Origin of the sequence: Nonomuraea helvata, assembly GCF_039535785.1 — a bacterium.
Classification (GTDB): domain Bacteria; phylum Actinomycetota; class Actinomycetes; order Streptosporangiales; family Streptosporangiaceae; genus Nonomuraea; species Nonomuraea helvata.
Genome location: NZ_BAAAXV010000002.1, coordinates 565,310 through 607,286, shown reverse-complemented (window position 1 = coordinate 607,286; position 41,977 = coordinate 565,310). Strand labels below are relative to the sequence as shown.

The following is a 41,977-nucleotide window of genomic DNA, read 5'->3' as shown; positions in this document are numbered from 1 at the left end:
GGGGACGGCCACCGCCACCAGGTCAGCCACGGACTCGAAGCCCACGGCCTCGAGCATGCGCTGCTGCTCGGCTTCCGACGGGCGATGTGCCTGGACGAGAAACGGCGGAGCTGACAGGTCGGTCATGGAAAGTGCCTCCCGAGGCTATGGAGACCGGCGCCAGGGCGCGGGCGAGTGCCGGATCTCCCCCTCTGTCAGCGCGGCGGGACCGCGACCTGAGAGCTTCACCCCGGTAACGGGGCTTGCACGTCGGTGAGACGCGCCTGGCGGGTGCGCCTGCTTTCCAGAGTTGCCTCGCCCGAGCGGTACGGGGTGCCTGAGAGATTCCGGGGAGGGTTGCTCCTTCGGCGCCCGGGGACCCATGGATCCCAGGGACTCTCCCGCACGGGGTCGTCAGCCTTGCTGTCCTAGGTTACAACCCTATCCGTTACGGGCGAATTTCCACGAACAGAGCAATCAGAACTTTCCCGGTATGTTCCCCGGGCCCACCACAAGCGGCGGCGGGCCACTCAGGCACGGGGCGTGTGATCAGCCCATGCGCCGGGCGCGGCGGCGGCGGGCGAGTTCGTCAGCGGGGTGGTCGGCCGGGACGCTGTCCTCGACCGCTGCCCGTTCCCCCGGCAGCTCCGCGAGGAGCCCTCGACCTCGCGCCAGACCCGGCCGAGCGCGATGCCGAACACGCCCTGGCCGCCCTGGAGCAGGTCGATCACCTCGTCGGCCGAGGTGCACTCGTAGACGCTGACGCCGTCGCTCATCAGCGTGATCTGCGCGAGGTCGGCCACCCCGCGGTCACGCAGGTGCTGCACGGCCGTGCGGATCTGCTGGAGCGAGACCCCGGTGTCGAGGAGCCGCTTGACGACTTTGAGCACCAGGATGTCGCGGAAGCTGTAGAGCCGCTGGGAGCCAGAGCCCTGCGCGGCTCTTATCGTGGGCTCCACGAGGCCCGTGCGCGCCCAGTAGTCGAGCTGCCTGTAGGTGATGCCGGCCGCGGCGCAGGCCGTCGGCCCGCGGTATCCGATGTCTGCCGGCAGCGCCGTCGGCTGCTCGTCGAAGAGCAGACCCTGCTCCCCGGCACGCTGCCGCGCACTCTCGCGCCGTACCGGATCTTCCTGGCCGGCCGTCTTTCCCTCGCCGCTGCTGACCGCCACGCGGACCTCCGGCTTTCTCTCATCCCGTGGTCTGATCTGGGGGTTCGTAAAGGGCGACCACGGGTTTCACTTGCACCGTAGGACCGTGACCATGCTCAGTCAACGATCCGGCTCGGCGCGTCGTGAAGCGTAAATGCACCGAAATACCTACCCCGCCCTGCCGAAGTCTTCGGGCGTGATCGTGTCAAGGAACTCCCTGAACTTCTCCACCTCGTCTTCCTGGTCGTCGGGATGATGACACCGGCCTCCTGGACGACCTCCTCGCTGGCGAAGATGCGCGCTCCGGTGCGCAGGGCGAGCGCGATCGAGTCGGACGGCCGCGCGCTCACCTCCACGCCGTTGGAGAACACCAGGTCGGCGAAGAAGATGCCGTCGCGCAGGGCGACGATGTTGACCGCTCGCAGGCCTACACCCAGAGCGCTCAGCACGTCTCGGAAGAGGTCGTGGGTGAGCGGCCGCGGCGGGGGGCTCCTCCGCTTGGGCCAGGGCGATGGCTGTCGCCTCGGTCATGCCAATCCATATAGGAAGGAACCGCTCCCCGTGTGCCTCCTTGAGCAAGACGATCGGCTGATTTGTGGGCATTTCTACGCGAACGCCCACGACCTCCATCTGCAACACGGGCTGCTCCGTATTCCTGACCGGTCACCCGGCACAGCTATTTGGCTCGTCGCTTCTGCTGACTGGCTACTGCAATTCAACGTAACACCCGGCGGGCCTGAAGTGCTCCTCCACCTCCCGGCCCGAAGCCCCCTCAGCGCCCCAGGACGGAGCGGATCCCCGACCGCACAAGGGATGCGTGCAAATCGAGCAGCAGGGAGGATGTTCGGGGCGGACGGGTACGTCGACTTGGCGTGTCCCGGCAGCCAGACTCCGGTGAGTCGGCCGAGAGGGTCGTAGGTCAGGTCGGTGCGCTTCTGGTTGACGTCGATGGTGGCCGTCGGGACGCCCCACGCGGGCTCCACCTCGGTCTTGGTGACGTGGCCCGCCGCGTTGGTGACCTCGGTGCCGGTGACCGGGCCGGTCGCCGGGGTGTACGTGGTGGTGGTCTTGCCGCCCGAGGCGTCGGTGACGACCTGCGGCCTGCCGTACACGTCGAAGGTGGTGGTGCCGACGGTGACGTACCGCGGGCCGCCGCTCCATGAGCCGAGCTTCTCGGTCTTGGTGACGTCGCCCCTGGTGGGCGCGGCGCCGTAGGCCTGATTGTCGTAGTACTTGCGCACGTCGGAGGCCACGTCGTCCGGCCGGGCGGGCGTGACCGCGCAGGACCTGGTGACCGTCTCGACACGCGAGACGTACGAGATCATCCACTTGGCGGCGTTGCGGGCGTACTCGGTGCGGGTGCACTGGTCGTCGCTCGCGGTCGACTCGTCGCCCAGGTCGTTGACCTGTGTGGGCAGGCCGTCGGCGTTGTAGTCGGTGTCGGTCGTGGTGTACCGCCAGCCGCCGGAGGCCAGCGCGGTGCGGCTGCGCACCTTGTCGACCTCGACGAGGTGGGCGGTGGTCGTGCCCCAGGAACGGACCCGCTTGGCGGTCTGCTTGGTCCAGTAGCCGGTGATGGCGCCGCTCATGGCGGCTCCGCCGGGCCCGTCGTAGTGGATCTCCTCCAGGACGCGTCCCTGCAGGGGCTCGGCGTCGGGCACCGGCGGGCCTTCGGAGGCGGTGACCTGGACGTCCTTCGTGCCGCCGCCGGACTTCTCGTCGCCGTCCATGCCGCGGAAGTAGGTGTACTCCGACTGCGAGCGCTGCTCGGGGGCCTCACCGTGGACGACCCGCACCTTGCCGTAGCCGCGCCACTGCGACCAGGTCTTGTACTTCTCCTTGGTCAGCCCGTCGTCGTCATCGTGGTGCCAGGCGCCGCCGCCGAGGTACTCGTAGCCGGTCACCTCGTCGGGCGCGCCGCCCGTGCGGTCTATGGCGCGCACCTGCGTGACCACGTACTTGTGGAACCAGTCGAGCTTGGGCGACGTGGCGCCCTCGGGTGACCAGTACTGCGGGTAACAGCGGCGGGTGTTCGAGTCCGGCTCGGGGGTGTCGCCGGCCTTGCAGTCCGGGTCGGAGTAGGCGATCGACAGGGAGCCGCCCGTCTCGTTGTCGATGGCGGAGACGCGCCACTTGGTGAGCGGCGGGCGCCCTTCCAGGGCGTCGACCCGGTTGGGCTTCTGGATGCCCGCGAAGCGCACGGACGGCAGCTCCGCCGTGGCGCCGACCTTGCCGGAGTGCTGGATGCCCTCGAGCCAGACCGTCGCCGCGGTGCCGTCGCCGGGATCGCGCATCTTCTGCTGGAGCGTCCAGGTGTCGACGTCCTTGTACGTGCTGCCCGACACCAGAACCTGGGTGGTCACGGCGGCGAGCCGCTTGCGCGTCCAGAAGGTCGGCGAGTACTTGTCGATGCACTTCTCGCCGGAGTCGCAGTTCTGGTCGTAGGGGACATCGGGCCAGTACTTCGCGTTGTCCTTGGTGAACTTGCTCTCGGCGCAGTCGAAGCTCGAGGTCGGGTCGCAGCGCTCCTTGCTGTCGAACACGACCCGCGCGGGCGCGGAGGAGGAGAAGATCGCCTCCGAGCGCTGGCCGTAGTCGATGCGCTTGAGGTAGCCGCCCCGGTCGTACACCGTCGGAGTGCCGTTCGGCACGCCGTCGGTCAGGGTGGTGACGTCGCGGCGGTAGTAGTTGGTCTCCTTGCCGTACCAGAACGTGCTGACCGTGCCGTGCGGGTCCACGACGTAGTCGAGGTTCCACCGCCAGGCCTGCTGGCACCAGGAGTCGGAGAAGGTGTCCTTGTGGCAGGGCTCACCGGAGTCGTTGCCGAAGACCGGGACGGTCCACGTGGAGTTGGTCTCCGCCTTGCCGCTGCTCCAGCCGGGCAGGTGGTTCTGCCCGAAGTAGTACTGCGTGCCGTCGGGGGTGGTGATCCGCCAGTACTCGCCGTCGTTGTCGCCGTTGTCGGCGCCGGAGAGCTTCTCGACCTTGGTGCCGTCGTCCTCCTTGGGCTGCCACGTGCCGGTCGCGTCGTCGAGGACCAGCTCGGTGGCCTGGCCGTTGAGTGACATGGTGGCGTTGCTGTAGCGCCAGCACTGGTCGTTGCGCTTGGGCTTCACGTCGTCGTCGGCGCACTGCTTGTAGCGGCGCTCGATGAAGCCGGGCCAGTAGTCGAAGCCCTCGCCGATCCAGGAGGCCTGGTTGTTGGTGGCGACGGTGCGGCCGTCGACGTTGCCCGAGGAGTAGACGAAACCGATGTTGGGGGTCGGCCCGCCCGGGGTCGGCGGCAGCCGCAGGGGGTACGACCAGGAGAACGCGCCGCTCTGGTTGCTCACGTTCCAGGTGGCGGACGGCGACAGGGAGGTCGCCTCGTAGGAGCCCGCCGAGCCCGACGGCGCCGCCTCGGCCGCCAGGGTGGTCGCGCCGGCGGCGGCGAGGTCGATGTCGGCGGTCAGCCGGCCGGCCTTGACGTCGTTGCCGGTGGGCAGCGGGGTCCGGGTCTGGCATTGCGGCAGGTCGGGCGTGGTGGCCGCGCACGCCGGGAGCTGGACCAGGCGCAGGCGGGACGCCCAGTCGCCGCCGTAGGCGTACCGGAAGCCCGAATAGTCCACCTCGACCGCCGCGCGGCGCGCGGAGCCGCCCGACGTGCCCTGGGGGGTCAGCTGGATACCGAGCCCGGTGATGCGCGACCGGTCGGCCGTTCGGGCGTCCAGCACCCGGACCTGGACGTCCGGCACCACCGCCGCGGAGGACGGCTTCCGGGGGGTGGCCGCCTTGTCCGAGGCGGACGACGGCGGGCCGACCCAGACGGGCAGGTCTCCCGCCCGTGCCTTCGCCGCCCGCCCCGCGACGGACCTGTCGCCGGTGGAGCCGGTCCCGGCCGTACGCGCCATCGCCGTACCCGGCTGCGGCCAGGTCACGGCGGGGGCGCCCTTGAGGTCGAACTTCGCCCCCGGATCAGACGGGGCGGGACGGGCCCTGCTCGGGTGACCGGGCACCGGGTGCTGAGCCTGAGCCTTGTGCCATGCGGGGTCGCCGGCGGCCTGCGCCTCCGGCAGCCGGACGGCCAGCGTGGCGGGCACCACGACCGCCAGCAGTCCGGCGACCCGAACCCAGCCTCGCCATGAAGCGAGCACGACTTACCTCCGGGATGAACGTCGGTGAAGGGGGGGTGGGAGCGGGCCGTGGTCAGCCGTCCAGCGCCTGGCCCATGGCGAGGTTGAGGATCTGACGGTCGGTGAGGGTTCCGGTGTAGGTCCGGACGTCGTCCACGTCGCCGGTGAAGTAGTCGACGACCTCGCCCTTGTACTTAGCGCGGCCGATCTCGAGCGGGCCGCCGGCGTGCCAGGCCGTCGCGAAGGGCCGCGTGTCGGCGAGCTGGCCGTTGACGTACAGCCGGAGCTCCTTGGCGACCTCGTCGTACACACCGGCCAGGTGCGTCCAAGAGTTCAGCGACATGCAGTCGACCACGTCGACCGACTTGGTCTGCGTCATCACCTCGGTGCCGGCGTCCTCGCTCGGCGTGGCGAACGACCAGTGGTAGACCTTCTGCCCGTTGTCGAGGAACCAGCGGTAGCCGAGGTAGAAGCCGCTGAACTTGTCGCCGTCCTGGCTGACCATGGTCATGTTCTGGCCCGGCACGGTGCAGCTGTCGTCGCCCGTCAGGCGCACCCAGGCCGACACCGTGTAGCTGTGGTCGGTCCGCACCGGCGCCGAGGCGGTGGAGGCGTAGGCGGTGGTGCCGTTGAGGGTCAGGACGTTCGAGCCGTCGAAGCCGTCGTCCGACCAGCCGGCGTTCCCCTTGAGGGTCGCGGTCCTGCCGTAGCCGGAGGAGTCCGCCGCGGCGGTGCCGGTTCCCTCGTCGAACGCCCAGCGCCCGAACTGGGCCGGGGGCTGCTTCGCCATGGCGGCGATCTCGTTGCCGAGCGCCGGGTCGTTCACGGTACGGGAGTCGTCGGACAGGATCCGGTCCCAGACCCTCACCTCGTCGATGTCACCGGCGAAGTTCTCCTGGAACGTCCCGTTCGCCTTGACGCGCCCGATCTGCAGCGGGCCGGTGGCGTCCCAGGGCGTGTAGGTGTAGGCGGCGGGGGTGGACTGGCGGATGCCGTTCACGTAGAGGCGGAGCTGCCTGGCCGGGGCGTCGTACACGCCGACCAGGTGGGTCCAGACGCCGACCTGCGGCTCGGCGTCGCTGAAGGCTCGGGCGATCGCGGGGTTGTCCTTGTCGGCGTCGTACTTGTTGAAGATCCAGCGCTTGTAGCCCCAGGAGTAGTACAGCTGGAAGCCGGCACCCCTGTTCCCGACCTGGCTCACCACCGTGGAGTTCTTCGAGTTGTCCGTGAGGCGCACCCACGCGGAGACCGACATGCCCCGGTCGGTGTGCACCACGGGGTCGCTGGTGGCGCCGTAGGCGGTGGAGCCGTCGAGGCCCAGCGCGCCGTTCACCCGGCCGCCGGTCCAGCCGGTGGCGCCGGCGAGCGTCACCGGGTGCGGGTTCGCGGCCGCGTCGGCGGCGGTGGTGCCGGACGTCTCGTCCAGGTGCCACTGCCCGATCGCGTCCGTACCGGCCTTGACGTAGAAGCTGTAGACGGCGGGGGTCTTGCCCACGTTGCCGGCCTTGTCCACCGGATAGACGTACAGCGTGTTCAGCCAGTCGTGACGCGGCGCGACCTGCACGGTCACCGAGGTCTGCCCCGCGGGGACGCTCACCTGGGTCGCGGCCGTGGCCAGCGCGGGAGAGTCGAGCGCATACCTGAAGCGCGTCACATCGCTCTCGCCGTCACCGGGGGCGAAGGTGAACGAGCCGGTCCGGCCGACGCCGCCCTTCCAGTCGTCCGGGGTGCCCGCCGGATAGTCGGCCGAGGTGACCTTGGGGAGCTTCGCCGGGTCCACCGTGTCGACCGTGAACTCGCACCACGCGCTCCACGCGCTGGCGTCGGTGCCGTCGAAGGCGCGCACCCTGTAGGAGTAGGACTCGCCGGTGGCCAGACCGGACAGCGTGATCTCGTGGTCGGTCGCCGTGGCCGTGTACTTGTAGGCGGTCTTGCCACCTCCAGGCAGCGAGGAGGTGATGTTCTCCCACGCGCCGGTGGCGGCGTTGTAGTGGTTCATCACGAACTCGGCGCGTACGCCGTCGTTCGCCTTGTCCGGGTCGTAGATCTTCGCCTTCAGCTTGATCGGGTTCTCGGCGTCCCCGGCGTTCACGGACGGACGGCCGGCACCCGTGGCGCAGGGCGTGCCCGGGTACGTGCCGACTCCGGACGGCGCGGCGGGCGGGGTGTTGTAGTCCACCACGAGCTTGGGCGAGCTGCTGAACCCCTTCCAGCCGTACCGGCTCTTGGCGTCGTCGTTGTAGTCACGCAATCCGAAGGTGGTGTTCGACCAGCCGCTCTTGGCGGCCTTGACGATCGCGCTGGTGACGTCGAACTCGATGCCCTTGTCAGGACAGGAGGAGCCGTGCCCGGCGTCGGAGGCGACGCTGTCCAGGTGGTCGGCCCAGGACGGCTGGTGGTTCCAGGTCGTGGACTTGGAGATCCCCCCGGTCAGCCACAGCTGCACGGCCTGGGGGTCGGAGGTGCACCCATACGAGTACGTCTGCGTGATGCGGAACGTCGCCTTCAGGATGTGCTTGCCGTTGACGTTGTCGGAGTCCATGCGGAAGAACGACCGCTTGACGCCCGAGGCCCCGGTGGTTTCGTAGTAGTAGCCGGCCTCCGGCCTGTGGGTGGAATCCCAGTTCGACGTGGTGGGCCAGGACTTGTCGATGTACGTCCAGTGCAGCTTCGATCCCGACCACTCCGGGTCGATGTAGACGGGGTAGACCGTGTCGGCGCCGGTCAGCAGCTTGTCGTCGGGGGTGAGCGCGATCCGGTCCCGCGCCACGTCGACGCCCACGACGGCCTGCCTGGCCTCGCGTCGCGGCTCGGCGACCGGCGACGATGGCCCGGGATTCGTTCCCGAGGAGTCCCACATGCGGGGCGGGGGCGCGTGGAAGGCCTCCGCCCCTGCCCCGGTCACGGCGCTCAGGCCGCCGTCCGCCGTCTTGCGTACCGCCAGCCCTTTCGCGCTCATGCCGAAGGCGAACTTCCCCAGTGCGGGGTTGGAGGCGGCCTCCTTGTTCTTGACCACCAGCACCTCGGAGAAGCCGAGCACCGACGCGGTCACCTTCAGATCCACACCAGGGAGCACCTCGCCGTACGTCGCGGTGCTCCCCTCGAGCACCGGCTTCGGCAGGCTTCCCGGCCAGCTCATCTCGACCGAGCGGCCGCCCTCCGCCAGGCGGGCCAGCGGGGCCGTCCCGCCGCCCGAGAACGTCAGCTCCAGCGGGGTGGCCGCGGTCTTCACACTTCCGTCGGGAGCGAAGGCCAGGGTGGGGTCCACGTCGGCCCAGCCGCCGTTCCTGCGCACCCGCTCGGGCAGCGCCGAGGTCTCCGAGGTGAACGAGCCGTCGGGGTTGGCGAACACCTGGCGGTTCTCCGAGCGCAGGGCGAGCACCTCCACCCGTTGCTTGCCGCGGTGGGCCTGGTCCAGCGCCTCCCGCTCCGTCTGCGCCGGTGGATCGTCCGTGACCGCCGCAGCCGCGGGGTCCCCGTCTGTGAGGACACCACCGGCCACGAGCAGACCGGCCAGTAACGACAAGACCGCGGCGAGGGCTGGCCCGCGGGGGGAACGGCGCATCAAGCCTCCAGAGCATCTGCGTGAACGCGTATCCACGGAGTACTCGCCGGTTTGCGCCGCGCACGCGAAGACGCCTTGCCGCCCCCGCCCATGCACGGCACGTCCCCACGAGTGCCGGTGATCCCGAAACGGCACCATTTTCGGCGTGAGCACGACGATGGGGCCATATCTTTGCGTCTAAATGCAAATGCCCTGGTAGCGACCCTGATGCGGGTACCGGACCACGGCTACGTCTCCGGCATCGTGCTAGTACGCGGCGAACCCGCACCGCGCCCTGGCCGGGACGCCGCGCAGGCGGAGCAGGGCACAGCTCAGCGTGGCGAAGTGGCGGCAGGTGCCCACCACCCGCAGGTGCGCGGGGCGCGGCGTGGTGAGGGGCGCCGGGTCGAGCCGGGTCAGCGCCTCGATGATGGCGCTCGTGGGACGCAGGTTCTGCTCCGCCATGCGCTCCTCGGGCAGCGCGGCGGCACCATGGGGATGGAGGACGAGCCCGCTCACGACGCGGCAGATCTCCACGGATCGGACGGCAGGGTGGCGGCCAGGGCTCATTGACCGGCGGCCAGTGTGGTGAAGAGACCTGGGAGGGCGTAATCGATGGCCATGCCAGGGACTTTAGGCCGCGCCACCGACAAGGCCACTGTGCCGTGGCGTCGAGTTGACGATCTTTCCTGCAATCCCTACTGTTTATATGGGTATTCGGGGTGTGGTGCCATGGGATGGCAGGGCGGTTGGGGGAGGTGGTCGGGATGGGTGCTGTCGCGATCGTCGGAGCGGGCCCCACGGGGACATCGCTCGTGGAGCGGATCTGCGCCAACGCCTCCGAGCTGCTCGGAGGCCAGGTGCTGGACGTGCACGTGGTGGACCCGTACCCGCACGGCGCCGGCCGGGTCTGGCGGGCGGACCAGCCCGAGCTGCTGTGGGCCAACTCCATGGCCGGTGACATCACGGTCTTCACCGACCCGTCGGTGCGCTGCGAGGGGCCGGTCCGGCCGGGGCCGTCGCTGGCCGAGTGGCTCGGCTGCGAGCCCGGGTTCTTCGCGCCCCGCCCGGCCCTGAGCCGCTACCTGTCCTTCGCCCTCGAACGCGCCGTGCGTGCCGCACCCCGCACCGTACGGGTGCACCTGCACCGCGACACGGCGGTCGGCCTGGCCGACCTGCGCGGGGGTCAGCGGGTGGAGCTGTCCGGCGGGCGGGCGCTGGAGGTGGACGCGGTGGTGCTCGCGCAGGGTCATCACGGCGTGCTGCCCTCGCCGCAGGAGGACGCGGAGGCGGCGTTCGCCGACCGGCACGGCCTGGCGTACCTTCCCGCCGGGTACGCCGCCGACCTCGACCCGGGCGTGATCCCGGCGGGGGAGCCGGTGCTCGCGCGCGGCGCCGGGCTGGCGTTCGTCGACCTGATGGTGCTGCTCACGTCGGGCCGCGGCGGGCGGTTCGCCCGGCATGACGGGGAGCTCCACTACGTGGCGAGCGGGGCGGAGCCGCGGCTGTACGTGGGGTCGCGCAGGGGAGTGCCGTACCACGCCAAGACCGGTTACCGGCTGGCGGCCCCGCCGCCCGGCCTGCCCAGGTTCGTCACCCCGGACGCCCCTCCCGGGGATCTGCGGCGGGCGGTGGCCAAGGAGCTCGCGTACGCGTACTACTTCGAGCTGTTCACCGCGCATCCCTCACGCACCCGGATCGGGTGGGACCAGTTCGAGCCCGCCTTCGCGCGGGCCGAGTGGGGCGGCAAGGAGATGCGCGCGCTGGTCACCAGGTCCGTCCCCAGGTTCGCCGACCGGCTGCACCTGGAGCGGCTGGAGCGGCCCCTGCACGGGATGCGGTTCGGCGACCTGGCGGGGCTGGGGCGGTGGATGTCCGGCTATCTGGCGGCCGACCTGGAACGGCGGGCCGACCCGGCGCACAGCGCGGACCTGGCGATGATCCACGGACTGTCCGCGCTGCGCGGCGTGCTGCCCGAGGACCCCTGGTTCCAGGGGCTGTACAACTACTTCGCCAGCGGCCCGCCCGCGCCCCGGCTGGAGGAGCTACGGGCGCTGGCGCGGGCGGGCGTGGCCACGTTCCTGGGGGCGGGGACGCGGGTCGTGCGGGACGATCGGGCAGGGGTGTGGCGGGCGGTCAGCGCGACCGTGCCGGGTGCGGTCGAGGCGCGGGCCCTGGTGGAGGCCCGGCTGCCGGATCCGGCCGTGGCCCGCAGCACCGACCCGCTGGTCGCCGGGCTCTACGTCCGGGGCGAGTGCCGCGAGTCAGGGGGCCTGCTCGACGTGCACCTCCCGAGCCGCCGCCTGGTGAACCGGGCCGGCGCCGCTCATCCCCGCCGCTTCGCCCTCGGCCCGTGGACCGTGGGCGGCCCCGGCACCGCGGGCTTCGCGCGGCCCGGCGCCGACGCCCCGCTCTTCCGCCAGACGGACGCCCTGGCCAGAACCCTTCTCGGCCAGACCGCCGGCGCCCGCCTCCGCCCCGCCGCCTGAGACCCCGCACCCCGGCTGTCCTCGGCGTCCCGGCGGCCGGGACGCTAGGCCACCACCTGGAGAACGATCTTGCCCTGGATGTGCTCCTGCTCGGCCCGTTCGTGGGCCTCGGCGGCCTCTCGCAGCGGGAAGACGGAGTCGATCCCCACCCGGAGGCGGCCTTCCTCCATCTGCCTGGCCAGCTCCGCCATGTGGGCCCCGTCCGAGCGCACCTGGCCCCCACGCTTGACGATGCCCCGCTTCGCCAGCTCCTCGTCCCCGAAGTTCACCAGGAAGCACGGGCTGTACACGCCGCCGTCCCTGATCGCAGGCAGCAACCGGTACGCCTGCTGCCTGCCGACCGTGTCGAGCAGGTAGTCCACGTCCCGTACCACCTCCGCGGCCGCCACCTGCGTGTAGTCGATGAACTCAGCCACCCCCAGCTCCTTGAGGAACGCCTCATGGCGCCCGGAGGCGACGCCGATGACGTGACAGCCGACGCCCTTGGCGAGCTGCACGGCGAAGTGGCCGACGCCGCCGGCCGCGCCGTTCACGAGCACCCGGCTGCCCGGCTCGAGCCCGATGTAGTCGAAGAGGAACTGGTACGCGGTGAGCCCCGCCATCGGCACGCCCGCCGCGTGCACGTGATCGACGGACGCCGGCTTCCTGGCGAGATCGCCGACCGGAGCGGTCGTGTACTCGGCGTACGCCCTCGCCTCCATGCTCGGGAAGCGGAGCAGGCCGAAGACCTCGTCCCCCACCTGCCATTCGGTGACGCCCGGCCCCAGCGCGGCCACGACGCCCGACACGTCGGTCCCCGGCGTGTACGGCAGGGGCAGCGTGGGACGCAGGTCCTCGGGGAGGCCGGCGAAGCCCCTGCGGGCGTACCAGTCGACCGGGTTCATCCCGGCGGCGTGGACCCGGATCAGGACCTCGCCGGGTCCCGGCTCAGGACGGGGCACCTCCTCGTACGTGAGGACTTCCGGACCGCCGGGCGCGTGGATGCGGACGGCATGCATGACAGCGGGCATGGTTTCTCCCTACGGGAACGGCTCCGATATGATTCGGAGCACTGTTCCGGATATTAACCGGAACAGTGCTCCACTTGTCAACGGAAAGGACCGTGCATGACGGGAGAATCGCCGAAGGAGCAGCGGGCCGACGCGCGGCGCAACCGGGAGCGCATCCTCGCCGTGGCCAGGGGCGTCGTCCATGAGCAGGGGACCGAGGCCTCGCTGCGGGACATCGCCCGCCGCGCCGAGGTCGGGCTCGGGACGCTCTACCGGCACTTCCCCACGCGGGAGGCGCTGCTGGAGGCGCTGCTGCGGCAGGGGTTCGACCGGCTGGCCGGGCGGGCGGAGGCGCTGGGGGAGAGCGGCGAGCCGTACGAGGCGCTGGTGGAGTTCCTGCGCGAGCTCATCGGGGGCGCGGGCGCCTACCGGGGGCTGGCCGGTTCGATGATGGCCACGATCAGCGACGAGCAGTCGCCGCTGCACGCGTCCTGCATGGCGATGCGCTCGGCGGCGGGCCGCCTCCTGGAGCGCGCGCAGGCGGAGGGGCGCATCCGCGAGGACATCGACGGGACGGACCTGTTCGCGCTGGCCAACGCCCTGAGCTGGATCACCGACCAGGCCCCGTCTCTCGGCTCGCGGCGCGACCACCTCTTCGGGCTCGTCATGGACGGCCTCACACGCGACCCGGAATGAGGGCCGTCCTCAAAGGGCGGCGTCGACCTCGTCGGCCCCGGGAGGAGGCCGACGTCAAGGTGGCCGGTCAGCGGGCGACGTGGCCGATGCGGAAGAAGCCGTCCGGGTCGTAGGCCCGCTTGACGTCGCGCAGCCGCCGGTAGTCCGGCGCCGTGAACGCGGACGCCGTCCTGGACGGGTCGGCCAGGAAGTTCAGGAACGTGCCCCCGTTCGCGTATGGGCGGAGCGCCTCGGGCAGCCCCGGCACCGGCGTGTCCACGATGACCGACAGCCGGGTGGCGCGGTGGCTGACGGGCCCGGCGTCCGGACCCGGGCGGCCCATCGCGCCGCCCCAGTGGCGGATCTCCACGGTCTGCGCCACCTCGGCCGCCCGCACCAGGGCGCCGATCACCTCGTCCGGCACGGTCTCGAACATGTCCATGTGCCGGTTGGGCGTCCCGCCCATGGACGTGGCCGCGTACGTGCTGGGGCGCGTCTCGTCCAGCAGCGCCGGCCCCGCCGCCTGCCACAGCGGCGCCAGCAACCGCCTGGCCTCCGCCGCGTCGCCCGCGTGCACCACCTTGACCATGACCACGTGCCTGCCCCGGACCGGCTCGGGCGCGTCGTCGGGCATCCGCTTGAGCACGACCGCCGTGCTGATCTCGTCAGGGGCCTGCTCGATCCAGCTCCGGTACGCGCTCAGCGTCTCGCCGGCCGCCTCGATCGGGAAGTACGCGAACCCGGAGTAGACCTTCTCCACCGGGTGGAGGCGGAACTCCAGCGAGGTGACCACGCCGAACCCGCCGCCGCCCCCGCGCACCGCCCAGAACAGCTCCGGGTGGCTGTCGGCGCTCGCCACGACGTGCCGGCCGTCTGCCAGCAGCACCTCGGCCCGCACCACGCTGTCGGCCGCGAACCCGTGCTTGCGCGCCAGCCACCCGAGCCCGCCGCCGAGCGTGTAACCGGTGACGCCGACCGACGGCGACGACCCGGACAGCGGCGCCAGCCCGAACGGCGCGGCGGCGGCGATCACGTCACCCCACAGCGCGCCCGGCCCCACACGGGCGACCCGCCGCTCCGGGTCCACCAGCACCGACGCCATGCGGGAGGTCCTGACGAGGACGCCGCCGTCGCACGCGGCGTGCGTGCCGTGCCCGGTCGCCTGCACCGCCAACGGCACCCCGTGCTGCCGCGCCGCCAGCAGGGCGGTCCGCAGATCCCGCACGCCGTGCGCCTCGGCCACCACGGCCGGGCGGGAGTCCACCCGCGGGTTGAGCGAGCGGCGAAGCTCGTCGTATCCGGCCTCGCCCGGCAGGTGCACAACCCCGGCGAACCCGGGAAGCGCGATCTCGTCCTGGACGATGTACGGCTGGCTCATCTTCTCGGCCCTTCTCTCCGGTGATCTGTGACCACAGTGCCGGCGGGCGCTTACGGCGCCGTTCCCGTCGCCTTACCGCCGCCCTTAAGTCCTCAGGATCCTGGCAGCGGGGTCCGACAGAATCCGCCGGCCGTCGCCTTCTCCGCTACGCCACCGGTCGTACGCCACCGAGGGCTGTTATCCGCCTGTCGTACGATCGGAGCATGATCGTGGATGGGCGGCCCGCCTCACCTGACGCCCCACCGCACGCGCGGATGGCCCGCGCGGCAGTCGCGGGTCTCCTGCCGATGGCGGTTTTCATCGCGACCTATCTGGTGGCGCCGGTGCTGGATGCCGTCATCGGCCTGGGCGAGCCGGCGATGATGAGCATGCTGGTCGTGCTGCCGGGCGCCGTGTCCTGGGCGTCGCTGCATCTCTTCCGGGTGCGCCCCGCCTGGCCTGTCGCGATCATAGGGGCGCTGTTCGTGGCGGCGCTGTTGCGGCCCGCGTACGTGGTCGCGGTCCTGCTCTCCGAAAGCCTCTCCCTGTTCGCCTGGGGCGTTTTCCTGCTGGTCGGGGTCATCGCGTATTCGGCTGCGGCGCTGGTCGCCTCGGCCCGGAGCTGGGCGGTGCGGGCGGCGGTGCCGCTGGTGCTGCTCGCCGTGGTCTATTGGCTCACCTGACGACGACCTTCCTGGGCCGACCTCGAGCAGGCCCGCGACGACCTCGTCACGTGACGGGCACGATCTCGGCGCGGGTCAGGACGCCGTCCTCGATGGTGAGCAGGCCCAGCGTGCCGTGCGGCTGGCGGCGGCGGTCGGTGGGGGAGCCGGGGTTGAAGACGCGCAGGCCGTCCGCGCCCTCCTCGTCGAGCGGGATGTGGGAGTGGCCGAAGACGACCAGGTCGGCCTGCGGGAAGCGGCGCCGCATGCGGGCCAGCCGGCCCTTGGCCGGGCCGCTGTCGTGGATCATGCCGATCCGCAGCCCCTCGAGGGTCACCTCCAGGGTCTCGGGCGCGACCACGTCCGGCCCGTCGTTGTTCCCCTTCACGACGTGAACCGGCGCGAACGCGGCCAGCTCGTCCAGCACGGACGCGACGCAGACGTCACCCGCGTGCAGGATGACGTCCGCGTCCCGCAGGTGCTCGGCGACCCGGGGCGGGCACGAACGCCACCGCCTGGGCGCATGCGTGTCCGACAGCGCGACGACTCTCACACCGTCCCCCTGCCCACTCCCCACCCGCCCGCAACGCCCCTCGGCCCGGTCAGGCGCCGTCCGCGTACAGCTTCTCCAGCCAGGCCTCCCACAGCGGCCCTTCGTCCGCCCCGTCGAACAGCACGTGCGCGGCGATCATGGGTCCGTTGAACCCCTGGAGGAAGCGGTAGAGGGCGTTGTCGGCGCGGATCCCGAGCGTCTGGGAGTTGCGGAAGTACACGACTCCCTCGGCCGGGCCGACCCGCACCCGGTCGCCGGGGGACGGGGGCCCGCCCAGGGCGGCATACAGGGTCTCCCAGGCGCGCGGCCAGTCGTGGACCATCGGCCCGAACGCCGTGACCGGCCGCGCGGTCCGCCCCGCGAAGTGGGAGAGGTATTCGACCAGCGTCGCGAAGAACATCTCCAGGCCGCGCGACATGGCCTCGAACTCGTCCTGCCAGTCGTCCCCAGGCAGGAACCCGCTGGTCACCATGCGCACGAGCGTGCTGCTCCGCCCCCGGCCCTCGACGAGGAACTCGTAGGCGACGAACCGCCCGTCGTCCGCCTTGTCACTGCTGTGGGCGAAGCGCTGGAGCGGTTCGGCGGCGGTCACCGTGGACGGGGGCATCTCGCCGCCGCCGAAAGCGGTGCGTACGACGCCGTCCGCCACGGCGCTGCGCCCCACCAGCCACGCGTCGATGCCCGGACCCGTCGAGATGGCCTCCCACACCTCCTCGGGCGTCGCCTCGACCAGGGCCTCATGGGGCAGTTCGAACGAGTGGCCCAACGCTCAGCGCTCCTTCTTCACGGCGGGATGCACGGCGACGATCAGCCGGTGATCGCGCCCGCCCTCGGCGGATTCGTCGTGATATTTGCTGACCAGCTCCGTCACGCACTGCGCAAGCTCCTCCGCGAAGGCGGCCCGGTCGGCCGCCGACGCGAAGCGCACCTCACCGTCGATGGCGAACGTCGCCACCCGCTTCTGCGCCTTGGCGGCCCCCGTTATCAGCGTGCCGACATCGCGTACGAGCTGCGCGGCCAGCGCCAGCAGCCAGCGCGCCGACAGCCGGTCGGGCGACCTGCCCGGATCGGGCTGGACAGCGGCCAGCGCGGCCGGCGAGATGACGAAGGACGCCGCGGTGGCCTGCATCACGCGCTCGGTGACGTTGCCCTTCCTGCGCTCCTCGACCAGCTCGACCAGGCCGTGCCGTTCCAGTGTGCGCAGATGGTAGTTGACCTTCTGCCTGGCCAGCCCGACCTTGGCCGCCAGCGACGTGGCCGAGCCCGGCTCGACCAGGGCGGCCAGCAGCTTCGACCGCATGGGGTCGAGTGAGGCCTCGGCCGCCGCCGCATCTTCGATCACCGCGACTTCGTGCATGGTGAAACGATGGCACCGACAAAAAAGCTTGTCAAGGCGCGAAGTGTCCCTGGCCCGGAAGGCAGACGTGCGGGGGCAAAACCGGTGGGGCGCCGGGCGGGGGCCGTTCTAAGCTCGCCTCGTGCAGGAACCGGACATCAATGCCATCGCCGCCCGCCTCACCGAGGTTCCCGGCGTGGTGGCCGTCGTGCTCGGCGGCAGCCGGGCACGCGGCACGCACCGCCCCGACTCCGACATCGACCTGGGCCTCTACTACCGGGGCCCGCTCGCCGTGGCCGGCCTGCGGGCGCTGGCGCGCGAGGTGACGGGCGAGCCGACCGAGGTGACCGAGCCGGGCGGCTGGGGGCCGTGGGTGGACGGCGGCGGCTGGCTCACCGTGGAGGGATGGCGGGTGGACTGGATCTACCGCGACCTCGACCGCGTCCGCCGCATCTGGGGCGACTGCCGCGAGGGCCGCTACGAGATCGGCTCCCAGCCTGGACATCCGCTCGGGTTCTACTCCCACGCATACGCCGGCGAGGTCGCCCTGTGCAAGATCCTCTCTGATCCCACCGGCGGGCTGTCGGCGCTGCGGGACGAGGTGTCGAAGGAGTACCCGCCGCCGCTGCGGGAGGCCCTCGTCCGGGGGCTGTGGGAGGCCGACTTCGCCCTGACCATCGCCCGGTACGGCGCCTCCGGCCAGGATCCGGTGTATGCGGCCGGGGCCGTTTTCCGTGCGATCGGCGTCGTCTGCCACGCCCTGCACGCCGCCGACGGCGCCTGGCTGATCAACGAGAAGGGCATGGTCGCCTCGGCCGCCAGGCTCCCGTCCGCGCCCGCCGGCTTCGCGGAACGCGCCCAGGCGCTGCTGGCCGCCGTCGGAAGCACCCAGGAGGAGATCGGGCGCACCATCGACGAGGCCGTGCGCCTGGTGGCGGACGTACGTGCCGCCTGCGGCCGCTGAAACCCCCCGGTCACTCCGTCGCCGGGGGATGGCGGAAGGCCGCCTGCACGCCCGCCTGGAAGCGGGTGTGGGCGCCGAGCCTGCTCGTCAGGTCCGCGATGCGGCGCTCCGCCGTGCGGTGGCTGATGCCGAGCTGGCGGGCGATGGCCTCGTCGGTGAGACCGGCGAGCAGCAGGGCGATCAGCCGCTCGTCGTCCTGGCCGGGCCGGCGGGCGCGGGACGGCGACGACGCGCCGGGCGCCGGCGGCTGCAGGCCCAGGGGCAGGGCTCGCTGCCACAGGCCTTCGAAGAGCCTGCTCAACGCCTGGAGCAGGCCGGACGGGTGGACGATGAGCGCGGCGTCGGCGTCGGGGTCGTCGGGCTGGTGCCGCAGGAGCAGCAGCGCGAACCGGTCGTCCATGAGGTAGAGCTTCATGGGCAGGCTGGGCAGCACCCGGGCCTGCTGGCCCGTCTCGATCATCGTCTCGATCTGGCGCAGCGCCCCGATCCGATCCACGAACGCCCGCTCGTAGATCATGCGTACGGTGACGCCTCGGGCGAGCAGCTCGTGCTGCGCCGCCACGCTGCCCGGCGGGTCGAAGTAGGGCTGCTTGGAGAAGACGCGCAACTGGTGCGACGCCCCGCGCTGGATCTGCGCCTGCCGCTGCTGCACCGCCCGGTGGCCGGTGACGACCTCGACGACGACCGGAGGCGCCTCCTCGGTGACGCGGCGCTGGTAGGCGCGCTCGAGTTCGGCGGCGTGCTCGCGGGCCTGGGCCAGCTGCCGCTCGGCCGTGGCCAGCAGGACGTCGAGTGCGACCTCCGGGGCGACGGCCGCATAACGCGGCGGCTCGTCGGCGGACCTGGTGACCAGTCCCTTGGCCTCCAGCGTCGCGAGCAGCCCGGGCAGGACCTCCGGGCGCAGCCCGGCCGCCGCTCCCAGCGACGCCACCCGGGCCGGAGTCGCCGGCGAGGAGTCGACGAGCAGCTCGTACACCGCCTCCTCGTCCGGTGTGAGCCCGGCCGCACCGAGCGCGTGCCGGGCCCGGCCGCCGGGGCCGTCATGCGGTGGTCGCGTCATCCTGCGAGCTCTTCTCGTCGGTCAGCCATCCGCGCAGGACGGCCTGGTAGCCGGCCTGGAAGCGGGTCTGGGCGTCCAGCTGGATCATCATCGCGCGTACGTGGCGGCGTACCGTGCGGTCGCTCCAGCCGAGGTGGGCCGCGATCGCCTTGTCCGTCTGGCCCGCCACCAGACGGGCGAGCAGGTCCCGCTGCGCGCCGGTCGGGCTCGTGGTCTCCGCCAGCTGCGCGCGTCCGTGGCTGATGTGCAGCGGCACCGCCCGCTCCCAGTACATCTCGAACAGCGCCGTCAGAGCGTCGAGCAGCGTCGAGTCGTGCACGACGAGCGCGGACTCGACCATCTGCAGGTCGTGGCGGAGCGGCACGAGCCCCATGGGACAGTCGCTGAGCACCAGTTTCATGGGTACGTCGCCGACCCGGACCTGCTCGCCGGCGGCGATGTAGCCGGCGATGGCCTGCAGGGTCCCGCGTACCTCGATGGCGCGCCTGTCGTACACGACCCGGTAGTCGACGCCGCGGCTCAGCAGGTCGAACTCCTGGGTGTTGCCGCCCACGACGCCCGCGTACGGCGGTGCGTCGAACATGCGGATCTCCTTGCGAGTGCCGCGCTGGAGCTGTTCGAAGCGGCGCAGCACCGCCTCACGTCCGATGACCACCTCCACCAGCCCGCCGGACTCCTGCGCGGCCGTGGTCCGGTGGTAGCGCGTGGCGAGCTGGCCGACGCGCAGCCGGGCCTCGGCCAGCTCGCGGGCCCGCTCGCGGATCAGCGCGTCCAGCCCCATCTCGGGCGGGACGACGACGAACCGGGGCGGGTCCTCGGGAAGCAGGGCGATCAGCCCGAGCTCCTCGAGCCTGACGGCGACGGCGCCGGTCAGCCCAGGAGGCAGGTGCTGGGCGGCGAGCCGGTCCAGCTCTTCGAGGGTGACGGGGGAGTGCTCCACCAGCGCCTCGTAGAGGTCCTGCTCGGCCGCGGACAGGCCGAGAACGCGCAGCATGCCATCCATGATCGCCCACCACCGCGGGCCCGCGCCGTCCTTTCCCGTCATTGTCGGAAAAAGGACAACACCTCTCCTTTCATGTCACTCGCGGGCGCCGCCCAGGGCGTCGATCGGACGGGAGAGCAGCGCCATTCCCGACGCCAGCACGCTGGTCGCCAGTCCCATGGCGGCGACCCCCGCCAGCACCAGCGGATAGAGCGGCATCGGCAGTCCGGACAGCCACATCGTCCCGGACAGCGCCCCGTTCGCCCCGGCCAGCACGACGCAGGCGATCACCGTGCCCACGACCGCCCCGATCAGCAGCACGATCCCCGTCTCCCAGCCGATCATCCGGACGATCTGGCGGCGGCTCGCCCCGACGGCCCGCAGCAGCGCGAACTCCCTGGCCCTTGCCGCGGTCCCCATGACCAGCGTGTTCACCAGCGACACCGCCGTGAACGACACCAGCACGGCGAGCACCAGGTAGGTCCCGGTGACGTTCCGCGCGATCGACGTCTCGGCGGCTCCCGCGTACTCGTCCCGGTCCAGGACCCGCACGGAGGGCTGCTCCCTCTCGAGGGCGGCCAGCGCGCGATCCAGCTCGCCGAGCTGTCCCGGACGGGCGCGGATCAGGACGGCGGTGTCGAGCTCCTGTGCCGCCCCGGTCCGGGGGAGCACGACATCGGCGAAGCCGAGCGCCCGATCGAAGACGGCGCCCACGCGCATGTCGACGGGGCTGCCGTCGGCCAGCCACCCGTGGAAGCGGGACCCGACGTGCCAGCCGTGCTCGCCGGCGTGGGTGCGGCTGACCGCGACGGTCCCCGCCTCCTTGACTGCGGCGAGCGAGCCCTCGAGGACCCGCAGGTCGAGCACCTTTCCGACGGTGTCGGGGTCCACCAGTTGCGCGGGCAGCGTGTCGGGCGTCCCGAGGACGTACGAGGAGAACGCGGTCGCGCGCGTGGCGGAGACCGTCTCGGCGCCGCTCAGCCGCCGGGCCGCGGCCGCGACGTCGGGAGGCAGGCCCGGACCGTTCCGCGGCACCAGGACCCGGTCCGCGACGACCCGCTCCCTGCCCTGGGCCGCGGTGGTGTCGTTGAGGACGGCGGTCACCAGGAGCGCGTATCCGGCCATGGCCACGCTGATCATGATGGCGGCCGCGCCGGACGAGACCCTGCGGATCGCGGCGGCCGAGTTGGCGTGCGCCAGCCAGCCGGTCGTCCGCGTGACGGCGCTGACCACCGCCCCGGCCGGGCGTTCGAGCAGCCGCGTCAGGACCGGGGACAGCAGTCCGGCCGAGGCCATGAACAGGATGACCACCAGGGCCAGGAAGGCGACGCCGACCTCGCCGCCGAGGTGCTGGGTGAGCGCCAGGAGCGTTCCTCCGCCGGCCAGCGTGAGCAGCGCGAGGATCAGGCGGGGCCAGGTCATGATCCGCCGTGGCATGGCGGCCTCCTGCAGCGCCTCGGCCGGGCGTACCCGGGCCGCCTGCCGTACCGCGGTGAGGGCCGACAGCAGCGTCAGGAACAGCCCGGCGCCGCCACCCGTGATCAGCGGCAGCGCGCCCGTCACCACGACGAACTCCGGAGGCGCGAGTTCGCGTGCGACCAGCACGGCTCGCAGCAGCCGCGCCAGTGGGACGGCCAGCGCGTACCCGGGCAGGGCGGCCAGCAGCGCCACCACGATCGCCTCTCCGGTGATCATGCGCCTGATCTGTCCCGGAGTCGTGCCGATGGCCCGGAGCAGCGCGATCTCGCGGCGGCGTTGCAGGATCGACAGGCCGAAGGTGCCGCCGATGACGAAGACGGCGAGGAAGCCGCCGATCCCGGCCATCGGCCCGAACAGATCCGTCGAGTACTCCAGCTTCTCCGCCGTCTCGGGCGCGCCCGCCCGTGCCCGGTCGGCCCCGGTCAGCACCTGCGTACCGGACCCGCCGGGCAGGTGCCGCAGGCGGTTCGCCAGGTCGGCGGCGGAGACTCCCGGCCGGGCGAGCACTCCGGCGAAGTCGGCCGCGCCCTGCGAGCCGGACAGCCGGGCGGCGGCCCGTTCGGTGAAGAAGAGCGCCGACTGCGAGGGCAGCCCGGCACGCCCTGTGCCCGGCCGGGCGACGCCGCTGACCCGGAAGCGCCGGGTGCCCGCCACGGTGACGACCCGGACCTCGTCCCCCGGGCGCACGGCGGAGCGGCGCGCCAGGTCGGCGTCGAGCACCACCTCGTCGTCCGCGCCCGGGGCCCGCCCGGCGGCCAGCGTGAACGGGGTGAGCCGCGCCGCCGGCCAGCCGTGCCCCCATGACGGCCCGCCACCCGGCCCCGCCAGCGTCGCCCCGTGCCGGTCCACCGCCTGCGCGTCGAACGGCGTGTCGGCGACGACCGCCTCGACACCGGGAACGGCGCGCAGCTCCGTCAGCCGCGCCGCCGTCAGTCTGGACCGCTCCAGCGGCACGTCCTCCACGTCGTCACCGGAGCCGATGTGCAGGTCGGGGTCGGCGCGTACGACGGCGTCCGTGGCCCCGAAGCGGTCCACCGCGGGCGTCGCGCTCACCCCCGACTGGATCATCATGAAACAGGCCGAGATCAGCGCCACCGCCACCAGCACGGAGACGAACGATCCGGCGAACCCGATCTTGCGGGTGCGGACGGTGCTCAGCGTGAGACGCAGCATGCCGTCACCCGCCGAGGCGCGTCAGCCGCGCGGCGACCTGGTCGGCGCCGGGCCGGTCCATGCTGTCGACGATCGAGCCGTCGGCCAGGAAGAGCACCTGGTCGGCGTAGGAGGCGGCGACGGGGTCGTGGGTGACCATCACCAGGGTCTGGCCGAGCGTGTCGACGACCTCTCTGAGCAGGCCGAGGATCTCCCGGCCGGTGGCGATGTCGAGGGCGCCCGTCGGCTCGTCGCCGAACACGACGGCCGGCCGGGTGATCAGCGCGCGGGCGATCGCCACCCGCTGCTGCTGCCCGCCCGACATCTCCGTGGGCCGGTGGCCGATCCGCTGGCTCAGCCCGGTGCGCTTGACCAGGTCCTCCAGCCAGTCCTTGTCGGCGCGGCGCCCCGCCAGCCGCAGCGGCAGCGTGATGTTCTGCCGCGCGGTCAGCGCGGGGATGAGGTTGAACGACTGGAACACGAAACCGATGCGGTCGCGGCGCAGCTTCGTCAGCCGCGACTCGCTCATCGTGGCCAGGTCGGTCTCGCCCAGCAGCACCCGGCCGGAGGTCGGCCGGTCGAGGCCCGCGGCGCACTGCAGCAGGGTGCTCTTGCCCGATCCCGACGGGCCCATGATCGCGGTGAAGGTGCCGGCCCTCAGGCCGACGGACACGCCGCGCAGCGCCGCCACGGCGCTCTTGCCGCGGCCGAAACGCCTGGTCACCTCTATCAGCCTGACGGCCGCCGTGGAGTCGAAGTCTTTCACCCTGAAAGGCTGGCAACGCCCGGACCGGTTGCCCACCGGGCGGTCCCCCAAACCGCTCAGGGTTAACCCTGAAAGCTAGGCTGTGTCCCACTATGCGCGTCGTGCTCGCTGAGGACAGTGTGTTGTTCAGGCAGGGGCTGGCCAGGTTGCTCGGCGACTGCGGCGTGACGGTCAGCGCGGAGGCCGGTGACGCCCCGGCCCTGCTCGCGGCGGTCCGGGCCGACCCGCCCGACGTCGTCATCGTGGACGTACGCATGCCGCCCGGCTTCAACGCCGAGGGGCTGGAGGCGGCCCACCGCATCCGCAGGGAGCACCCGGGGGTGGGCGTGCTGGTGCTGTCGAACCACATCGAGGCGCAGCACGCGATCGCCCTGCTGGGCGAGGACGCCCGCGGGGTCGGCTACCTGCTCAAGGACCGGGTCGCCGACGTCACCGAGCTGACCGACGCGCTCAAGCGGGTGCGCGACGGGGCCACGGTGATCGACCCGGACGTCGTCCAGCGGCTCGTCGGCAGGCGGCGCGTGAACGGACCCGTCGCGCGGCTCAGCGACAGGGAGCGGGAGGTGCTCGCGCTGATGGCCGAGGGCCGCTCCAACCAGGCGATCAGCCGCCGCCTGCACCTGAGCCCCAAGACGGTCGAGACGCACGTGCACAACATCTTCGTCCGGCTGGGGCTGACCGCGACGGAGGACGACCACCGCCGTGTCCTGGCCGTCCTGACCTACCTGCGGGCATGACGGCGGAGGCCCCCCAGGGGTCAGCTCTCCTTGAGCGGGATCTCGGCCGTCACGCGGGTGCCCTGGCCGGGCGGGCTGTGCACGCGCAGGGTGCCGTCGAGCGCCGCCACGCGATCGGCGAGACCGCGCAGGCCCGTCCCCGCCTCCGCCCGCGCGCCGCCGTTCCCGTCGTCCCCGACCTCCAGCAGCAGGATCCCGTCGCGTACGACGGCGCTGATCGTCGCCTTGGACGCGCCGGCGTGCTTGGCCACGTTGGCGAGCGCCTCCGCGGCGGCGAAGTAGGCGGCCTGCTCGGCCTCGGGCGGCAGCCGGCCGTCCGGCGCCTCCTCCACCACGGCCGGGACGGGCGAGCGCTCGGCGAGCGAGCGCAGCGCGGCGGCCAGCCCCGCCTGGGACAGGATGGCCGGGTGGATGCCGCCCGCCAGCTCGCGCAGCTCGGCCAGCGCCGCGCGCAGGCCCGTCACCGCCTCGTCGAGCAGGCCCGCCACCTCGGCGTCGGCGTTGCGGAGCCGGGCGTGCCCGAGCAGCACGGCGAGCCCGGCCAGCCGCTGCTGGGCTCCGTCGTGCAGGTTGCGCTCGATCCGTCGGCGTTCCGCGTCACCGGCGGCGACGATGCGGGCCCTGGACGCGCGGACCTCCGCGAGCTGGGCGGCCAGCTCGGCCCGCATGCGCTCGTTCTCCACGACCAGCCGGGCGATGGCCGCCGCCGACCGCACCGGCTCAGGATCGAGGTCCAGCGCGGGGTCATAGAGCAGCACGGCCGCCGGCTCCCCGTCGATCTCCAGGTACGCGGCGGACCGCGTGCCCGGCACGGTGAGCGGGTCGCCCGCCGTGCCCGCGTACCCGTCGCCCGTGCGGTAGCCGAGCCGCAGCGTCGGGTCGCGCAGCACGCCGGCGAGCGTGGCCTCCAGGGCGCCCGGTGACGGGCCGAGCCGGTCGGCGAGCCGCGCCACCGCCGCCTGGTCCAGCCGGGCGCGGACCAGCCCCGCCAGCACCCCCAGCGGCCAGAGCACCAGCGTGACGAGTTGCAGCCCGTGCAGGACGGCCTGGAGATCGGAGTCGGCGGCGTCCGGCCACAGGTAGACGGCCTGCCGCGTCCAGGTGGCGAGCAGCATCAGCCCGCCGGCCAGCGCGACGGGGGCGAACGTGTGGCGGCGCGGCGCGGGCAGCCGGACCAGCCAGCGCCAGGCGAGCATCGCCGTCAGCGCGAGCCCGAACAGCCACAGGAACACGGCGAGGGCGGCGATCAGCGGCCGTGACAGGCTCTCGCCGACGGGCACCAGCGGCAGGCAGGTGCAGCTGCCGTCGCCCAGCCGTCCGAACCGCAGCCAGACGGCCAGCGCCTGCGCCATGCCGAGGTACAGGACGAGCACCGTGGCCCGTTGCCCGCGCCCGACGGCCCTGCCTTCCGGCATGACCAGCACGACGTGCGCGAGCATCGTCAGCGCCAGCCACCCGATGACGTTTCCCGCCAGTACGGACCAGCGCTCGTCGAGGTAGTTGACCCCCGAGAGCAGCAGGCAGAGCCCGGCTCCGGTCATCAGCCCGCCGGAGCGGCCGGCGGGCTGCCTGGCCCTGACGACGAGGCCGACGGCGACGAACGACCAGCCGCCCGCCAGGCCCAGCGCGAGCAGGAGCAGCTGGGGGAGCGACGGCGGCCCGGGGTGGCTCAGGCCGAAGAAGAGGTCACCGGCTGTCGCGAGCAGGGCCAGGGCGAGGACGGCGGTCTGGAAGATCCACTCACTTTAGCGGCCGCGTCGCGCCCTCCGGCACGCGAGCCGGGCCGGGGCGGGTGTCCTGGTTTAACCTGGGTCGATGCGACTTGGCGTGAACGTCCCGAACTTCGGCCCCGGCACCGATCCCGACGTGCTGCGGCGGTGGGCGCAGACGGTCGAAGGGCTCGGGTTCGACCTGCTCATGGTCTCCGACCACGTGGTGATCACTCCCGACGTGGCCGAGCAGTATCCGGCGCCGTTCTACGAGCCGTTCACGACGCTCTCCTGGCTGGCCGGCATCACCTCGGGGATCGGCCTCGGCACCACCGTGATCCTCGTGCCGTACCGTCATCCGCTCCTCGTGGCCCGCATGGCGGCCAACCTCAACGATCTCAGCGGCGGGCGGCTGGTGCTCGGCGTGGGGGTCGGATGGGCGCGGCAGGAGTTCGAGGCGCTCGGGGCGGCGTACGAGCGGCGCGGCAAGGTGACCGACGAGTACCTCGCCGCCATCCGCACCGCCTGGGCCGACGAGCGCGACTACCGCTCCGGCGGCGTGCCGATCTGGGTGGGCGGCGGCAGCGAGGCGGCCCTGCGCAGGGCCGTGCGGTACGGCGACGCGTGGCACCCCCTGCGCAGCAGCGTTTCCTGGCTGCGCGAGACGTGGTCGCGCGTGCAGGACATCGCCGCCGAGCAGGGCCGACCGGCGCCCGCCCTGGCGCCCAGGATCCTGCTGCGGATCACGGACTCGCCGCTGGAGGAGCGGCGCGCGGGGGAGGGCACGATCGACCAGGTGATGGCGGACCTGGAGGCGCTGCGGCTGCTCGGCGCGGAGACCGTCGTCCTCGACCCCTTCCACCAGGACCCGGAGGAGACGCTGCACCCGGAGGCGGCCTGGGAGATGCTGGCCGCGGTGGCCGCCCGCCGTCCCCGGACGGCCCCTCAGACCGGGCCGGCGGCCTCGCCGCGACGTTCGTGAACGCCACCGGTGGGATGTTCGCGAGCTGACCGCCGCGCCGCCAGCTCCTCCAGGTCGCCGACGAACCAGATGTGGGCACCCCGGTTCGACTCGAGCACCCAGTCGCGCAGCGCGGAGCTGGCGGCGGTGAAGCGGGAGACGTCCCCCACGATGGCCAGGCCGACGCGGTAGTTGACGAACTTCTGCGCGAACTCGCCCGCCACGCCGGTGCGCAGCGCGAAGAAGTCGTCGTGGAGCCGCTCGGCCGGGACGGCCACCCAGGTGGCGCCCCTGCCGAAGGCCTCGCCGAGGAGGTCGAGCGCGTCGCTGCTCTCGCGCAGCGGCTCGCCGTGCGGCTCGCAGACGTACACACTGTCGTCAAGCATCCTGCAACTCCCATGATCCCGATGTGCCGGGGCGTCAATCGCGGACCAGCGCGTCCACGATGCGCAGGACCTGGGCGCTCTCCTCCAGCCCGCCCAGCACGATGACCTTCAGGTGAGCGCGCTCCTCGTCGTAGGCGAACTCCACGCGCAGGCCGTGCGGGCGGCCCGCCAGTGAGGCCAGGACCATCGTGCTGACCCGGTCCATGTCTGGCCTGGTGATGCCGTCGATCTGCACGATGCTGGACACCTCGGCGCGGCGGGGCGCCGCGGGAGCGCCGACCGGCAGCCCCGCGAACGCCGCGAGGTCGTCCTTGGCGATCCGGTACCGCTTGCCGACGCGCACGGCGGGCAGTCGCCCGTCCCGTACGTAGTTGCGGACGGTCTTGACGTGCAGCCCCAGCAGTGCCGCGGCCTGTTCGACGGTGTATTGCTCCATATCGCTCTCTATAATGGCATATCAAGGGAGTGAAGCACCCGTATAGGGAATATGATCAGGGACTGACCGCCAGGGAGAGGAACGAGGCGAACAGCACCAGGTGCACCCCGCTCTGGAGCAGGGTCGCCCGCCCCGGCACCACCGTGAGCGTGGAGACCACGACCGTCAGGGCGAGCAGCACCATGTGCGTGCCGCCGAGGCCGAGCAGCAGCGGCCCGTCCAGCCAGATCGACGCCACCGCGATGGCCGGGATGGTCAGCCCGATGCTGACCATCGCCGACCCGAGCGCCAGGTTGAGGCTGATCTGCACCTGGTCGCGCCTGGCCGCGCGGATGGCGGCGATGGTCTCGGGCAGCAGCACCAGCAGCGCGATGACCACGCCCACCACGGCCTGCGGCAGCCCGGCCGCCGACACGGCCGTCTCGATCACGGGCGGCTCCACCTTCGCCAGGCCGACCACGGACACCAGCGCGACCAGCAACATCCCGAGGCTGGTCAGCGCGGTGCGCCCCGAGGGCCGAGGGGCGTGCTCCTCCTCGGCGGGCGGCCGGCCCTCCGCCTGGACGGGCAGGAAGTAGTCACGATGGCGTACGGTCTGCGTCAGCACGAACAGCCCGTACAGCGCGAGGGACACCACCGCCGCGAACCCGAGCTGCGCGGGTGAGAAGGCCGGCCCCTGCGCGCTCGTCGTGAACGTGGGCAGCACCAGGCTCAGCGTGCTCAGCGTGGCCACGGTGGCCAGCGCCGTGCCGGTGCCCTCCGCGTTGAACGCCGCGATCCGACGTTTGAGCGTGACGGTGAGCAGCGACAGCCCGACGATCCCGTTGCAGGTGATCATCACCGCCGCGAACACGGTGTCGCGCGCCAGCGCCCCCGTCTGCGCGCCACCGGAGATCATGAGGCTGACGATGAGCGCCACCTCGATCACCGTCACGGCCACGGCCAGCACCAACGACCCGAACGGCTCGCCGACGCGGTGGGCGATGACCTCCGCGTGATGTACGGCGGCCAGCACGGCCCCGGCCAGCAGCAGAGCCACGAGGATCACCAGGACGACCGGCAGCTCGCGCGATCCGTGACGTCGTGATGGCCAGGGACAGCGCAAAGCCCGGCCTCCGAGAAGGCCGGGCCGCGTCTTCGGAGACGAAGAGCCTCGGTCAGGCGTGCGCCCCCACAGGCATGTGTGAGGGTTCGCGCTCGCCCATGCGCATGCGCTGCTCCTCCGACATCGTCTCCTGGCGCGTCTCCTCCATCTGGAGCGCGGTGCCGAGCGCGAAGAAGGTGGGCGCCCACTGCCCGATGAAGATGCCCCAGCGGTCGGCCCGGTCGATGCCGGCGCGCTCGTACCTCAGCGAGGTGGCCCAGCTCGCGACCGACAACCCGATCGAGGCCAGCCCTGCCGCGTACATCGTCGTGGACCGTATTCCCATCTTGTGAAGCATTCGAATCATCGGATTCCCCCTAAATCGCTGTCTCGACGGGGCTACCCGGTGGTCGAGCACAGCACGCGACTGCTCGGTCGATGAAAGCCTCAACGGCGGCAAAACCTTGGTCCGTTCCGTTGCGGCACAGTGGCGGCTCCCGTGTCGCCATCGATCCGTTCCATACCGTGACGTCTGAGCGCGGGAGCGGCGGAAACGAGAAGGGTTCAACCATGCCCAAATACCTCATTCAATCGACCTACACTGCGGACGGCGCCAAGGGGGTGCTCCGGGAAGGAGGCACCGGACGCCGTCAGGCGGTGGAGCGCATGGCGGCGAGTGTCGGTGGCCGGGTCGAGCAGATGTACTTCGCGTTCGGCGAGAACGACGTGTACGTCATCGTCGACATGCCGGACAACGTGGCTTCGGCCGCCGTGGGGCTGAACGTGTCGGCGTCCGGCGGGGTGCTGATGAAGACGGTTGTCCTGATGACGCCGGAGGAGATCGACGAGGCCGCCAGGAAGGACGTGGAGTACCGGTCTCCGGGCGCCTGACAGAGGGCCGTACGCGCTCAGCCTGCTGATCCGTCCGCTTCCGTCGGCTTCCGTTCAGTTGAGGAAGTCGGTCGGGACGGGAGCGAGCACCTTCGGCGGGACGTCGGACCGCGAACGTGTCGCTGTCGCCGCTCTCGCCCCGGCCGCGCCTGTCCACCCCACCGACGAACGGGACCGCTCCCGACAGACACCTGTTTCTCCGAATCTAAAGGCCCGCGGCTCGTACGGCGGCGAGATACGCGTGGATGGCGTCGCGGTTGCGGGACAGGCAGTCGATGCGCTGCTGGATGCGGCTCGCCTCGGCCTCGAGGAGTTCGGCCAGCTCGGGAGTGAGACACTGCGGGTGCAGGTGGATCTCGTCGGGCCTGTTCAGGAACGGGAGGATCCGGCGGATGATCTCCGTGGTGAGGCCGGAGTCGAGCAGCCCGCGGATCTGCTGGACCCGGTACACGGCCGACTCGGGATACCGGCGGTAGCCGTTGCCGGCCCGGTCGGGGTGCAGGAGGTCCTGCTCCTCGTAGTAGCGGAGCATGCGGGTGGGCACGCCCGTGAGGCGCGACAGTTCGCCGATCTTCATGGCGGGCCTCCCGGCTTGCCTTCACATTGATGTGAAGGTTTCAGCATAGGCGGCATGTCTGGTGCGACGATCGCCGACGCGGTCCGCGTGGTGCGGATGCCGTGGTCGGGGCTGCTGGCGCTGTTCTCGGCGGCGTTCACGGCGGTGATGACCGAGCTGCTTCCCGCCGGGCTGCTGCCGCCGATGGCGCGGGCGCTGGAGGTGCCCGAGGGGCGGGCCGGGTTCCTGGTGACGGCGTACGCGGTGGCGTCCACCCTGTCGGCGATCCCGGTGACGGCGCTGCTGCGCGGGCTGCCGCGGCGGCCGGTGCTGGTTTCGGCGCTGACGGGGTTCGCCCTGTTCAACGCGGTGACCGGGCTCTCGTCGTCGTACGCGGTGACGTTCGGGGCGCGGGTGCTGGCCGGGGTCATGGGCGGGATCCTGTGGGCGATGCTGGTCGGCTACGCGGCGCGGATGGTGCCGGCCGAGCGGCGCGGGCGGGCGATCGCGATCGTCTCGGCGGGGATCACGGTGGCGCTGTGCGCGGGGATCCCGGCCGGTGCGGCCCTGGCCTCGGCCTTCGGGTGGCGTGCGGCCTTCCTGGGCCTGGCCGTCGTCGCGCTCGTGCTGGTGGGATGGGTGCTGTGGAAGGTGCCGGGCTTTCCCGGCGAGGCGGCCGCCGCGCGGGTGCCGCTGCGACGGGTGGCGGTCCTTCCCGGGGTCCGTACGGTCCTCGGGGTGACGGTGCTGGTGCTGGTGGGACATCAGGCGATGTACACGTACCTGGCGCCGTTCGTGGCCTTCGCCGGGTTCGGGGAGACCAGCCTCGTGCTGCTCGTGTTCGGGGTCGGGACGGTGGCGGGGATCTGGGTCACCGGCGCCGTGATCGACCGGTTCCCGCGGGTGGCGCTCGTGGCCGTGCTGGGCGTGGTGGCGGGGGCCATGACCGTGCTGGCCCTCCTCGGAGGGCGGGACTGGGCGCTGCTCGGGGCGGTCGGGCTGTGGGGGGCGGCCTTCGGCGGGGTGCCCACGTTGCTGCAGACGGCTCTGGTGGACGCCACGGGCGCGGGGAACGCGGACGTGGCCACGTCCATGCAGACCACCGTGTACAACGCGGGCATCGCGGCCGGGTCGCTGGCCGGCGGGGTGGTGCTGGAGGGCGCGGGGGCGGGCGCGCTGCCGTGGACCTCGCTGCCGCTGGTGGTCGCGGCCCTCGCGATCGTGGTGGCGGCGCGCCGCCACGCCTTCCCCGCCCGCCGCTCCTAGGTCGCTGGTGTTAAGCGGTCGATCCCGGCCGGTTGAATCTCGATCGCGATCTGCTGAGCCGGGCCTGTGATCGAGCTTGGGTGGCCCGGCCTTTGCGGGGTTCGGGTCAGCCCTGCTCTGCCGAGTTATCCACAGGGGTTCCGAAGGGTGTCCGCTGGCCTTCCGTAACCGTGGCGTGCGGTTGTTCTCCCTGGTCAGGCCATTGTCGCTGCCCATCGCCCGGTTGAGGTGGAAGTAACGCCGAGCACCGCCAGGCGTGCCAGGTTGACAGCGGCGGCCAGCAAAGAAAAGTCCGCGTCGACTTTGGTGGTGCCGCGCATGCGGGCGCGGCGTCCGCCATGCCGTCGCCGCATCAGATGCGCGATCTTGCGTTCGACCTTGGGCCGGGTGGCGCGGTATCGGGCCAGCCAGCCGGGATCGGCACTGTTGGCCCGGCCCCGGGCCAAGTGTGCCTCGTGCGGGCTGAGGTTGATGTCGCGGCCGTCCTTGGCGGTGGTGCACCGCTCCCGGAGCGGGCATCCCGCGCATGCGGAGCCGAAGGCCGCCACGCCACTGCCATTGCGATGCCAGCGGATCTCCTTGACGATCTGGTTCGGGCAGATCACCCGCCCGGCCTCCAGATCGACGGTGAAGGCATCCTTGGTGAAGCGACCTCCGGGCGCGCTGGAGGGCTGCGTCTTGACCATCGCCTCGATTTGCGCCCGGTCGAGCTTGGCAAGCATCGGCCCGGTGCCGTAGGCGGCATCACCATAAACCTCGGCCTGCTCGGCCTGCTCGGCCTGCTCGGCCTGCTCGGCCTGCTCGGCCTGCTCGGCGTGCTCGGCCTGCTCGGCGTGCTCGGCCTGCTCGGACAGGAGGTCAGCCAGGAGTTCGGCGGCCGGTTCGGCATCGCCCACGTTGCCTGCCGTCACCCGGGTGGCAGTGATGATCTCGCTGTCGGGGTCTTCGGCGATGTGGCCTTTGTATCCGTCGAACGAGCGCTCCACCGTCTTGCGGCCGTGTCGCGCCTCGGCATCGACGGTGGAGATGACACGGTCCTTGGCCACCTTGCGGGCGATCCGAAACACCCCGTCCTCGCCGTGCTGCAGGTCCTGGCCGAGCACGGTGGCCAGCAATCGTGCCGCCTGATCGACCTCCTCAGCCACCTTCCGTCCGTCCAGCACGGCTAGCAGCGCGAACCCATCGCGGGCCCGCGAGTCGATCAGCGCCTCCCGCTCCGCTTGTTCGGTCCAGTCGATGACCGGCTTACCGAGATCGGTGTAGGCGTCCCCGCTGGAGATCACCGCCCGCAGCGCGACCCGCAACTCCCGGTCGGAGGCGCGCAGCACGCCCCGGATCGCCGAGCGGATCAGCGTGATGGTGTCCTGGGTGGCCACCGCGTCATAGATCGGTGCCGAGTCCAGCACCCGCTTGCGGCCGATCAGCCCGGCCCGGGCGGCCACCTCCACGGTCCGCTCGAAGATCCGGTCTGGCTGGTCGGAGGCGGCCAGCCGGGCCCGCATGTCCACCAGCACGGTGTGCACGAACCCTGGATGGTCGAAGTCCAGCCCGCCGGCGGCGTACTTCCACCGCACATCGAAGGCGAACCGATCCACCGCCTCGCGATCCGACAGCCCCTCCAGCCGCTGCAGCACCATCACCACCGCCACGATCATCGGCGGCACCGACCGGCGCCCATCCTCAGCGAACAGGTCGGCGAACATCTCGTCCGGAAACAGATTCCGGCACTCACGGTGCAGCACCGTGTAGATCGAGTTCGGCGCCAGCCGACCCTCGACAAAACTCACCGTGGAGGACAGCAACCCCGGCTGCATCGGAGTCTGGCCCACTGCCATCGCTCGGTCTCTCCCCGCTCCCGGTGACCAACACCGATCACCATGGCACAACAGGCGAGACCGACGCGAGATAGATCAAAAAACACCAGTCACCTAGAAGCCGTGCCTGGCCAGGGGCCCGACGAGCTCGCGCTCCTCGTACGACAGGTGGGACAGCAGGCTGTCGGTGAGCAGGTCCACCGCGGTACGCAGGTCGTCGAGGCCGGCCGGGTCGCCGACGAAGGCGACGAGGGCGCGGTCCACCCGTTCGAGGATCTTGTGGATGGCGTGGTGCTCTTCCTCGAGGCGGTCGATCACGGGGGTGAGAGCGGGCTCGGCGCGGCGCAGCGTGGGGAAGACCATGGCGTCCTCGGCGGAGTGGTGCATGGTGACGAGGCGGCAGTAGGACTCGCAGTAGGCGCCGAGCGTCCAGTTGTTCTGGCGCATGGTCATCGTGGAGATGTGGGAGCGGGCGGCACCCGCGTCGATCGTGCCCGCGGCGACCTGATCGACGAGGTCGCGGAGCTGGGCGAGCTCGCCGCGCAGGTGATCGTGCACGTCGATGAGGTGCTGGGCGTTGGCCTGCTCCGCGGGCGTGTAGCGCCTCCCGGGGTCGGAGCGCGGGGCGGTGGGGCGGGCGGCCTCGTCCCACACGCGGATGTCGGTGAGCCGTACGCCGTCGTCCGGGGTCGGGGTGGCGGGCAACGGGGCGTCGTCCTGCGGGGTGTCTCCCGAGCCGGTGTCCTGACGGGCCTGGTCGCGTTCTGCGGCGGCGGGCTCGCGTACGGCCCGGTCGCGTTCCGTGGTGACGGGCTCGCGTACGGCCCGGTCGCGTTCCGCCGCGACGAGCTCGCGTACGGCCGGGGCGGTCTCCTGGGCGAAGCGCTGGATCTGGCGAGGGTCGCCGGCCACGATGTTGAAGACGCTGATCCCGTACGTGAGGGCCAGCTCGGCGAGCTGGTCCGCGGGAAGCTCCTCGCCGAGGTTGAGCAGCCGGCGGATGTCGCGGGGCGAGCGGCCCGCCTCGGCGGCGGCCTCGTCGATGACGGCGTTGCCCTCACCGAGCTCGCCGACCGAGCGGAGGTAGGGCAGGGACGGGAGCCACCCGTCGGCCAGGCGGCCCGTCACGCGGAGCATGCGGGGCTTGTACGCGCCCAGCCAGATGCCGATGTCGTGGGCCGGACGGGGGCCGCGCGGGGCGGAGACCTGATAGTGCTCGCCGCTGTGGCCGATGTCGCCGGCGGCGTCGGTGTCCCAGGCGGCGCGGATGATCGCGATGCCCTCCTCAAGCGCGTCCACAGCCTGGCCAGGCGTGAGACGCGGGCCGCCCATGGAGGAGATCGCGTCCCTGAACCCGCCACTGCCGAGCGCGAGCTCGAACCGGCCACGGCTGAGGAGGTCGAGACTGGCCGCGGCCTGCGCCAGCATGGCGGGCGGCCGCAGTGGCAGCGGATGCACGTTGGCCGCCAGCCGGATCCGCTCGGTGGCGGCGGCGACGTAGCTGAGCAGCGTCCAGGTGTCGAGGAAAGCGGGCTGGTACGGGTGGTCCTGGAAGCTGACGAGGTCGAACCCGGCGCGCTCGGCGAGCTGGGAGAGGGCTACGACGGTGTCCGCCTGCTGGGCGGAGGGCACGATGTTCGCCCCGAAGAGCAGGTCGTGGCCGTAGTCGGGCATGGGGGCTCCTTGGCCGGGCCTTTGGTTGGTTGTACGAACAGTTGAGAGCGATAACGAAATTAGTTCGTACTGTGAACCATTGTCAAGTAGACTCGGTGCCGTGGTGACGACGAAGGAGCCGGCCCTGCGGTTCACCGAAGCGCTCGTACGGCTGGCGCATCTGGTGCAGCAGGTGTTCGGGGAGGTCAGCAGGGAGCACGACCTGACGCCCCAGCAGGCGCAGCTGCTGTGCCTGCTCATCGACGGGCCCGTGGGGATGACCGAGCTGACACGCGCGCTGCACCTGGAGAAGTCGAGCCTGACCGGGCTCGTGGACCGGGCCGAGAAACGGGGGCTGGTGGTCCGCACCCGCGACTCCCGTGACCGGCGGGCCTGCCTGATCGAGCTGAGCACGGAGGGGACCCGGATCGGCGTGCTGGCCCACGAGGGGGTCGCGCGGCAGCTGGACGCGTTGACGAGGGAGCTGCCGGAGGAGCACAGGGAGCTGCTGACGTCGGCCATCGGCGGCCTCCTGGCCGAGCACACCATCCGGACGGGACGCGCCCAGCAGGCCACCGCGCCCGTCATCACCCGGTGAAGACGTCCGCCAGGAACGCCGTCAGGGCCGCCGTCACCTCCTTCGGGCGCTCGAGTGGCGGCAGGTGACCAGTCTCGGGGAGGTCGAGGCGCCGGGCGCCGGGGATGCCCTTCGCCAGCAGGCCGGAGACCTCCTGGATGCCGGGCACGTTCGACAGGCCGTTGATCACCAGCGTGGGGGCGCTGATCTCGTGCAGGCGGGTGGCGGGGTGAGGAAGCGTTCCGTGGATCGGGGGCCGGTCCACGAGCGTTCGAACACCAGATGGCACATCTCCACCGCGGCCTCCCACACCTCGTCGACCCGGGAGGGGGCGGCCAGCGCGGCCTCGGTCGCGTATGCGCCGCCCATCGAGCTGCCGGCCGCCCGCGGGCGCCGCGGGACCGGCCTCCTCGTACACGACCTTGACGTTGTCGACGATCAGCACACCAAGGACGCTACTGCGGCGAGGGGCCGGGGAACGCGGCTGTTCGCCGGGGGCGCAGCCGCTCTCGGCCAGGGCGCGGCGTGGCCGATAATGGCTTGGGCCGGTGGCGACGGCACCACTCTGGCGTCCCGTCCGCCCCGCTCAAGGAATCCGCTGAGGTCTGTACATGCTCCTGCCCGATGAACTCAGAGCCGCACTGGACAACGCCGTGTCCGGCTACTCGCCGCAAGACCTGTCCGACTCCGTCGCGCGCCTCACCCAGAGCTACCGTACGGGCACGGGAGGAGGCACCCATATCAGGTCGCGGGCCGACGTCGCCGCGTACGCCGCCTACCGGATGCCCGCCACGTACGCCGCCGCCGCCACGGCCATGCGTCAGGCCGCCACCTTGACCCCGGGCTTCCGGCCCAGGACGCACCTCGACGTGGGCGGCGGCACCGGGGCGGCGATCTGGGCGGCGGACCGGACGTGGGGCTCCCTCGAGCAGATCACCGTCATCGAACACGACCCGCACATCATCGACCTGGGCAAACGCCTCGCCCGGACGTCCGGGTCGCTCCGCGGCGTCACCTGGCGGCAGGCGTCGGTCCGCCCCGGCCTCGACCGGCCCCCGGCCGACCTGGTGACCATGTCGTACGCGCTGGGCGAGCTGCCCGAGGCGCAGCGCCGGGAGATCGTCGGCTGGCTGGCCGCCGACGCCGCCATGGTGATCGTCGTCGAGCCCGGCACCCCCGCGGGCTACGCCACCGTCGCCGAGGCCAGGGAGGTCCTGGCCGCCCGCGGCCTGACCATCGTGGCCCCCTGCCCCCACGACGGCCCCTGCCCGATCGTGCCGGGACGCGACTGGTGCCACTTCTCCGTCCGGCTCCCGAGGAGCTCCCTGCACCGGCGGATCAAGGCGGGCACGCTCAGCTTCGAGGACGAGAAGTTCTCGTACGTGGCCGCCACGACGGTCCCGGCGGAGCGGGCCGAGGCCCGGATCCTGCGCCACCCGGTCAAGCGCAAGGGCGTGGTGTCCCTGCGCCTGTGCACGGGCGACGACGAGGTCAGCGACGTGATCGTGTCCAAGCGGCAGGGCGACCTCTACCGCGCCGCGCGGGACGCCGACTGGGGCGACGCCTGGCCGCGTACGGAATGAGACGCCGGTCACATTCGCGCCCAGCCTGTCACACTCGCCGGGGCGCGAGGGCTCTCACCAGGTAGACGGCCGTGACCCCTCCAGGAGGACACCGCGATGCCAGAGGCCACCCAGGTCTTCGTCGACCACCGAGAGCTGTTGTTCTCCGTTGTCTACAACATGCTGGGCAGCGTCGCCGACACCGAGGACGTGCTGCAGGAGACGTGGCTGGCCTGGGCGCCGCGCAGCGAGTCGGGCGAGGAGATCGCCAACCCGCGCGCCTACCTCGTACGCATCGCGATCAACCGGGCGCTGGCCCGCCAGGAGAGCATCGACCGCCGCCGCGAGCAGTACGTCGGCCCGTGGCTGCCCGAGCCCGTCGCCACCGGCGACCAGGAGGACGCCTCAGGCGAGGCCCTGCGCGCCGAGTCGGTGTCGATGGCGCTGCTCGTGGTGCTCCAGTCGCTCAGCCCGACGGAACGCGTGGTGTTCCTGCTGCACGAGGTCTTCGGCTACGCGCACACGGAGATCGCCGAGATTCTCGACCGTACCTCGGCGTCCGTGCGCCAGCTCGCCCACCGCGCCCGCGAGCACGTCCACGCCCGCCGGCCCCGCTACGACGTGGACCCGGGGCTGCGGCGCAGGGCCACCGAGAAGTTCCTGGCGGCCGTGTTCGGCGGCGACCTGACGGGCCTGCTGCGGCTGCTGGCACCGGACGTGACCCTCTGGTCGGACGGCGGCGGCAAGGCGCCGCAGCCCGGCCTGCGCCCCGTCCACGGCCGCGACAAGGTGGCCAGGCTGCTCACCTCGGGCTTCGACCGCGTGCCCGCCGGTCTTGACGTCCACCACCGCGAGGTGAACGGCGACCCGTCCGCCGTGGTGTTCGACGGCGACGCGCCGTTCGGCATGATGGTGCTCGACCTCACCCCGGACGGCGAGCAGGTGAACGGGATCTACATCATCACCAACCCCGACAAGCTCACCCACCTCGGCCCGGCACATCGGGAAGGAGGGGCCTCCGGCCCCGCGGGTGCGCCATCCTTGGATCATGTGGACGACTGACCTCCTTCATTCCCTCTACGCCCGGCGCCTGCGCCGCCAGGCCACGGCCGGGCCGCTGCCCCGCCACGTCGGCCTGATCATGGACGGCAACCGGCGCTGGGCCAAGCAGCAGGGCCTGCCCAGCCCGAGCATCGGCCACAAGTACGGCGCCGAGCACATCGAGCACGTCCTGTCGTGGTGCGAGGGCCTGGGCATCCAGCACGTGACCGTGTTCCTGTGCTCGACGGAGAACCTCGAGCGCCGCGGCGGCGAGGAGGTCGCCTACCTGCTGCGGGTGATCGAACAGATGGTCACCGACCGGTTCGACCGCCCCGACGCCCGCTGGCGCGTCCACGTCGCGGGCCTGCTCGACATGCTGCCCGACACCACCGCCCGCGCACTCAAGAGCGCCGTCGAGGCGACCCGCACGTGCGAGACCGGTTTCCACCTCACGCTGGCCATCGGGTACGGCGGCCGCCAGGAGGTCATCGACGCCCTGCGCGAGCTGCTGTACGAGCGGGCCGAGGCCGGGCAGTCCATGGTGGAGCTGGCCTCGACCCTGAGCGTGGACGACATCGCCCCCCACCTGTACACCGCCGGTCAGCCCGACCCCGACCTCGTCATCCGCACCAGCGGCGAGCAGCGGCTGTCCAACTTCCTGCTCTGGCAGTCCGCCTACTCCGAGCTGTACTTCTGCGAGGCGTACTGGCCCGCCTTCCGCGAGATCGACTTCCTGCGCGCGCTGCGCAGCTTCGCCGCCCGCCAGCGGCGGTTCGGGGGCTGAGGTGCTGGAGCTCTTCGACCGGCAGATGCGCCGGGAGGCCCGCCCCGACGGGCCCGACCCCCGAGGGCGTGCGGCTGGTCCCGGTGACCGGCTCTGACGACGTGGAGCTGGTGGCCGAGGTGCATGAGCAGGCCTTCGGCGCGACCCGCGAGCGCATCAGGGAGCGCCTGCTCGACCAGCTCGCCGCCGGCGACGTCGTCGCCGTCCTCGCCATGGCCGGCGACGTGCCGGTCAGCGCGGCCCGCATGGACCTGCACCCGGGCGCCCGGTTCGCCAGCCGCTGGGGCGGCGGGACCGTACCGGAATGGCGGGGGAGGGGCGTCTACCGCGCACTCGTCGCCTACCGGGCCCGCGAGGCGGCCGCGCGCGGATACGATCATCTGCAGGTGGACGCCTCCAGCCAGAGCCGTCCCATCCTGCTGCGGCTGGGGTTCGAGGCGCTCACCACGACGACGCCGTACGTCCACGACTGAGTACCCTTGACGTGGCCCTACCTGACGCGAACGGAGAGCAGCACGTTGCCCGGAACCCACCCCCGCGAGCTCGGCCTGCTGGCCGACTGCGAGAGCTGCTTCGGGCTGTGCTGCGTCGCGCTGCCGTTCGCGGCGTCGGCCGACTTCGCCGCCGACAAGGACGCCGGGCAGCCCTGCCGCAACCTGCGCGACGACTTCCGCTGTTCCATCCACGCGCAGCTCAGGGAGCGCGGCTATCCGGGCTGCACCGTCTTCGACTGCTTCGGCGCGGGGCAGAAGGTCTCCCAGGTCACCTTCGGCGGCTCGAGCTGGCGGGCGGCCCCGGGCACGGCCAAGCAGATGTACGCCGTGTTCCCCGTCATGCGGCAGCTGCACGAGCTGCTGTGGTACCTGGCCGAGGCGCTGTCGTTGGAGGCTGCCCGGGAGGTCCACGCCGAGCTGGCCCAGGCGCTCGCCGAGACCGAGCGGCTCACCCGGGAGAGCGCCGACGTGCTGGAGAAACTGGACGTCGCGGCACACCGGGCCGAGGTCAACACCCTGTTGCTGCGTGCCAGTGAGCTGGCCAGGGCCGGGCGCAAGGGGAAGGACCGCAGGGGAGCCGACCTGATCGGGGCCCGGCTGGCGGGCGCCGACCTGCGGGCGGCCAATCTGCGCGGGGCCTATCTGATCGGCGCCGACCTCCGGGGCGCCGATCTGCGCGAGGCCGACCTGATCGGGGCCGATCTGCGCGGTGCCGACCTGGCGGGAGCCGACCTCACCGGCAGTATCTTCCTCACCCAGGCCCAGCTCAACGCCGCCAAGGGCGACGCCGCCACCCGCCTTCCCGCCACTCTCACCCGCCCAGGCCACTGGCCCGCCACCCGCTACGAGGGCGCGTCCCGGGGTGCGGGCTCCGGGCGGAGTGCGGGCTCGGCTCGAGGCGTCGGTTCGGAACCCGGCGCGGGTCGGGGGCGCGGCGCCGGGTCCGGCCGGCGCCGTCGCCGCTGACGTCCGCGTCACCGGCTCCGCCCGAGGGCTCTCGCCGCCGGCCCCGCCGCGCGCGCCCGCGCGGGTGACGCCTCGAACGTCGATGACGTGGCCGCGCTGAGCGCCGGCCAGGACCTTGTCGTCGGCGCCACCCGGCCCGCGCCCGGCTACGAGGACGACCTGGTCACGACCGCCAAGGCGCTGCCGGGCCGAGCCGGTCGCGGACTGGGCCTACCTGAGCCCGTCCGCGCCGCTCGAGCCGGGGAGCGGACCGGCCGCTACCGGCTCGGGGGCGACGAGCTGCCGATCGCGCGCCGTCTCAGACGGTGACGGGCAGCGACGTCAGGCGCCAGGTGCCAGGGTCGGGTGTGTACCGGAGCTCGCCGGCGAGCGCCAGATCGGGGAAGCGGCGCAGCAGGGCGCCGATCGCGATACCGGTCTGCGCGCGAGCCAGCGACGCGCCGACACAGAAGTGCGGTCCGTGCGCGAACCCGAGATGCGGTGACGGCTCCCGCCGGATGTCGAGCCGGTCCGCCTCGTCGAAGGCGCGGGGGTCGCGGTTGGCGGAGGCGATCGAAGCCGTAACCGGCACGCCCTTGGGGATGGGCACGCCGCCGATCTCGAGGTCCTCCGTGGTGAAGCGGGGGATGGTCAGCAGCTGCGGCCCGCACCAGCGCGTCAGCTCCTCCACCGCCCGCGGCATCAGCGCGGGCTCGGCCCGCAGCGCGGCGAGCTGATCGGGGTGGGAGAGGAGGGTGGCGACGGCGTTGGCGATGAGGTTCGTGGGCGTCTGACCGGCCAGGACGAGGGTCCAGACCATGGTGACCAGCTCGGTGTCGGACAGGCGGTCGCCATCCTCCTCCATGATGCGGGCGAGGTCGGAGATCAGTCCCTCGCCGGGCCTCTCCCGCCCCCTGGCGACCGCGGCCTCGGCGCCTTCCAGGATGCGCGGGATGGCGTCCTGGAAGCTCGCGCCGTGTCCGGCCACGACCGCGGCGCCGTACTCGCGCCACTTGGGGCGGTCGGCGGTGGGAATGCCGACCATCTCGCAGATCACCTCGATCGGCAGCGGGCGCGCGAAGTCCGCCAGCAGATCCGGGCGCGCGGGCAGATCGTCGAGCAGGCGCTCGACGATCGCCTCGATCCTCGGCCCGAACTCCGCCGCCCTGCGCGGCGTGAACGCCGGCGCGACCAGCCTGCGCAGCCGCGCGTGCTCGGCGCCGTTCATCTCGGACATGGTGCGCATGTACGGCAGGCAGTGCTCCGGCACGTCGGGCCGCTGGTAACTGTGCTCGTTGGTGGCCAGCCGCGGGTCACTCAGCATCGCCCTGGCCTCCTCGTGCCGCGTCACCGCCCAGAACGGCCCGAAGCCGGGCGCGAGCAGCCGAGCCACCGGCGACTGTTCTCTGGCGGCGGTGTACGCGGTGAAAGGGTCGCGCAGCACGGTGGGATCGGTCAGGTCGATCTCGGGCACGCCGGTCATAGCCGCTCCTCGGTCCATTCGAATGATGGCATCATCTGAATGGTCAAGGTATCCCGTTCTACGGGCGAGCGACAATGCGGGATGAGGCTCTGCCTGGTGCGCCGTCAGTGAACGGTGCCGTCGAGCACGCGCTCCAGGAAGCCGTCCAGGTTCGCGGCCGCCCGTACGATGCGCTCCTCGACCGTGAGCGACTCGAACCGCGTGCCCAGCTCCGTCTGCTTCTTGTCGCGCACATAGAGCGAGCAGGCCAGGTCGGCGCACATGTACGCGCCGACCGTGTTGCCCTGGCGGCCGGCGGCGCCGACCCTGGGTGCGGTGAACAGCGCGACGCCGGTGCCCGCGTGCGGCGTC

The 41,977-nt window shown here is 72.1% G+C and carries 37 protein-coding genes, 3 pseudogenes and 1 riboswitch (1 of these 41 only partly in view); of the genes and pseudogenes, 15 read left to right on the top strand and 25 right to left on the bottom strand.

Translation table 11 applies throughout. The features are described from left to right. Positions 1–293: 293 nt before the first annotated feature. Positions 294–393: riboswitch (glycine riboswitch) on the bottom strand. Between the two features lie 135 nt (positions 394–528). The 5 genes and pseudogenes from ABD830_RS18700 to ABD830_RS18680 form a co-directional block, all read right to left on the bottom strand. Next, a pseudogene (locus ABD830_RS18700) lies at positions 529–1,148 on the bottom strand (MerR family transcriptional regulator). Between the two features lie 147 nt (positions 1,149–1,295). Beyond that, a pseudogene (locus ABD830_RS18695) lies at positions 1,296–1,766 on the bottom strand (bifunctional nuclease family protein). Beyond that, complete coding sequence (locus tag ABD830_RS18690) at positions 1,733–5,260, bottom strand: hypothetical protein (protein ID WP_344988698.1); 3,528 nt, start codon at positions 5,258–5,260, stop codon at positions 1,733–1,735. The pseudogene ABD830_RS18695 and the gene ABD830_RS18690 overlap by 34 nt, the downstream one beginning before the upstream one ends. A 52-nt stretch (positions 5,261–5,312) precedes the next feature. After that, positions 5,313–8,804: a LamG-like jellyroll fold domain-containing protein gene (locus ABD830_RS18685; RefSeq protein ID WP_344988696.1), complete on the bottom strand. Its 3,492-nt coding sequence runs from the start codon at positions 8,802–8,804 to the stop codon at positions 5,313–5,315. 246 nt (positions 8,805–9,050) lie between these two features. Beyond that, entirely contained in the window at positions 9,051–9,302 is a 252-nt protein-coding gene (locus tag ABD830_RS18680) for a transglutaminase-like domain-containing protein (protein WP_344988695.1), read from the bottom strand. Positions 9,303–9,550: 248 nt separating this feature from the next. Between ABD830_RS18680 and ABD830_RS18675 the strand changes: the two genes are divergently transcribed. Next, positions 9,551–11,272, top strand: coding sequence for an FAD/NAD(P)-binding protein (locus ABD830_RS18675; RefSeq protein ID WP_344988694.1), 1,722 nt, complete (start codon positions 9,551–9,553; stop codon positions 11,270–11,272). A gap of 44 nt (positions 11,273–11,316) precedes the next feature. Here ABD830_RS18675 and ABD830_RS18670 read toward each other — a convergent pair whose 3' ends face one another. Then, on the bottom strand, positions 11,317–12,282 hold the full coding sequence (locus ABD830_RS18670; protein WP_344988693.1) for an NADP-dependent oxidoreductase: 966 nt from the start codon (positions 12,280–12,282) through the stop codon (positions 11,317–11,319). A 96-nt stretch (positions 12,283–12,378) separates the two neighbouring features. Here ABD830_RS18670 and ABD830_RS18665 point away from each other — a divergent pair, with 96 nt between their 5' ends. Then, positions 12,379–12,957, top strand: coding sequence for a TetR/AcrR family transcriptional regulator (locus ABD830_RS18665; RefSeq protein WP_344988692.1), 579 nt, complete (start codon positions 12,379–12,381; stop codon positions 12,955–12,957). A 67-nt stretch (positions 12,958–13,024) separates the two neighbouring features. On the opposite strand, the gene ABD830_RS18660 is transcribed toward ABD830_RS18665, so the two are convergent. Next, on the bottom strand, positions 13,025–14,314 hold the full coding sequence (locus ABD830_RS18660) for an FAD-binding oxidoreductase (protein WP_344988691.1): 1,290 nt from the start codon (positions 14,312–14,314) through the stop codon (positions 13,025–13,027). Between the two features lie 203 nt (positions 14,315–14,517). Here ABD830_RS18660 and ABD830_RS18655 point away from each other — a divergent pair, with 203 nt between their 5' ends. Further along, positions 14,518–14,976 carry a hypothetical protein gene (locus ABD830_RS18655; RefSeq protein WP_344988690.1) on the top strand — a complete coding sequence of 153 codons (459 nt, stop codon included), beginning with the start codon at positions 14,518–14,520 and terminating at the stop codon, positions 14,974–14,976. Positions 14,977–15,022: 46 nt separating this feature from the next. On the opposite strand, the gene ABD830_RS18650 is transcribed toward ABD830_RS18655, so the two are convergent. Genes ABD830_RS18650 through ABD830_RS18640 form a run of 3 tightly spaced genes read right to left on the bottom strand, consistent with a single transcriptional unit; the run spans position 15,023 to position 16,865 of the window. Continuing rightward, positions 15,023–15,508 carry a metallophosphoesterase family protein gene (locus ABD830_RS18650; RefSeq protein ID WP_344988688.1) on the bottom strand — a complete coding sequence of 162 codons (486 nt, stop codon included), beginning with the start codon at positions 15,506–15,508 and terminating at the stop codon, positions 15,023–15,025. Positions 15,509–15,557: 49 nt separating this feature from the next. Then, positions 15,558–16,274, bottom strand: a complete 717-nt coding sequence (locus ABD830_RS18645; RefSeq protein ID WP_344988686.1) for an SRPBCC family protein — start codon at positions 16,272–16,274, stop codon at positions 15,558–15,560. A 3-nt stretch (positions 16,275–16,277) separates the two neighbouring features. Continuing rightward, a complete protein-coding gene (locus ABD830_RS18640) occupies positions 16,278–16,865 on the bottom strand; it encodes an ArsR/SmtB family transcription factor (protein ID WP_344988684.1) in 588 nt (195 codons plus the stop codon). 121 nt (positions 16,866–16,986) lie between these two features. Here ABD830_RS18640 and ABD830_RS18635 point away from each other — a divergent pair, with 121 nt between their 5' ends. Further along, complete coding sequence (locus tag ABD830_RS18635) at positions 16,987–17,808, top strand: nucleotidyltransferase domain-containing protein (protein ID WP_344988682.1); 822 nt, start codon at positions 16,987–16,989, stop codon at positions 17,806–17,808. Between the two features lie 10 nt (positions 17,809–17,818). On the opposite strand, the gene ABD830_RS18630 is transcribed toward ABD830_RS18635, so the two are convergent. From ABD830_RS18630 to ABD830_RS18615, 4 genes are all read right to left on the bottom strand, one after another. Further along, positions 17,819–18,868 carry a LuxR C-terminal-related transcriptional regulator gene (locus ABD830_RS18630; protein WP_344988680.1) on the bottom strand — a complete coding sequence of 350 codons (1,050 nt, stop codon included), beginning with the start codon at positions 18,866–18,868 and terminating at the stop codon, positions 17,819–17,821. Further along, a complete protein-coding gene (locus ABD830_RS18625; protein ID WP_344988678.1) occupies positions 18,849–19,862 on the bottom strand; it encodes a LuxR C-terminal-related transcriptional regulator in 1,014 nt (337 codons plus the stop codon). The genes ABD830_RS18630 and ABD830_RS18625 overlap by 20 nt, the downstream gene beginning before the upstream one ends. An 84-nt stretch (positions 19,863–19,946) precedes the next feature. Continuing rightward, entirely contained in the window at positions 19,947–22,502 is a 2,556-nt protein-coding gene (locus ABD830_RS18620; RefSeq protein ID WP_344988676.1) for an FtsX-like permease family protein, read from the bottom strand. A gap of 4 nt (positions 22,503–22,506) precedes the next feature. Continuing rightward, positions 22,507–23,247 (bottom strand): ABC transporter ATP-binding protein, encoded by a 741-nt coding sequence (locus ABD830_RS18615; protein WP_344988674.1) that lies wholly within the window; start codon positions 23,245–23,247, stop codon positions 22,507–22,509. 92 nt (positions 23,248–23,339) lie between these two features. On the opposite strand from ABD830_RS18615, the gene ABD830_RS18610 reads away from it, so the two are divergent. Then, on the top strand, positions 23,340–23,984 hold the full coding sequence (locus ABD830_RS18610) for a response regulator transcription factor (RefSeq protein ID WP_344988673.1): 645 nt from the start codon (positions 23,340–23,342) through the stop codon (positions 23,982–23,984). 20 nt (positions 23,985–24,004) lie between these two features. Here the strand turns inward: ABD830_RS18610 and ABD830_RS18605 are convergent, their stop codons facing one another. Beyond that, positions 24,005–25,525, bottom strand: a complete 1,521-nt coding sequence (locus ABD830_RS18605) for a histidine kinase (protein ID WP_344988671.1) — start codon at positions 25,523–25,525, stop codon at positions 24,005–24,007. A gap of 274 nt (positions 25,526–25,799) precedes the next feature. Here ABD830_RS18605 and ABD830_RS18600 point away from each other — a divergent pair, with 274 nt between their 5' ends. Continuing rightward, entirely contained in the window at positions 25,800–26,675 is an 876-nt protein-coding gene (locus ABD830_RS18600) for an LLM class flavin-dependent oxidoreductase (protein WP_344988669.1), read from the top strand. On the opposite strand, the gene ABD830_RS18595 is transcribed toward ABD830_RS18600, so the two are convergent. From ABD830_RS18595 to ABD830_RS18580, 4 genes are all read right to left on the bottom strand, one after another. Further along, positions 26,639–27,040, bottom strand: a complete 402-nt coding sequence (locus tag ABD830_RS18595; RefSeq protein ID WP_344988668.1) for a DUF4180 domain-containing protein — start codon at positions 27,038–27,040, stop codon at positions 26,639–26,641. The genes ABD830_RS18600 and ABD830_RS18595 overlap by 37 nt on opposite strands. 34 nt (positions 27,041–27,074) lie before the next feature. Beyond that, positions 27,075–27,476 (bottom strand): helix-turn-helix domain-containing protein, encoded by a 402-nt coding sequence (locus ABD830_RS18590; RefSeq protein WP_344988667.1) that lies wholly within the window; start codon positions 27,474–27,476, stop codon positions 27,075–27,077. Positions 27,477–27,531: 55 nt separating this feature from the next. Then, a complete protein-coding gene (locus tag ABD830_RS18585; RefSeq protein ID WP_344988666.1) occupies positions 27,532–28,524 on the bottom strand; it encodes a calcium:cation antiporter in 993 nt (330 codons plus the stop codon). A 109-nt stretch (positions 28,525–28,633) separates the two neighbouring features. Then, positions 28,634–28,906: a hypothetical protein gene (locus ABD830_RS18580; RefSeq protein WP_344988664.1), complete on the bottom strand. Its 273-nt coding sequence runs from the start codon at positions 28,904–28,906 to the stop codon at positions 28,634–28,636. A gap of 224 nt (positions 28,907–29,130) precedes the next feature. Between ABD830_RS18580 and ABD830_RS18575 the strand changes: the two genes are divergently transcribed. Further along, positions 29,131–29,451, top strand: coding sequence for a GYD domain-containing protein (locus ABD830_RS18575; RefSeq protein ID WP_344988662.1), 321 nt, complete (start codon positions 29,131–29,133; stop codon positions 29,449–29,451). 205 nt (positions 29,452–29,656) lie between these two features. Here the strand turns inward: ABD830_RS18575 and ABD830_RS18570 are convergent, their stop codons facing one another. Further along, positions 29,657–30,028 carry a MerR family transcriptional regulator gene (locus ABD830_RS18570; RefSeq protein WP_344988660.1) on the bottom strand — a complete coding sequence of 124 codons (372 nt, stop codon included), beginning with the start codon at positions 30,026–30,028 and terminating at the stop codon, positions 29,657–29,659. A gap of 54 nt (positions 30,029–30,082) precedes the next feature. Here ABD830_RS18570 and ABD830_RS18565 point away from each other — a divergent pair, with 54 nt between their 5' ends. After that, on the top strand, positions 30,083–31,273 hold the full coding sequence (locus tag ABD830_RS18565) for an MFS transporter (protein WP_344988658.1): 1,191 nt from the start codon (positions 30,083–30,085) through the stop codon (positions 31,271–31,273). A 194-nt stretch (positions 31,274–31,467) separates the two neighbouring features. Here the strand turns inward: ABD830_RS18565 and ABD830_RS18560 are convergent, their stop codons facing one another. Continuing rightward, a complete protein-coding gene (locus ABD830_RS18560; RefSeq protein ID WP_344988656.1) occupies positions 31,468–33,108 on the bottom strand; it encodes a transposase in 1,641 nt (546 codons plus the stop codon). A gap of 93 nt (positions 33,109–33,201) precedes the next feature. Continuing rightward, positions 33,202–34,761: an LLM class flavin-dependent oxidoreductase gene (locus tag ABD830_RS18555; protein ID WP_344988654.1), complete on the bottom strand. Its 1,560-nt coding sequence runs from the start codon at positions 34,759–34,761 to the stop codon at positions 33,202–33,204. Between the two features lie 100 nt (positions 34,762–34,861). Here ABD830_RS18555 and ABD830_RS18550 point away from each other — a divergent pair, with 100 nt between their 5' ends. Next, complete coding sequence (locus tag ABD830_RS18550; protein ID WP_344988652.1) at positions 34,862–35,338, top strand: MarR family winged helix-turn-helix transcriptional regulator; 477 nt, start codon at positions 34,862–34,864, stop codon at positions 35,336–35,338. Here ABD830_RS18550 and ABD830_RS18545 read toward each other — a convergent pair. After that, on the bottom strand, positions 35,328–35,582 hold the full coding sequence (locus ABD830_RS18545; protein ID WP_344988650.1) for an alpha/beta fold hydrolase: 255 nt from the start codon (positions 35,580–35,582) through the stop codon (positions 35,328–35,330). The two genes, ABD830_RS18550 and ABD830_RS18545, sit on opposite strands and share 11 nt — an antisense overlap. Positions 35,583–35,928: 346 nt before the next feature. Between ABD830_RS18545 and ABD830_RS18540 the strand changes: the two genes are divergently transcribed. The 6 genes and pseudogenes from ABD830_RS18540 (at position 35,929) to ABD830_RS18515 (ending at position 40,473) form a co-directional block, all read left to right on the top strand. Beyond that, a complete protein-coding gene (locus tag ABD830_RS18540; protein ID WP_344988648.1) occupies positions 35,929–36,900 on the top strand; it encodes a small ribosomal subunit Rsm22 family protein in 972 nt (323 codons plus the stop codon). A gap of 96 nt (positions 36,901–36,996) precedes the next feature. Beyond that, the gene (sigJ, locus tag ABD830_RS18535; RefSeq protein ID WP_344988646.1) at positions 36,997–37,941 is read left to right on the top strand and encodes an RNA polymerase sigma factor SigJ; all 945 of its coding nucleotides are present in this window, start codon (positions 36,997–36,999) and stop codon (positions 37,939–37,941) included. Beyond that, positions 37,928–38,704, top strand: coding sequence for a polyprenyl diphosphate synthase (uppS, locus tag ABD830_RS18530; RefSeq protein WP_344988644.1), 777 nt, complete (start codon positions 37,928–37,930; stop codon positions 38,702–38,704). The genes sigJ and uppS overlap by 14 nt, the downstream gene beginning before the upstream one ends. 68 nt (positions 38,705–38,772) lie before the next feature. Beyond that, positions 38,773–39,177, top strand: coding sequence for a GNAT family N-acetyltransferase (locus tag ABD830_RS18525; protein WP_344988642.1), 405 nt, complete (start codon positions 38,773–38,775; stop codon positions 39,175–39,177). Positions 39,178–39,252: 75 nt separating this feature from the next. Beyond that, positions 39,253–40,029: pseudogene (locus ABD830_RS18520) on the top strand (pentapeptide repeat-containing protein); the annotation flags it as partial. A gap of 222 nt (positions 40,030–40,251) precedes the next feature. Then, positions 40,252–40,473 carry a hypothetical protein gene (locus ABD830_RS18515; protein WP_344988640.1) on the top strand — a complete coding sequence of 74 codons (222 nt, stop codon included), beginning with the start codon at positions 40,252–40,254 and terminating at the stop codon, positions 40,471–40,473. On the opposite strand, the gene ABD830_RS18510 is transcribed toward ABD830_RS18515, so the two are convergent. After that, positions 40,463–41,626, bottom strand: coding sequence for a cytochrome P450 family protein (locus tag ABD830_RS18510; RefSeq protein ID WP_344988638.1), 1,164 nt, complete (start codon positions 41,624–41,626; stop codon positions 40,463–40,465). The genes ABD830_RS18515 and ABD830_RS18510 overlap by 11 nt on opposite strands. Positions 41,627–41,730: 104 nt before the next feature. Then, on the bottom strand, positions 41,731–41,977 hold the final stretch of the coding sequence (locus ABD830_RS18505; protein ID WP_344988636.1) for an FBP domain-containing protein. Its footprint extends 260 nt past the window's final position; 247 of the gene's 507 nt are visible here — the last part of the coding sequence; the start codon falls outside the window, past its right edge; the stop codon is at positions 41,731–41,733.

Excerpts from the sequence above, each read along its gene's own strand:
- ABD830_RS18620 (WP_344988676.1), bottom strand. The coding sequence starts at position 22,502 with ATGCTGCGTCTCACGCTGAGCACCGTCCGCACCCGCAAGATCGGGTTC.
- ABD830_RS18665 (WP_344988692.1), top strand. The coding sequence starts at position 12,379 with ATGACGGGAGAATCGCCGAAGGAGCAGCGGGCCGACGCGCGGCGCAAC.
- ABD830_RS18510 (WP_344988638.1), bottom strand. The coding sequence starts at position 41,626 with ATGACCGGCGTGCCCGAGATCGACCTGACCGATCCCACCGTGCTGCGC.
- ABD830_RS18600 (WP_344988669.1), top strand. The coding sequence starts at position 25,800 with ATGCGACTTGGCGTGAACGTCCCGAACTTCGGCCCCGGCACCGATCCC.
- ABD830_RS18565 (WP_344988658.1), top strand. The coding sequence starts at position 30,083 with ATGTCTGGTGCGACGATCGCCGACGCGGTCCGCGTGGTGCGGATGCCG.
- ABD830_RS18630 (WP_344988680.1), bottom strand. The coding sequence starts at position 18,868 with ATGACGCGACCACCGCATGACGGCCCCGGCGGCCGGGCCCGGCACGCG.
- ABD830_RS18610 (WP_344988673.1), top strand. The coding sequence starts at position 23,340 with ATGCGCGTCGTGCTCGCTGAGGACAGTGTGTTGTTCAGGCAGGGGCTG.
- ABD830_RS18570 (WP_344988660.1), bottom strand. The coding sequence starts at position 30,028 with ATGAAGATCGGCGAACTGTCGCGCCTCACGGGCGTGCCCACCCGCATG.
- ABD830_RS18675 (WP_344988694.1), top strand. The coding sequence starts at position 9,551 with ATGGGTGCTGTCGCGATCGTCGGAGCGGGCCCCACGGGGACATCGCTC.
- ABD830_RS18590 (WP_344988667.1), bottom strand. The coding sequence starts at position 27,476 with ATGGAGCAATACACCGTCGAACAGGCCGCGGCACTGCTGGGGCTGCAC.
- ABD830_RS18575 (WP_344988662.1), top strand. The coding sequence starts at position 29,131 with ATGCCCAAATACCTCATTCAATCGACCTACACTGCGGACGGCGCCAAG.
- ABD830_RS18685 (WP_344988696.1), bottom strand. The coding sequence starts at position 8,804 with ATGCGCCGTTCCCCCCGCGGGCCAGCCCTCGCCGCGGTCTTGTCGTTA.
- ABD830_RS18670 (WP_344988693.1), bottom strand. The coding sequence starts at position 12,282 with ATGCCCGCTGTCATGCATGCCGTCCGCATCCACGCGCCCGGCGGTCCG.
- ABD830_RS18660 (WP_344988691.1), bottom strand. The coding sequence starts at position 14,314 with ATGAGCCAGCCGTACATCGTCCAGGACGAGATCGCGCTTCCCGGGTTC.
- ABD830_RS18555 (WP_344988654.1), bottom strand. The coding sequence starts at position 34,761 with ATGCCCGACTACGGCCACGACCTGCTCTTCGGGGCGAACATCGTGCCC.
- ABD830_RS18595 (WP_344988668.1), bottom strand. The coding sequence starts at position 27,040 with ATGCTTGACGACAGTGTGTACGTCTGCGAGCCGCACGGCGAGCCGCTG.
- ABD830_RS18540 (WP_344988648.1), top strand. The coding sequence starts at position 35,929 with ATGCTCCTGCCCGATGAACTCAGAGCCGCACTGGACAACGCCGTGTCC.
- ABD830_RS18580 (WP_344988664.1), bottom strand. The coding sequence starts at position 28,906 with ATGGGAATACGGTCCACGACGATGTACGCGGCAGGGCTGGCCTCGATC.
- ABD830_RS18625 (WP_344988678.1), bottom strand. The coding sequence starts at position 19,862 with ATGCTGCGCGTTCTCGGCCTGTCCGCGGCCGAGCAGGACCTCTACGAG.
- ABD830_RS18560 (WP_344988656.1), bottom strand. The coding sequence starts at position 33,108 with ATGGCAGTGGGCCAGACTCCGATGCAGCCGGGGTTGCTGTCCTCCACG.
- ABD830_RS18605 (WP_344988671.1), bottom strand. The coding sequence starts at position 25,525 with ATGACCGGAGCCGGGCTCTGCCTGCTGCTCTCGGGGGTCAACTACCTC.
- ABD830_RS18640 (WP_344988684.1), bottom strand. The coding sequence starts at position 16,865 with ATGCACGAAGTCGCGGTGATCGAAGATGCGGCGGCGGCCGAGGCCTCA.
- ABD830_RS18655 (WP_344988690.1), top strand. The coding sequence starts at position 14,518 with ATGATCGTGGATGGGCGGCCCGCCTCACCTGACGCCCCACCGCACGCG.
- uppS (WP_344988644.1), top strand. The coding sequence starts at position 37,928 with ATGTGGACGACTGACCTCCTTCATTCCCTCTACGCCCGGCGCCTGCGC.
- sigJ (WP_344988646.1), top strand. The coding sequence starts at position 36,997 with ATGCCAGAGGCCACCCAGGTCTTCGTCGACCACCGAGAGCTGTTGTTC.